Consider the following 57,671-nt stretch of genomic DNA (forward strand, 5'->3'; position numbering starts at 1 on the left):
TCGCACCGGCAGGACCTGCGTCTACCGTGTTGCCGAAACCGCCGAGCAGTACATTAAAGAAGGAACGGTTCATCGCCTTGCACATGATGTACGAGAGGATCGCGCCGCTCGAACCCACCAGCGAACCGGCGATGATCAGCATCGAGTTGTTCAGCGAGAAGCCGATACCCGCCGCCGCCCAGCCCGAGTAGCTGTTGAGCATCGACACCACGACCGGCATGTCGGCGCCGCCAATCGGGATGATGATCAGCACGCCCATCACAAACGCCAGCGCCAGCATCAGCGCGAACGCAGTGAGGTTACCGGTGAACATGAAGGTCAGGCCCAGTGCCAGCGTCGCCAGGCCCAGCACGGCGTTCAGCTTGTGCTGACCAACGAACTGTACCGGGGCGCCCTGGAACAGACGGAACTTGTATTTGCCCGACAGCTTGCCGAACGCAATCACCGAACCGGAGAAGGTGATCGCGCCGATCGCAGCGCCGAGGAACAGCTCCAGACGGTTGCCCGCCGGAATCGAGTCGCCCAGTTGCTTGACGATGCCCAGCGATTGCGGCTCCACCACAGCGGCGATGGCAATGAACACTGCCGCAAGGCCGATCATGCTGTGCATGAAGGCGACCAGTTCCGGCATCTTGGTCATTTCAACGCGCTTGGCCATGATCGAACCGGCGGTGCCGCCGACCAGCAGGCCAACGATCACGTAACCGATACCGGCCGTAGCCAGCTCAGCGCCCAACTTATAGATGAGGCCGACGGTGGTCAGGATGGCCAACGCCATGCCGAGCATGCCGAACAGGTTGCCGCGCCGCGAGGTAGTCGGGTGCGACAGGCCTTTGAGGGCCTGGATAAAGCAGATCGACGCGATCAGGTAGAGCGTCGTGACGAGATTCATGCTCATTACTTCGGCGCCTCTTCTTTTACTTTCGGGGCTTTCTTCTTGAACATCTCAAGCATGCGGCGGGTCACCAGGAAGCCACCGAACACGTTGACCGCAGCCAGCGCCACAGCAAGGGTGCCCATGGTTTTGCCCAGCGGCGTGACGGTCAGCGCAGCGGCAAGCATGGCGCCGACGATTACGATCGCCGAGATGGCGTTGGTTACCGCCATCAAAGGTGTGTGCAGCGCAGGTGTAACGTTCCAGACCACGTGGTAACCGACATAAATCGCCAGCACGAAGATGATCAGGTTGTAGATACCGGGGGAGATAAGCTCTTCCATCGTCTGAATCCCTGCTTAGGCGTTTTTGCGGATGACTTGGCCGTCGCGGCACATCAGGCACGCGGCGACGATGTCGTCTTCGAGGTTGACGTCGAACTGGCCTTCTTTGGTGAACACCAGCTTGAGGAAGTCCAGCAGGTTGCGCGCATACAGTGCCGAGGCGTCTGCAGCGACTGCACCGGCCAGATTGGTCGGGCCGCAAATGGTCACGCCATTTTCGACCACGACCTGATCGGCCACGGTCAGCGGGCAGTTGCCGCCCTGAGCAGCGGCGAGGTCGATGACCACCGAACCCGGTTTCATCTGCGCCACGGTCTCCGCGCTCAACAGCGTCGGTGCCTTTCGGCCCGGAATCAGCGCGGTGGTGATGACGATGTCAGCTTGCTTGGCGCGTTCGTGCACGGCCTGCGCCTGACGCTGCATCCAGCTTGCCGGCATTGGCCGCGCGTAACCGCCGACACCAACGGCGCATTCACGCTCTTCATCGGTCTCGTAAGGCACGTCGACGAACTTCGCGCCGAGGGATTCGATCTGCTCTTTTACCGCCGGACGCACGTCGGACGCTTCGATCACCGCACCAAGACGCTTCGCCGTGGCGATCGCCTGCAACCCGGCCACACCGGCGCCGAGAATCAGCACGCGCGCCGCTTTCACGGTGCCCGCAGCGGTCATCAGCATCGGCATGAAGCGCGGATAGTAATGAGCGGCCAGCAACACAGCCTTATAGCCGGCAATGTTCGCCTGCGACGACAACACATCGAGACTCTGCGCGCGCGAGGTGCGCGGCGCCGCTTCGAGGGCGAACGCGGTAATGCCGCACTCGGCCATCTTTGCGATGGTTTCGTTGTTGAACGGATTGAGCATGCCGACCAACACCGTACCGCGCTTGATCAGCGTCAGTTCGGCATCGCTTGGCGCGACCACTTTGAGAATCAGCTCGGCGCCAAACGCGTCATTGGCACTGCCAATGGTTGCGCCTGCCGCTTCATAGGCACTGTCGACCACACTGGCTTTAACGCCGGCGCCGGTTTGCACAGTGACCTTATGACCTTGGCTGATCAGCTTTTTAATGGTTTCCGGGGTTGCAGCAACCCGTGTTTCACCGGTCTGGGTTTCGAGAGGAACACCAATGTGCACGTCAAATCTCCTGCGTGATCTTATTGAGTAAACCCATGCACTACGGATGGTGCGACTGGGGCGGCCGATCAGCACGATCCCGCCAAATCAGGGCGGGGCGCGGCATTTTGCAGGCGAACTTTATGCCCTTCAAGGGATTATGACGGGTGACGGAAAATTAACTACAAGTCATCCCGTGACCGAATGTCGCAGATGGCCAGCCGAATCCCTTGCAGGCCGTGCCTTGTAAGGATTCTGGCCGAATATGGAAAAATTTCTCATCGGTGACGTGAATAGGCACTAATGCGTCGCTGATGAAGGCTCAAAGCCACGTCGTCAGCCGCTTGTGGGACGTCTGTACGACTTTCGGATACAGTCTGTTGAATTGCGACAAATACTTATATCTGTAGGGCTTTTGTTTTCCTGACTACGGGGTTAGATAACGTGGTAAGCCTTTACCCTTCTAGGCTGTAGCTCTGTGCCTGAGTTACCAGCCAGTCACGAAATGCCTTTAATGACGCTGATTCGACCTTTCGCTCAGGAATCATCAGGTAGTAGGCCTTGATACTGGAAAGCGCCTGCGGGTTTGCAATTACCAGGCGTTTCTCGGCCAGCTCACGCTGAATCAAGAACGGTGGAATCAGCGCGATGCCCATGTCGTGCATGGCCGCTTGGGCGAGCATGGAGAATAGCTCGTAGCGCGGGCCTGTCATGTCGCGGGGGATATTCAGCTGTTGCGAGTTGAACCACTGGCGCCAGGCGTAAGGTCGGGTGGTCTGCTGCAGCAGCGGCAGTTCGGCGATGGCTGCGGCTGTCAGAAGCGTCTTGTTGTCGAGTAGGGCGGGGCTGCACACCGGCATCGGATTCTCGCCCATCAGCCTGTGGGATTCGGTACCGGACCAATCGGCATCACCGAAGTAGATCGCCGCATCGAATTCGGTATCGGCAAACAGAAAGGGCCGGGTGCGGTTGGTCAGGTTGACCGTGACTTCCGGATGCTTGAGCTGGAAATCTTTCAGACGTGGCAGCAGCCATTGCGTGCCGAAGGTCGGCACCACCGCCAGTTCGATTACGTTGGTGCCTTGCTGGCCCATCACGGACAGCGTGTCGCGTTCGACTGCATCTAGTTGCGTCGCGACTCGGCGGCTGTAGGAAAGCCCCGCCTCGGTCAGCTTCACCCCGCGCCGCGAGCGTCGGAACAGTTCCACACTGAGGAACTCCTCAAGGCTGGCTATTTGTCGGCAAATGGCGCCTTGAGTCAGGGAAAGTTCTTCGGCAGCGCGGGTAAAGCTCTCGTGGCGCGCGGCAGCTTCGAAACTGATCAGGGCGGTGGTGCTGGGGATCTTCCTGCGCATGTACGTCAACCTCACTAATGCGCCGCATAAAAGGCATTCCGCGACGTGTCGGAGTGAGAAATTAGCACAACAGAATGCGAAATCCTCGTTTGCCGCGATGACGAACCGCGCCTAGGATCAATGCCACGTTAATTCACCGATTTGCGAGGACAGACTCATGGGCGGTAAAGCTAGCTTCAACTGGATCGATCCCCTGCTGCTGGATCAACAGCTCACCGAAGAAGAGCGCATGATCCGCGACACCGCCGAGCAGTTTGCTCAACAGAGCCTCGCGCCGCGTGTTCTTGAAGCCTTCCGTCATGAGAAAACCGACCCGGCGATCTTCCGCGAGATGGGCGAAGTCGGTCTGTTGGGCGCGACCATCCCTGAGCAGTATGGCGGCAGCGGTCTGAACTATGTCAGCTACGGTCTGATTGCCCGTGAAGTCGAGCGTGTCGACTCAGGCTACCGCTCGATGATGAGCGTACAGTCGTCGCTGGTGATGGTGCCGATCAACGAATTCGGTACTGAAGCGCAAAAGCAGAAGTACCTGCCGAAGCTGGCTTCCGGCGAATGGATCGGCTGCTTCGGTCTGACCGAACCCAACCACGGCTCCGACCCGGGCGCGATGATCACTCGTGCACGTAAGGTCGACGGCGGCTACAGCCTGACCGGCGCGAAAATGTGGATCACCAACAGCCCGATCGCCGATGTGTTCGTGGTCTGGGCCAAAGACGATGCCGGTGACATTCGTGGTTTCGTCCTGGAAAAAGGCTGGAAAGGCCTGAGCGCTCCGGCGATTCACGGCAAGGTCGGCCTGCGTGCGTCGATCACGGGTGAGATCGTTATGGATAACGTGTTTGTGCCGGAAGAGAACATCTTCCCGGATGTGCGTGGCCTGAAAGGTCCGTTCACCTGCCTCAACTCGGCGCGTTACGGCATTTCTTGGGGCGCGCTGGGCGCTGCCGAGTTCTGCTGGCACACCGCTCGTCAGTACACCCTCGATCGCCAGCAGTTTGGTCGCCCATTGGCTGCCACTCAGTTGATCCAGAAAAAACTGGCAGACATGCAGACCGAAATCACCTTGGCCCTGCAAGGCTGCCTGCGGTTGGGGCGTATGAAAGATGAAGGCACTGCTGCGGTCGAGATCACTTCGATCATGAAACGCAACTCTTGCGGCAAGTCGCTGGACATTGCCCGTATGGCGCGCGACATGTTGGGTGGTAACGGCATCTCCGACGAATTCGGCGTGGCCCGTCATCTGGTCAACCTGGAAGTGGTGAATACCTATGAAGGGACTCACGACGTTCACGCGCTGATCCTCGGGCGTGCGCAAACCGGTCTGCAGGCGTTCTATTAACAGGAGAGCGACCATGGGCGCGCTGTCGCATCTGCGGGTACTGGATTTATCGCGAGTATTGGCCGGACCGTGGGCCGGGCAGATCCTCGCCGACCTTGGCGCCGAAGTGATCAAGGTCGAGCGCCCGGGCAATGGCGATGATACGCGCGCCTGGGGGCCGCCCTTCCTTAAAGACGCTTATGGCGAGAATACGTCTGAGGCGGCTTATTACCTGTCGGCCAACCGCAACAAGCAATCGGTGACCATCGATTTCACGCGGCCCGAGGGTCAGAAGTTGGTGCGCGAGCTAGCGGCGAAGTCGGACATCCTCATTGAGAATTTCAAGGTCGGTGGTCTGGCGGCGTATGGGCTGGACTACGAATCGCTGAAAGCGATCAATCCGGACCTGATCTATTGCTCGATTACCGGATTCGGCCAGACCGGGCCGTATGCCAAGCGCGCCGGCTATGACTTCATGATTCAGGGGCTGGGTGGGCTGATGAGCCTGACCGGACGTCCTGAGGGTGATGAGGGTGCCGGTCCGGTGAAAGTTGGTGTGGCGCTGACGGATATTCTCACCGGTCTGTATTCGACGGTAGCCATTCTGGCTGCGCTGGCTCATCGCGATCACGACGGTGGTGGGCAGCACATCGACATGGCATTACTGGATGTCCAGGTGGCGTGTCTGGCTAACCAGGCGATGAACTACCTGACAACGGGCAACGCACCTAAGCGCTTGGGCAATGCGCATCCGAACATCGTGCCTTATCAGGATTTTCCTACGGCCGATGGTGATTTCATCCTCACCGTGGGTAATGACGGGCAGTTCCGCAAGTTTGCCGAAGTGGCGGGGCAGCCGCAGTGGGCGGATGATCCGCGTTTCGCGACCAATAAGTTGCGGGTGGCGAATCGCGCGGAGCTGATTCCTTTGATTCGTCAGGCAACCGTGTTCAAGACGACTGCCGAGTGGGTTGCTCAGCTGGAGCAGGCGGGCGTGCCGTGCGGGCCAATCAATGATTTGTCGCAAGTGTTTGAGGACCCTCAGGTCAAGGCGCGTGGCTTGGCGATAGAGATGCCGCATGCGTTGGCGGGTATGGTGCCTCAGGTAGCCAGCCCCATTCGTTTGTCGCAGACGCCGGTTGAGTATCGTCGGGCGCCTCCCTTGTTGGGTGAGCATACGCTGGATGTTTTGCAGCGGGTGCTTGGGATGGGGTCGGGTGCGGTGGCTGATTTGAAAGCCGCTGGAGTGCTGTAGACATTCCTTCTATATAGAAGCGCGGCGTTTGCTTCCTATATAGAGAGGCGGTTGACTGTTTTTCAACCAATCTGCAAGTGATTGAAAGAAAAGTGAAATTAACGGTTGACGGCAGATTCAGGATGTCTATAATTCGCCCCACTTCCGGCGCAGTCGAAACGGAAAACTCCTTGAGATTCAATGAGTTATGCAGGTTTCGGCGGCAGGTTGCTTCAGTTCATCGAAGCCAGAAGGAAGTTGAAAAAGAGGTGTTGACAGCAGCGTGTAACGCTGTAGAATTCGCCTCCCGCTGACGAGAGATCGGAAGCGCAAGTGGTTGAAGTTGTTGAAGAATTCTTCGAAAACTTCTGAAAATAATCACTTGACAGCAAATGAGGCTGCTGTAGAATGCGCGCCTCGGTTGAGACGAAAGATCTTAACCAACCGCTCTTTAACAACTGAATCAAGCAATTCGTGTGGGTGCTTGTGGAGTCAGACTGATAGTCAACAAGATTATCAGCATCACAAGTTACTCCGCGAGAAATCAAAGATGTAACCAACGATTGCTGAGCCAAGTTTAGGGTTTCTTAAAAACCCAAAGATGTTTGAACTGAAGAGTTTGATCATGGCTCAGATTGAACGCTGGCGGCAGGCCTAACACATGCAAGTCGAGCGGATGAGAGGAGCTTGCTCCTGGATTCAGCGGCGGACGGGTGAGTAATGCCTAGGAATCTGCCTGGTAGTGGGGGACAACGTTTCGAAAGGAACGCTAATACCGCATACGTCCTACGGGAGAAAGCAGGGGACCTTCGGGCCTTGCGCTATCAGATGAGCCTAGGTCGGATTAGCTAGTTGGTGAGGTAATGGCTCACCAAGGCGACGATCCGTAACTGGTCTGAGAGGATGATCAGTCACACTGGAACTGAGACACGGTCCAGACTCCTACGGGAGGCAGCAGTGGGGAATATTGGACAATGGGCGAAAGCCTGATCCAGCCATGCCGCGTGTGTGAAGAAGGTCTTCGGATTGTAAAGCACTTTAAGTTGGGAGGAAGGGCAGTAACTTAATACGTTGCTGTTTTGACGTTACCGACAGAATAAGCACCGGCTAACTCTGTGCCAGCAGCCGCGGTAATACAGAGGGTGCAAGCGTTAATCGGAATTACTGGGCGTAAAGCGCGCGTAGGTGGTTCGTTAAGTTGGATGTGAAATCCCCGGGCTCAACCTGGGAACTGCATTCAAAACTGTCGAGCTAGAGTATGGTAGAGGGTGGTGGAATTTCCTGTGTAGCGGTGAAATGCGTAGATATAGGAAGGAACACCAGTGGCGAAGGCGACCACCTGGACTGATACTGACACTGAGGTGCGAAAGCGTGGGGAGCAAACAGGATTAGATACCCTGGTAGTCCACGCCGTAAACGATGTCAACTAGCCGTTGGGAGCCTTGAGCTCTTAGTGGCGCAGCTAACGCATTAAGTTGACCGCCTGGGGAGTACGGCCGCAAGGTTAAAACTCAAATGAATTGACGGGGGCCCGCACAAGCGGTGGAGCATGTGGTTTAATTCGAAGCAACGCGAAGAACCTTACCAGGCCTTGACATCCAATGAACTTTCCAGAGATGGATTGGTGCCTTCGGGAACATTGAGACAGGTGCTGCATGGCTGTCGTCAGCTCGTGTCGTGAGATGTTGGGTTAAGTCCCGTAACGAGCGCAACCCTTGTCCTTAGTTACCAGCACGTAATGGTGGGCACTCTAAGGAGACTGCCGGTGACAAACCGGAGGAAGGTGGGGATGACGTCAAGTCATCATGGCCCTTACGGCCTGGGCTACACACGTGCTACAATGGTCGGTACAAAGGGTTGCCAAGCCGCGAGGTGGAGCTAATCCCATAAAACCGATCGTAGTCCGGATCGCAGTCTGCAACTCGACTGCGTGAAGTCGGAATCGCTAGTAATCGTGAATCAGAATGTCACGGTGAATACGTTCCCGGGCCTTGTACACACCGCCCGTCACACCATGGGAGTGGGTTGCACCAGAAGTAGCTAGTCTAACCTTCGGGAGGACGGTTACCACGGTGTGATTCATGACTGGGGTGAAGTCGTAACAAGGTAGCCGTAGGGGAACCTGCGGCTGGATCACCTCCTTAATCGACGACATCAGCTGCTCCATAAGTTCCCACACGAATTGCTTGATTCATTGAAGAAGACGAAAGAAGCAGCCCGAAATTGGGTCTGTAGCTCAGTTGGTTAGAGCGCACCCCTGATAAGGGTGAGGTCGGCAGTTCGAATCTGCCCAGACCCACCAATTTTGTGTGGGAAACGCCTGTAGAAATACGGGGCCATAGCTCAGCTGGGAGAGCGCCTGCCTTGCACGCAGGAGGTCAACGGTTCGATCCCGTTTGGCTCCACCACTACTGCTTCTCTTGTATAAAGCTTAGAAATGAGCATTCCATCATGATGATGGTGAATGTTGATTTCTAGTCTTTGACTAGTTCGTTCTTTAAAAATTTGGGTATGTGATAGAAAGATAGACTGAACGTTACTTTCACTGGTAACGGATCAGGCTAAGGTAAAATTTGTGAGTTCTCTTAATTGAGAAATTCGAATTTTCGGCGAATGTCGTCTTCACAGTATAACCAGATTGCTTGGGGTTATATGGTCAAGTGAAGAAGCGCATACGGTGGATGCCTTGGCAGTCAGAGGCGATGAAAGACGTGGTAGCCTGCGAAAAGCTTCGGGGAGTCGGCAAACAGACTTTGATCCGGAGATGTCTGAATGGGGGAACCCAGCCATCATAAGATGGTTATCTTGTACTGAATACATAGGTGCAAGAGGCGAACCAGGGGAACTGAAACATCTAAGTACCCTGAGGAAAAGAAATCAACCGAGATTCCCTTAGTAGTGGCGAGCGAACGGGGACTAGCCCTTAAGTGGCTTTGAGATTAGCGGAACGCTCTGGAAAGTGCGGCCATAGTGGGTGATAGCCCTGTACGCGAAAATCTCTTAGTCATGAAATCGAGTAGGACGGAGCACGAGAAACTTTGTCTGAATATGGGGGGACCATCCTCCAAGGCTAAATACTACTGACTGACCGATAGTGAACTAGTACCGTGAGGGAAAGGCGAAAAGAACCCCGGAGAGGGGAGTGAAATAGATCCTGAAACCGTATGCGTACAAGCAGTGGGAGCAGACTTTGTTCTGTGACTGCGTACCTTTTGTATAATGGGTCAGCGACTTATTTTCAGTGGCGAGCTTAACCGAATAGGGGAGGCGTAGCGAAAGCGAGTCTTAATAGGGCGTCTAGTCGCTGGGAATAGACCCGAAACCGGGCGATCTATCCATGGGCAGGTTGAAGGTTGGGTAACACTAACTGGAGGACCGAACCGACTACCGTTGAAAAGTTAGCGGATGACCTGTGGATCGGAGTGAAAGGCTAATCAAGCTCGGAGATAGCTGGTTCTCCTCGAAAGCTATTTAGGTAGCGCCTCATGTATCACTGTAGGGGGTAGAGCACTGTTTCGGCTAGGGGGTCATCCCGACTTACCAAACCGATGCAAACTCCGAATACCTACAAGTGCCGAGCATGGGAGACACACGGCGGGTGCTAACGTCCGTCGTGAAAAGGGAAACAACCCAGACCGTCAGCTAAGGTCCCAAAGTTATGGTTAAGTGGGAAACGATGTGGGAAGGCTTAGACAGCTAGGAGGTTGGCTTAGAAGCAGCCACCCTTTAAAGAAAGCGTAATAGCTCACTAGTCGAGTCGGCCTGCGCGGAAGATGTAACGGGGCTCAAACCATACACCGAAGCTACGGGTATCACCTTCGGGTGATGCGGTAGAGGAGCGTTCTGTAAGCCTGTGAAGGTGAGTTGAGAAGCTTGCTGGAGGTATCAGAAGTGCGAATGCTGACATGAGTAACGACAATGGGTGTGAAAAACACCCACGCCGAAAGACCAAGGTTTCCTGCGCAACGTTAATCGACGCAGGGTTAGTCGGTCCCTAAGGCGAGGCTGAAAAGCGTAGTCGATGGAAAACAGGTTAATATTCCTGTACTTCTGGTTATTGCGATGGAGGGACGGAGAAGGCTAGGCCAGCTTGGCGTTGGTTGTCCAAGTTTAAGGTGGTAGGCTGAGATCTTAGGTAAATCCGGGATCTTAAGGCCGAGAGCTGATGACGAGTGTTCTTTTAGAACACGAAGTGGTTGATGCCATGCTTCCAAGAAAAGCTTCTAAGCTTCAGGTAACCAGGAACCGTACCCCAAACCGACACAGGTGGTTGGGTAGAGAATACCAAGGCGCTTGAGAGAACTCGGGTGAAGGAACTAGGCAAAATGGCACCGTAACTTCGGGAGAAGGTGCGCCGGTGAGGGTGAAGGACTTGCTCCGTAAGCCCATGCCGGTCGAAGATACCAGGCCGCTGCGACTGTTTATTAAAAACACAGCACTCTGCAAACACGAAAGTGGACGTATAGGGTGTGACGCCTGCCCGGTGCCGGAAGGTTAATTGATGGGGTTAGCTAACGCGAAGCTCTTGATCGAAGCCCCGGTAAACGGCGGCCGTAACTATAACGGTCCTAAGGTAGCGAAATTCCTTGTCGGGTAAGTTCCGACCTGCACGAATGGCGTAACGATGGCGGCGCTGTCTCCACCCGAGACTCAGTGAAATTGAAATCGCTGTGAAGATGCAGTGTATCCGCGGCTAGACGGAAAGACCCCGTGAACCTTTACTATAGCTTTGCACTGGACTTTGAATTTGCTTGTGTAGGATAGGTGGGAGGCTTTGAAGCGTGGACGCCAGTTCGCGTGGAGCCATCCTTGAAATACCACCCTGGCAACTTTGAGGTTCTAACTCAGGTCCGTTATCCGGATCGAGGACAGTGTATGGTGGGTAGTTTGACTGGGGCGGTCTCCTCCTAAAGAGTAACGGAGGAGTACGAAGGTGCGCTCAGACCGGTCGGAAATCGGTCGTAGAGTATAAAGGCAAAAGCGCGCTTGACTGCGAGACAGACACGTCGAGCAGGTACGAAAGTAGGTCTTAGTGATCCGGTGGTTCTGTATGGAAGGGCCATCGCTCAACGGATAAAAGGTACTCCGGGGATAACAGGCTGATACCGCCCAAGAGTTCATATCGACGGCGGTGTTTGGCACCTCGATGTCGGCTCATCACATCCTGGGGCTGAAGCCGGTCCCAAGGGTATGGCTGTTCGCCATTTAAAGTGGTACGCGAGCTGGGTTTAGAACGTCGTGAGACAGTTCGGTCCCTATCTGCCGTGGACGTTTGAGATTTGAGAGGGGCTGCTCCTAGTACGAGAGGACCGGAGTGGACGAACCTCTGGTGTTCCGGTTGTCACGCCAGTGGCATTGCCGGGTAGCTATGTTCGGGAAAGATAACCGCTGAAAGCATCTAAGCGGGAAACTTGCCTCAAGATGAGATCTCACTGGAACCTTGAGTTCCCTGAAGGGCCGTCGAAGACTACGACGTTGATAGGTTGGGTGTGTAAGCGCTGTGAGGCGTTGAGCTAACCAATACTAATTGCCCGTGAGGCTTGACCATATAACACCCAAGCAATTTGACTACTCGAAAGAGCATCAGATTGCGGTGTGTGAAGACGAAACGAACCGAAAGTTCGATGTTCACAAACACCGAAAGCTGTCACATACCCAATTTGCTGAAGCGAGGCCATCTGGTCACGAGTCAGTACCCGAATTTCTTGACGACCATAGAGCGTTGGAACCACCTGATCCCATCCCGAACTCAGCAGTGAAACGATGCATCGCCGATGGTAGTGTGGGGTTTCCCCATGTGAGAGTAGGTCATCGTCAAGATTAAATTCCGAAACCCCAATTGCGAAAGCAGTTGGGGTTTTGTTTTAGTAGAAGTAACTGTTTTTGCTGGCTCGTTACCGTGTTGACGGGCCAGATAAAGAATTTCTTGACGACCATAGAGCGTTGGAACCACCTGATCCCATCCCGAACTCAGAAGTGAAACGATGCATCGCCGATGGTAGTGTGGGGTTTCCCCATGTGAGAGTAGGTCATCGTCAAGATTGAATTCCGAAACCCCTGTCTGCTAACGCAGACGGGGGTTTTGTCATTTCAGGATCAGATAAAGAAACGACAAAGCCAGCTCCTGAGACATCAGGGGCTGGCTTTTTTATGCACAGGAAAAAGGGTTGCAGGATTTGAAACCGCCGCCGGAACGTTGCTCCGGAAACACCGTGGCGAACGCTCTGGCACGCCGTTGGGCGGGAATCTGGCAGAAAAATCATCCATTTCCCGTATGGCCCTAAGATTTCTCCGACACGTGCCGACAGACTGGTGAGACATGCGTGCACCAAAGTAGAGCGGCTAGTAGAACGCTGCCTGCACTGTACATGGAATGTTGCATCCGGAACGCATCCCCACTTTTGGCATAAGAAGTCCCATGAAATGAATCTCAAGTTCAGCCATAAAATCCTGTTGGCCGCCTCGGGCGTCGTGGTCCTGGCGTTCGCGCTGTTCACCCTCTACAACGACTATCTGCAGCGAAACACCATTCGCCAGAACCTTCAGTCTTCTGTGCAGCAGGCCGGTGATCTGACCGCCAGCAGCGTGCAGAACTGGATGAGCGGGCGGATCCTGGTGCTGGAAAACCTCGCGCAGAACGTTGCCCATCAGGGTAAGGACGCGGACTTCCCGGGCCTGGTCGATCAACCGGCCTTCACCTCGAACTTCCAGTTCACCTACGTCGGTCAGGCCAACGGTGTGTTCACCCAGCGCCCTGACGCGAAGATGCCGGACGGCTATGACCCGCGTCAGCGCCCTTGGTACAAGCAAGCCGTGGTAGCTGACAAAACCATGCTGACGCCGCCATACATGGCTGCTGTCGGCGGGCTGGTGGTGACCATCGCCATGCCGGTGAAAAAGAACGGCGAACTGCTCGGTGTGGTCGGTGGTGACCTGAGCCTGGAAACCCTGGTGAAGATCATCAACTCGGTGGACTTCGGTGGCCTCGGCCATGCATTCCTGGTCAGCGCCGACGGTCAGGTGATCGTTAGCCCGGACAAGGATCAGGTCATGAAAAACCTGAAAGACATCTACCCGAACACCAGCGTGCGCATCGAGAAGGGCAACCAGAACGTCGTGCTTAACGGCCAGGAACGTATTCTGTCGTTCACTCCGGTCAGCGACCTGCCGAATGCGCAGTGGTACATCGGTCTGTCGATCGATCACGACAAGGCCTACGCCGCACTTAGCCAATTCCGTACTTCGGCGCTGATCGCGATGTTTGTCGCGGTGGCAGCGATTGCATTGCTGCTGAGCCTGTTGATCAATGTGTTGATGCGCCCGCTGACCACCATGGGCCGCGCGATGCAGGACATCGCTCAGGGCGAGGGCGACCTGACCCGTCGTCTGGTGGTAGAGAGCAAAGACGAGTTCGGTGAATTGGGCAGCGCGTTCAACCAGTTCGTTGAGCGGATTCACGCGTCGATTTCCGAAGTGTCTTCCGCCACCCGTCATGTGCATGACTTGTCGCAACGGGTGATGGCATCGTCCAACGCTTCGATCGTCGGCTCCGACGAGCAAAGTGCGCGCACCAACAGCGTCGCTGCGGCGATCAACGAACTGGGTGCCGCCACGCAGGAAATTGCGCGCAACGCCGCCGATGCTTCGCAGCACGCCAGCGGGGCCAGCGAGCAGGCCGATGACGGGCGTCAGGTGGTCGAGCAGACGATTCAAGCGATGACCGAACTGTCGCAGAAGATCAGCCTATCGTGCACGCAGATCGAAACCCTGAACGCCAGCACCGACAACATCGGCCACATCCTCGACGTGATCAAAGGCATTTCGCAACAGACCAACCTGTTGGCACTTAACGCCGCGATCGAAGCGGCGCGTGCCGGTGAAGCCGGACGTGGTTTTGCCGTGGTGGCGGACGAGGTGCGTAACCTTGCCCATCGCACCCAGGAGTCGGCGGAAGAGATCCACAAAATGATCACGTCGTTGCAGATCGGTTCGCGGGAAGCGGTGACCACGATGAACGCCAGTCAGGTGTCCAGCGAGCAGAGCGTGGAAGTGGCCAATCAGGCCGGTTTGCGTCTGGTCAGCGTGACTCAGCGCATAGGTGAAATCGACGGCATGAACCAATCTGTAGCCGCGGCCACTGAAGAGCAGACCGCGGTTGTGGAAACCCTCAACGTCGACGTTAACCAGATCAACCTGCTGAATCAGCAGAGCGTGGCTAACCTCAACGAGACGTTGAAGGATTGTGATGCGTTGTCGCAGCAGGCTAACCGTCTGAAGCAATTGGTCGACAGCTTCAAGATCTGATTATTCAGATTGGAGACCGCGTTATCGTTCTTCGCGAGCAGGCTCGCTCCCACATTTGGAATGCATTTCCCTGTGGGAGCGAGCCTGCTCGCGAAAGCGGTGGTGCATTCACCGCAAAGCCGAAGTCTTAAACAAACAGCTTCAGCACATTCCCCATCGCATCATCCGCAAACCCCTGCACAAAATCCTTGAACCCTGGCAGTGCCTCTTCCCCGCCCGCAGCCGGCTCGGCAATGATCGTCCACGTCGCCCGAGACTTACCCGCGCCCAGCGATTCGACATTCATCGCCGCCCACAGATTCGCCACCCCCAACGTGTTGTAAATCGTCGTCCAGGTCATGCATCGGGCCTGCTCATCGCGGGAGTTGAGTTGCTCGACCACCACGTTGCCATCCTTGAAGCATTTCTTGCGCAGCGAGGACACGCCCTCGCCGATTGTTTCGATATGCGACAGCGTCGGAATGAAGCGGTCGAAACCGCCGAATTGGCCGACCACCGCCCAGACCTGCGCCGCGTCTGCCGGCACTTCTACCGAAGACACTACGTGGCAGCCATGCGGGTTTTTGATCAGGGTATCGGGTTGCAGAGTGCTCATGGTGTTGCTCCTTTTGTTGGATCAGATGAAGTTGATTTCTTTCAGGTAATCGCAGCCACGACGCAGCAGTGCCGGGGATTTCTGCGGGTAGTGCGCGCCCATCAGCTGCACGCCGGCCTCAGCGTTGGCATGACCAATCAGGGTGATGTCGCCGATGTCTTCTTCGAAGCCGTTGAGGTAGAAACCGAGCACGCCGAACAGCGCGTTGTCGGCATCGACGCGGTTTAGTTGCTGCTGCCAGTCGGCGACGCTGACCAGCGCGAACTCGCTGCCGGTTTCGCGGAACGAAGTGACGTAGGCGTCCCAGCTCAAAGGCTCGGGGTTATGCAGGTTGAACACCGCGCGGTCGGACGAATAACGGCTGGCGTGGAAGGCGATGAAGCGGGCGAGAAAGTCCACCGGCATCAGGTCAAAATTCAGCGCGAGGGCCGGTACCTGGCCGAGCTGAATCGAGCCTTTGAGCATCAGCATCAAACGGTTTTTGTGCGGCTGACAAACGCCGCTCAAGCTGTTGAAACTGATATTGCCGGGGCGATACAGATTGACCCGGACGCCGCGCTCCCGCGCTCGTTCGAGGATGCGCTCGCCGACCCATTTCGACAGGTTGTAACCGTTGCGAATGTAGATCGGTGGTGTTGTGGCGGCGGGCAGTTCCAGCACCCGTCCAGCATTGTCCACCGTGCTGGAAGCCGACAGCGTCGAGACGAAGTTGAAAACCTTTTTGCTCTGCCCTTCGCACAAGCGCAGCAGGGCGAAAATCGGTTCGACGTTGTCCGCCGCCAGCGACTCGTAATCGAGTACGTGATTGACGTTAGCGGCGTTGTGCACCAGTGCGCCGAACTCGCGATCCAGGCGCTGATAGTCGTCCTCATTCAGGCCCAACTGCGGACGCGTAATATCTGCCGCGTAAACCCGCACGCGGCTCAGATCCAGATGCTCCAGGCGGTTTTCACGCAGTGACTCGGCAAAGCGTTGCGCCGCCGTTTTGCCGCCGCCGTCGCGCACCAGACACGCCACTTCGCTGGCACCCCAACCGAGCAGCGCCTCGACGATGTGCACGCCGACAAAACTATTGGCGCCAGTGACGATGACTTTATGCACATCGCCCATGCGGCTGATCGGCAGTGGCTCGATTTCCAGTGCACGCTCGGCGTCGGCCATGGCCTGGGCGCTGAGTACGGCGCTGTCATCGGTGCCGCGTACCAGCGTTGCCAGTTTGATGATGGTCGGCAGTTCGATGAAGCGGTTGATCGAAATGCTACGCCCGAACTCCTCACGCAAACGCAGCAACATGCGCGAGAGCAGAACCGAGTGGCCACCGAGATTGAAGAAGCTTTCGTCGGTGGAAATGTCGCTGCTCGGCAGCTCCAGCAACTCCGCCCAGATCTCCAGCAACAGCGCTTCATCGGCATTCACCGGCAGGCATTTCGGCCCGCTGTCCTGCACGCTCACTGGCAGTTCCAGCAGTGCTTTGCGATCGACTTTGCCGTTGCTGGCGAACGGCATGCTCGCCAGCTCGGTCCACGCCACCGGTTGCATGTAGTCCGGCAAAAACTGTCTGGCGTGGGCTTTCAGCGCGTCGCGTGCGGTGTCCGATTGCGCTTGTGCGAGGAACGCGAGAATGCGCCGCTGACTGTCGATCACCACCGCCATTTGCCGGTACAACTGGCTCTCGCGCAGGCAGCGCTCGATCTCTTCCGGCTCGACCCGGAAGCCACGGATTTTTACCTGATTGTCGCGCCGCCCGCACAGTTCGATACCGTGCTCGCCCCACCTGGCCATGTCGCCGCTGCGGTAGGCGCGCAGCGTTTGGCCGTCCGGTAATTGCAGGGTCAGATAACGCTCGGCGGTCTGCTGCGGATTGTTCAGATAACCGAGGCAAACACCGGGGCCGACGATGAACAATTCGCCGACGGTGTGCTCCGCCACCGGTTGCAAATCGTCATCGAGAATCAGCACTTGGCTGTTGGCGATTGGTGCCCCGAGGGTACGGTTACTGTCGCCCGGTTTGAGCTGGCGCGCGGTGATCAGTACGGTGGCTTCGGTCGGGCCGTAAAGGTTGTGCAGTGTGCCTTGGCGGGTGAGTTGCTCAATGACAAACGGCTCGCAGACATCGCCGCCGGTCATCACTTGCACGCCTTCCAGTTGCTCCAGCGGCAGGATGCTCAACAGCGCCGGTGGCAGGAATGCGTGGGTCAGGTGTCGGCGGCGGATCAACGCGACCAGTTGCAATGGATCTCGTCGTTGCGTGTCGTCCGGCACCACCAGTTCGGCACCTTCCAGCAGGGTCGGGAAGATGTCGATCAGTGATGAATCGAAGCTCAGCGACGAGAACTGCAAGACCCGACTCTCGGCCTGCAATTGCACGTAATCGGCGTACCACGCGGTAAAGTGCGCGAGGTTGGCCTGACTGAGCAACACGCCTTTCGGATGCCCGGTGGTGCCCGAGGTGTAGAGCGCCATGCACGGTGCATCAAGTTCGGGGCGGCGGCGCATCAACGGTTGGCTGAGATCTGCCTCTGAGTTGTCGATGCGGCTGACGTCCAGCCCCGCCATGGATGCGCTGAGCGGATGCTCGCCATCATGCAGCAACAGCAGCGCGCCTGCATTTTGCAGAATGTATTGCTGACGCTGTAACGGATGACTCGGTTCCAGCGGCAGATACACCGCGCCGCTGCCGAGGATCGCCAGAATCGAGGCAAACAATGCCGGGCTTTTTGGCAGGCAGATGCCGACCACCCACGGTTTTGGCTGTTGCTCGAGCAACGGCAGCAAGCGCTGTTGAATCGCACGGCTGTGAGCGTGCAGTTGGCGATAGCTGATCGACTGTTCGGCGATGTGCAGCGCCGGGCGTTCAGCGTGGTGGATCAAGCTTCGTTGCAGGCGCTCGATCACCGGGATCTGCGCCTCTTCCAGCAATGCGGGATTGGCCGTGTCGTTGCGGTGATGGACGTAAGCCAGGCTGTCGAGGAACAGCAGGTTTTCCATTCTCTCGAAATCCGGCGCAGTCACTGACGCGGCCAGCTGCAGATAGTCAGCATCACGGGAGAAGCGGCTGACCAGCAACGCCACTTCATCGACCACCTGCGTCAGCACCCGTTGCCGCAGCGCCTGCCCATTGCCGGACGGCTCATCGCCAATCGGTACGCGGCTGATCAGTGACGAGCCAAGGAAACACAGCAAATCGAGTGTCGGCAAACCGGCAGGGCTCTGCACGCCGACACCCAAACGCAGATGCAGGTGCGGGATCGAGCAGAAATCGCCGGCGCCGATAAAACCATCGTCGATGATCAGATCCACCGTCGATGCACCGGCAGCGCTGCGCTGCAAGGAGTGACCGTGTTGTTCCCGTTCCTGCGCCAGGTCGGTCATCGCCTGGCTGGTGCCAATCAGCAAAATGTCGAGACGTTTCATATCGGCCTCCTCATCAAACCAGATAGTCGCGCAGCGCGTGCTGCACGCAGGGCGCATCGAGCAGCGAGCTGTTGTGGAAGAACTTGACGATGTTGCCCACCAGCGGGTGATGGCGATTGATCGGGAATGCCAGCCCGGCCATCTCGTCCCTGAGCGAACGGCGCGTAGTCTCGCTGACCGGCAGTGCGTCGATCAGGCGCAGGTCGAAGGATTTCTGGATGTCGTTGGTCAGGTAATGGCCGATGAACACCGGCAGAATCTGCGCGATGGTTTCGCGATCCGCCGCGTTGGCGGTGTGCCAATAGATGCGCACCATCCGCGCCCAGAAACTCGAATGGCGACCTTCATCGAGCAAGTGATCGGCCATCAGGCCTTTGATCGACGGCTTGACCGTGTCGTCGCGTGCGAACGCCGCGACATCACCGGTCACGGTGTTTTCGGCGATGGCCACGCAGATCAATTCGACCGCGCTGCGCAGGTGCTCTGGAGCCAGCGCTACTGCCGCAGGAATCGCCCGGCTCAGTTCGATTTCATCGGGGAGCTGAATCGGTTCGATGCCGGTCATCGCCACGGTTTGCTGCATAAAATCCATCGCCACGAGGGCGTGGTAATCCTCGTCCACCACCACGGTCATCGCGTCGTAACGACAGGCAAACGGGAAGGCCACGGCGAAGCGATTCTTGGCGATGCTGCGCGCGGTCTTGTCGACGATCTCGGTCTCGAAAATCACCACGTCGTTGATGAATTTGTACAGCGTCTGCACCAAGGCGAAATCACGCTGTTGCGGGCACTCGCGCAGGAAGGTCTCGCTGAGCACCAGCGGCTGGCGGCTGAGCGGATAGATCAGCCGTTCATCGTCTTCGAGTACGCGTCGCGGACGGGTGCGGATGGTCGCGCGGTTCTCCCAGGCATCGGCAAAGGATTGATAGTCGGCAGCGTTCATTGGACTACCTCCGCCAATGGCTCGCGCATGCTCAGGCGCAGGCCGTCCCACAAGGCGATACGGCTTTCCACGGCGGCAATGGCGCTGGCGTAGACCTCGGCTTCACGTTGCGGGTCGCCGTTGACCAGGCGCTCGAGCAGGTGTTCGGCCGCCGGGCCGTGGTCTTCGGAGTCGACCTCGATGTGCCGTTCCAGGTAATAGCGAAAGGTCGGCGCCTGTTCGATACCGATGCCCCAGTCGTCAAGAATGCGCTGGAACATGGTCGGGATCACGCTCTCGCGACCATGCAGAAACGCCGCCGCCACGCTGTGTCCCGGTGCATGCAGGGCGGTGCGCAAGGTGTCGCGGACAAACTGCGCGGCAGCCGGATCAACCTCGACGCTTTGCAGCGCGACGTCATAGCTCACGCCTTCCTGTTGCAGGGCGACAAAGCGCTCTACGGCGGTGGTACTCGCGCCGATTTCGCGCATCGCATCCAAGTACAACTCGAAATGGCTGTAATGCCCTTCGGTCAGGCGATCATCCGATTCTTCACCGAGAACGATCTCGTTGATCAGTCGGGCGGCGAGAGGATCGCGCGGCGGCAACCACGGTAGTCGGGTGCAGGTCAGTTCCTGCTGCAGGCGTTTGGTCAGCGACATGAAGTCCCACACGGCAAATACATGGGTTTCCATGAAGCGACGCAACACCGATAACGACGTGATCTCGGCAAAGATCGGGTGAATGCTAAGTTCGGCTTTCTTCAGGGCGAGTTGGTGCTTAGTGGGCATCATGATGTCCTTTATCGTTGATATTAAATGGAACTGCTCTGCAACTGCGCAATCAATGAAACTACGACTTACTTGTTTCCTGTCGACGGACGACAGCCTTCCTTCCTGATAGGTAAGTGCGGATCGATATACCTTTGACATGGCTTCATGTCTGCCCATCAAGCGCTGCTGCTGTACCGCAGGCATTGGGCTGCTGCCGAAGTGAAGGGTGGAGTTCAAACTTGGCGAAGAAAAGCTAATACACCGACAAAGTGTTTAACAAGTATATTTTTAATTATTTTAAGTGTGCTGTTTTTTGAAGTTGAGTTGTTCCAATAAAACTTTCAGGTAAAGTTTTATTTGGGCGTAGTTGCTCCTTTCGGCGAATAACGGCCAAAATTGCTCAAGAAGAGTGAATGCCTCACTCGAAGCAACTTTCCAGTAATAAGAATTGAATGATTTAAAAGGGGCGGAAGTTGGCCGTGACCCCGCGCCATGACTTCCTTTTTCCCGTGGCAAGGCTCCTTCCGTAGGTTCCTGGTGCGGGGACTGCGCCGGCAGGGCGGCGCGTCGCCCGTTCTTTAGGGGTGGCGGCTCAAGAGTGCGGGTAAATTTGCGCCACGGCTATGACCGATTCATCAGCGGCAACGTGCAAATATCGGACTGAACGGCGCAAGGAGGTTAGAGCGGACATGTGGATCCGCCCAGCAGAGGGCTGGCGGATCGCTTGGGGATTTGTAAGCGGGTGATTCGCGGGGCAGTGCGCGCTCAGCGCGCAGCTTGGCGGTTTTGCGCGGCAGGGGTAGCGAGATAACGGGTAATCACTTCGACACCGCGATTGAGGTGCTGCTCGAGGAGTTTGATCGACAGCTCAGTGTCGCGATCCTGCACGGCTTGCAACATCGCCCGGTGATCGTCCTGGGACAATTTGCCCAGGCCCATGGCCTCAAGGTTGAAGCGCAGAAAACGCTCTTCTTCGTTGAGCCCGTCTTCAACCAGTCGCAGTAAGCGTTGGTTGGACGCCTTGCTGTACAGGGCCATGTGGAACAAACGGTTGAGCCGGCCGATTTCCGTGTAGTCGTGTTGCGCCTCGAGCTCTTCGATGTACCCGGCTGCGCGTGCGTGGTCGGCAGCGGTCAGCAGCGGAATCGATTGCCGCATGGCTTCGGATTCGAGGAGGATGCGCAGCTCGTAGGTTTCGGTAGCATCACCCTGAATCAATGGCGCAACCACTGCACCTTTATGCGTAGTAACGCTCAGCAGTTCTTGGGCTTCAAGCTGGCGCAACGCTTCGCGCACCGGCATGCGGCTGACACCGAAAAGGTCGGCCAGATCCTGCTGGCGCAGCGCCGTGCCACAGGGCAGACGACCGTCGAGGATTGCCGAGCGCAGGGTTTCTTCGATCACCGAACGGGCCAGATGAGCAGGAATCGGTCCATCGACTTTAATGCTGTGCAACGGTTTGGGCTTCTGTGTCACGACTACGCACCCTGTATGTCGGCCTGGTTTGGATCCAAATGACACTAGTGATTGCTCTACAGGTTGTCAAACCTTGTAAAACATCGCTGTGCCAACTGAAGTTTAGCGTGCCGAGTATGATCTCATGGTGCCATTGTTTTTTGTCGGGCTAAGCTTCACCATCAAACGCTTTCCTTCCTGCCCCCTGGAAACCTGCTGTGGCGGTACGTTTCGCGATCCCCCGGACTCTGCGCTGGCTAGGCTGCGCACTGCTGCTGGCCGGCGTCATGCTGGGCGGTCTGCATGCCGATTGGGATTTTTCCACGATCAGCCGCAAAGCCACGGCACTCTACGGGCCGCTGGGTGCCGGGCAGCAGCGCATTGATGCCTGGCAGAATCTGTTGGCCACGCAGAAACAAGTCAGCGAGATGGAAAAGCTCAAAGTGGTGAACCTGTTCTTCAACAAACAGGTGCGCTACGTCGAGGACATCGATCTGTGGCACGAGGTCGATTACTGGGAAACGCCGATCGAGGCGCTGTGGAAGGGCGCCGGCGACTGCGAAGACTATGCGATCGCCAAGTATTTCAGCTTGCGTCATCTTGGGGTTTCCAGTGACAAGCTGCGTATCACCTACGTCAAGGCGTTGCGTCAGAACCGCGCACACATGGTCCTGACTTACTATGCCACCCCCGATGCCATGCCGCTGGTGCTCGACAGCCTGATCGACCCGATCCAGCCGGCGTCGCAGCGAACCGATTTGCTGCCGGTCTACTCTTTTAATGCTGAAGGGTTGTACCTGCCGGGCGCCAAGGGCAACAAGAAGGTCGGTGACACCAAACGCCTGTCACGCTGGCAGGATGTGTTGAAGAAAATGCAGGCCGAAGGTTTCCCGGTCGAAACGACTAACTAGGAGCATGCGCTCAGATGTCTTTGTTCAAACAGCTGTTGATCGCTATCTGTCTGTTCCTGGTGGTCGCCTTCACCGGCAGCTTCATGGTCAGTCTGGAAAGCTCGCGCACCCAGTACGTCAACCAGTTGCGTTCCCACGCCCAGGACGCCGCGACGGCGCTGGCGTTGTCGCTGACGCCGAATATCGACGATCCGGCCATGGTCGAGTTGCTGGTCAGCTCGATTTTCGACAGCGGTTATTACGCGAGCATCCGCGTGGTCGATCTGAAGACTGACCAGACGATTGTTGAGCGCAACGGCATTCCGGCCGTCACCAATGTGCCGGACTGGTTCGTCAAGCTGATCGGCCTGGAGCCGGCCGGTGGCGACGCGCTGGTCAGCCGTGGCTGGGAGCAAGCGGCGCGAGTCGAGGTGGTCAGCCATCCGATGTTTGCTGTGGCCAAATTGTGGCAGAGCGCGTTGGGCAGCCTTGGCTGGCTGCTGATCTGCGGGGCGATCAGTGCCGTGCTCGGCGCGCTGCTGCTGCGCCGGCAGTTGAAGCCGCTGGATTACATGGTCAAGCAGTCCCACGCCATCGCCCGTCGCGAATTCCTCAGCCTGCCGGAACTGCCTCGCACACCTGAGTTGCGCCGTGTGGTGCAGGCGATGAACCAGATGGTCGAGAAGCTCAAGGCGCTGTTTCAGGAGCAGGCCGAGCGCAGTGAAAAGCTGCGCGCCGAGTCCTATCAGGACAATCTCACGGGGCTTGCCAATCGGCGCTATTTCGAAATGCAGTTGCACAACCGGGTGAGCAACCCGGAGCAGGCCAGTTCGGGTTATCTGCTGCTGTTGCGGGTCAAGGATCTGGCCGGGCTCAACCAGCGTCTCGGTGGCCAGCGCACCGATGAATTGCTTAAAGCGGTCGGCGAACAGTTGTCCCGCGAGTGTGCCAAATACCCGGAAACCCAGAACCTCGTCACCCGTATTCGTGGCGGTGAGTTTGCCGTGCTGGCGCCGGGGCTGGTTCGTGAGGAAGCGCTGCAACTGGCGCAGAACCTCGACAGCGCCTTGAGCAGTCTGCACGCCACCGGGGCGACCGACGTGGCTGCCGTGGCGTCGATCGGCCTGGCGCCGTTCACCCACGGCGATTCACCGCAACAAGTATTGACGCTTGGCGATCAGGCGCTGGCGCAAGCTGAAGGTCAGGGCGAGCAGAATTGGGCGTGCATCGATCAGAGCCTGACGGCGGATGTCGGCGACGATCACCATGCCTGGCATCGCTTGCTCGATCAGGCCTTGAGTCAGCAGCGTTTCGAGCTGTATTTCCAGCCAGTGGTCGCCGCCGCAGACACGCAGTTGGTGCTGCATTACAAAGTGCTCTCGCGCCTGCTCGATGATCAGGGCCAGACCATCCCGGCCGGGCGCTTCCTGCCTTGGCTGGAACGCTTCGGCTGGACTGCACGGCTTGACCGCCTGATGCTCGAGCGCGTGCTGGAGCAAATGAAAGAGCACGAAGATTCGCTGGCGCTGAATTTGTCCTCGGCGACTCTGGCTGACCCGCAGGCGTTGAACAAAGTCTTCGAGATTCTGCGCGCGCATTCCAACCTCGGCGAGCGCTTGACCCTGGAAATCGGCGAGGAGCAATTGCCCGAACAAGCGGTGCTGGAGCAGTTGACCCGGCGCCTGCGCGAACTCGGTTTCTCTCTGAGCCTGCAACGCTTTGGTGGTCGCTTCAGCATGATCGGCAACCTGGCGCGGCTGGGGCTGGCGTACTTGAAGATCGATGGCAGTTACATTCGTGCGATTGATCAGGAGAGTGACAAGCGTCTGTTTATCGAGGCGATCCAGCGTGCGGCGCACAGCATTGATCTGCCGCTGATTGCCGAGCGGGTCGAGACGGAAGGGGAGTTGTCGGTGATTCGCGAGATGGGCTTGTATGGGGTTCAGGGGCAGTTGTTTGGTGAGCCGAAGCCTTGGCGGTGAGTCATTGTAAAAGCCACCCTCACCCTAGCCCTCTCCCAGAGGGAGAGGGGACTGATCGTGGGATATTGATGTAATACGCCGACGTGAAAGAGCTCCGCTGAATCCATAATCGACTCGAATTCTCAGGTCGATGTATGGCGCCAGACACCTCGGTCGGCCCCTCTCCCTCACGGGGACTGATTGGGGGATATTCGGGAAGTACGCCGACGTGAAAGATGTCCGCTGAATCCATAATCGACTCGAATTCTCAGGTCGATGTATAGCGCCAGACACCTCGGTCGGCCCCTCTCCCTCACGGGTACTGATTGGGGGATATTCGGGAAGTACGCCGACGTGAAAGATGTCCGCTGAATCCATAATCGACTCGATTTCTCAGGTCGATGTATGGCGCCAGACACCTCGGTCGGCCCCTCTCCCTCACGGGGACTGATTGGGGGATATTCGGGAAGTACGCCGACGTGAAAGATGTCCGCTGAATCCATAATCGACTCGATTTCTCAGGTCGATGTATAGCGCCAGTTACCTCGGTCGGCCCCTCTCCCTCACGGGGACTGATTGGGGGATATTCGGGAAGTACGCTGACGTGAACGATTTGCGCTGAATCCATAATCGACTCGATTTCTCAGCTCGATGTATAGCGCCAGACACCTCGGTCAGCTCCCTCTCCCACCGGGAGAGGGCTGGGGTGAGGGTAAGCTTTTGATACCGGGTGGATCAGATCAACCCGCCCTCATCCTCATCGATCAACTGACTCAACCCGCCCAACGCCTCACGCGCCTGGGTTCGGTCCATCAGTTTGGCCTGGGCCGCCGGCGGCAGGTCGGTGACGCGGATTACGCCCTTCTGGGTCAGCACCTGAATCAGGTCGTCGAGTACCCGAATCATTTCGAAGTCGCTCTGCTTGAGCTGTTTCAGGCTGGTTTCCACCACTTCATTGGCGAACCAGGCCTGGATTTCATGGCTGTCGGCCGGCAGCGTTTCCGTGGCCTCGGCGTAGGCCGCGGCTTCCACGCGAATCAACAGACCTTGCGCATCGCGTTGCACGTAAAACATTGAGCATCCCTCAGAAATGAACCAGCGTCATGCTGTCAGCAGCATAGCCAACTGTGCGCGAGTATGCGGGGCGGCGACGCGATCGTCACCGGTCCGGTCAGCACAAACGTGACGGCCGCCCCATCGGGGCGGCCGTTTTGTTCACGATCAGCTGTTGTTGTGGTCGACCTTGATGGTCGGGTCGCTGCCGGCAATCAGGTTGTGAATGTTGGCGCTCGACCAGTTGTTGCCTTCCAGTTTGATCGTCACGTCCGGGGTTGCCGCCGCAGCGTCGCCGGAGTTGAACTTGCCCGCTGAGCTGACTTGCAGCGACGACGTGCCGTCGACCGTGGTGATCTTCAGGAAGTTGTCGATGGTGCTGCCGGTCTCGCCCTGCAACAGATCACGCAAGTCGATGCGGTCACCTTCGCTGGCCTTGAAGTCCTTGATCACGTCGTTGCCGGTGTCGCCCGCCTTCCAGACGAAGGTGTCGGCACCCGAACCACCGATAAGGATGTCATTACCCTGACCGCCGATCAGCGTGTCGTTGCCGGTGCCGCCGAGCAGGATGTCATTGCCTTTGCCGCCATCGAGCAGGTCGTTGCCGCCCGAGCCGAACAGGATGTCATTGCCTGCGCCGCCCAGCAGTGTGTCGTTGCCGTCATGCGCACCGGAGACATCGAACGCCTGATAGTGCTCGGTGATGTACTGGTGCACGTTGCTTGTGGTGACTTTGCTGACGTCGACGCCGGTTTCCTTGGCAACGAACGCCTGCATCGCTTGATAACCCTCGCCGGCAATGCCGTTGAAGCTCACCAGATCGCCGAACAGGATGTCGTTGCCGTCGCCACCGCTGACGGTGTCGTTGCCCGGCAGCGTCGCTTCGGTGTGGCCGATGATGGAGTTGGCCAGATCCTTCGGATCGATGTTGGTCTGCGGTGTTTTATCCGAATCGTACGGCTTCAGATCGTTGAGGCTGACGCCGCTGTTGAGGCCGATGGCTTCGACGTTCGACAGGCCGCTGAGCAAGGTGAAGCTGCTGTTGGAGTTGGTAGTGGTGTAGTAATCGGTGCTGCTACCGCTGCCCGCCAGGCCGGAGAACTCATAGGTGCCGTCGCCCTGGGCGTGCAGCGTGCCGAAGTTCTGATACGACCAATTGCCGCCCGATTTGGTCCAGACCGTCACCGAGCCGTTCGCGCTGATATCAATCTGGTGCGAGCTGTCCGGGTACAGGCTGACCGCTGTCCCCAACTTATAGTTGGTGGTGGTGATCAGGCTATCGAGGGTTTTGTTGCCGTACAGGTACGGGTTGGTCGACTCGCCGGTCTGGTAGTAGGTCGGCTGGCCGTCGGTGATGAAGTACGTGAGGTTTTTCGCCCCGGTGTTGGCCACGGCTTCCGCGCTCTGGAAGAAGTTGGCCGTGGTCTTGAACACGTCTTCATAGTTGGTGCCGCCGCCGGACGCCATCGAGTCCAGTACCGCTTTGAGCTTGGTCAGCGCGTTCGGGTCATTGAGGTTCACCGACACCGACTTGTTGACCTGGGTATCGAAGTCCACCAGGAAGATGTTCACCGTACCTGAGTTGCTGCCGCCCAGGCTCTGCTTGAGGGTGTTGAACACCGATGTCAGCGAGTCTTTGGCCGCGTTGAGCGACGACGCGGTCATGCTGCCAGAGCTGTCGACCATGAACGCGATGTTGTAGTTGGTGCCCGGCACCACGGTCAGACCACCGATGTCGGCGACCATGATGTCGTTGCCATCGGTGCCGCTGAAGGTGTCGTCACCCGAAGTCGCGACAATGGCGTTGTAGACCGCCGGCACCACGGTGACCGGAATGGTCGCGGTGCTGCTGGCCGAGCCGCCGACCATCTCGGTGGAGGTCGAGGTCACGGTCAGGTTGAACTGGCCGTTGTAGTACGGCGGCGGGGTCACGGTCAGGCTGCCGAGGTTCCAGCCGGTGACGTTGGCGTCGCCGCTGCTGGCGGTGACGGTGAAGGTATGGCCCGCGCCATCGCTGAGCACCGAGCCGACTGGCGCGCCGCTGATCTTCACGCTCAGGGTTTCCGAGCCGTCGGTATCAGTCAGTGCGGTGGTGATTGCCGACAGTTTCACCGTGGTGCCTTCGGCGCCGGTGTTGAGTTTATAGCCGTCGTAATAGCCTTCGCCGTTGCTGCCGTGCAGATCGGAGACGGTCACGCCCGAATTCACCAGATCCTGCACGCCGGTGTAGATCGGTACGCCAGCGCTGCTCAGGTCGATCGGCGTGCTGCCGTTGACCGACAGGTTGACGTCGTAGCTGCCCGGGCCGCTCTGATTGTGGTGGTAGATATCCAGTGTGTAGTAGCCGCTGGTGGTCGGGGTGAACGAACCGCTGATCGCACCGCCCGCGCCCCAGGTACCTGAAGCCACGCTCTTGCCGCCAATGGTGATCAGCAGGCTGTCGTCGGCCACACCACTGAAGGAATAGGTTTTGCCGGCTTCCAGGTAGATCAGGCCCGAAGTTTTCGAGGCGGTGCCGGCGGCCACGCTGCCGTCCGACTGCACGTTAGTCACGTTGCCGCTGCTGTTCGGGGTGCCGGCGCCGTCGATCACGTTTTTCAGGGTGGTCGAGTTCGCACCGCTACCGTCGGTACCCAGACCTGACAGACCGGTCCAGACTTCTTTGATCAAACCGGTCGACTTCACGCTGTTGTCGGCCACGCTCACGGTCGGCGCATCCGCTACCGGGGTGATGTCGATCTTCACGGTGCCGGTGTTGCCCAGCAGTTGACCGTCGGTTGGCTGGAACTTGATCTGCGCGTAGTCCGCCTGATTGTTGCCCAGGCCGGTGCCGCCGTAACCGTTGACGCCCGACTCGTTGGCATCCGGCAGGAAGCGCAGCTTGCCCGCGTCGATGTCAGCCTTGCTGAAGGTCTGGTTGTTGGCGACGTCCTTCCAGGTCGAGCCGTCCAGGTACTGCAGTTTGCCTTCGCCCGGCAGCTGGGTAATTTTGATGCCGAGGCTGCTGGCCGGGCTGTCGACGTCAGTTACGCCGAAAGTCGACCAGCCGAGTACCAGCGGCGTGTCTTCGGTGCCGGTGACATTGCTCGGTGCAGCAACCGGAGCGTCGTTGACCGCCACCACGTTGACCGTGGTGGTCGCGGTGTTGGAGTAATTGCCGCCATCGGTCACGGTCACCGTGATGATGCGCGGCACGGTGCTCGGGTTTTCACTGCTATTGGTGAAGCTGATGTTCTTGATGGCCTGCATGTAATCAGCCAGCGTCGCGTTGCCCGACAGTGTCAGGGTCACGGTGCCGTTGGTGCTGTTGGCATTGATGGTGATGCCGTTGACGCTGTTGCCCAGGTTCAGCGCATCGCCGTCCTGACGGTTGGTCAGGACTACAGTGGCGCCGGTGAGCATGGTGCTGTCCGGGTCGGTGATGCTGATATCGGTGTCGGCAATCGACACACCAGCGCCCGGGGTGTTCTCGGTGAAGGTCACCTTGTAGTCGGCACCGGTGGCGCCGCTGGAGTTGTTGGCATCCAGGTCGAGCACGGGCGGCGCATCGTTGTCGATGATCGACGTGCTGACGCTGCCATTGGTGCTGCTGACCGCGAGGTTCTCGAAGTTGCCGCCAGTGGCCGAATCGATCTTGACCACGAAGTTCTCGGTGCCTTCGGTGATCTTGTCATCGATGGTCGCGACGTTGAACTGCGCGCTGCTCGCACCGGCCGGGATCTTCACGGTGTACACGCCGGTGAAGTCCGAACCGTCGGCGGCGGTGCCGCTGTAGACGATTTTCAGGGTCACTTCGGTTTGCGCCGGGTGGTTCAGGCTGACCGTGTAGTTGGCGGTCTGGCCTTCGGTCACCGAACTGCTGCCAGTGATGCTGACGGTGGTGGTGTCGACCGTGTCGGTGACGTTGGTCACGGCTGGCGTGTTGCTGGTCACCAGATTTTCGAAGCTGCCGCCGCTGGTGCCGGTGATGGTCGCCTGCACGGTGCCGGCGTCTTTGTAGACGTCATCGGCCGGAGCCGGAACGGTCACGGTGCCAGTGGTTTTGCCAGCGTCGATGGTGATCACCGAACCGTTGCTGAGGGTCACGGTGACTGGCGAGCCAGCGGCGTTGGTCAGGGTCGCGGTGTAGGTGATCTGGCCACCTTCGGCCACGGTGCCGGTCGCGGACAGCGTCAGGTTGGTGGTGTCGACGGTGTCGGTGACGGTAGTGCTGACCGGGGTTTTGTCGGCGACCAGATTTTCGTAGTTGCCGCCCGTGGCGTTGGTGATCGAATTGGTCAGCGGGGCGTGGCCGGTCAGCGCATCGTTCGGTGCGGTGGTGGTCACGGTGCCGGTGGTTTTGCCGATGTCGATGGTGATGGTCTGACCGTTGGCCAGGGTCACCACGACCGGCGAACCGGTCACGGCTGCACCGACAGTGGCGGTGTAGACGACGTTGCCGCCTTCCGCCGCTGTGCCGGTAGCTGTCAGTTTCACAGTGGTGGTGTCGATGGTGTCGGTGACGCTGGTCACGGCCGGAGCCGTGCTGGTGACGAGGTTTTCGAAGCTGCCACCGGTGGCGGTTTTGATCGTGGCCTGGACGTTGCCGGCGTCTTTGTAGACGTCATCGGCTGGCGCTGGAACGGTCACGGTGCCAGTGGTTTTGCCGGCGTCGATGGTGATTACCGAACCGTTGCTCAGGGTCACGGTGACCGGCGAACCAGCGGCGTTGGTCAGGGTCGCGGTGTAAGTGATCTGGCCACCTTCGGCCACTGTGCCGGTCGCGGACAGCGACAGGTTGGTGGTGTCGACGGTGTCAGTGACGGTAGTCGAAACCGGAGTCTTGTCGGCGACGAGGTTCTCGTAGTTGCCGCCCGTGACGTTGGTGATCGAGTTGGTCAGCGGTGCGTGACCAGTCAGTGCGTCGTTTGGCGCGGTAGTGGTCGCGGTGCCAGTGGTCTGGCCGACGCCGATGGTAATGGTCTGACCGTTGGCCAGCGTTACAACCACAGGCGAACCGGTCACCGGAGCACCGACGGTCGCGGTGTAGACGACGTTGCCGCCCTCTGCCGCTGTGCTGGTAGCTGTCAGTTTCACAGTGGTGGTGTCGATGGTGTCGGTGACGCTGGTGATTGCCGGCGTGGTACTTGGCACGAGGTTTTCGAAGTTGCCACCGGTGGCGGTGCTGATGGTCGCCTGCACGGTGCCGGCATCTTTGTAGACGTCGTCAGCCGGGGCTGGAACGGTCACGGTGCCGGTGGTTTTACCGGCGTCGATGGTGATCACGGCGCCGTTGCTCAGCGTCACGGTCACTGGCGAGCCAGCGGCGTTGGTCAGGGTCGCGGTGTAAACAATCGAACCGCCTTCAGCGACCGAATTGGTCGCGCTGAGCGACAGATTGGTGGTGTCGACGGTGTCGGTCACGTTGGTGCTGACGGGCGTCTTGTCGGCCACGAGATTTTCGTAGTTTCCGCCGGTCACGTTGGTGATCGAGTTGGTCAGCGGCGCATGACCGGTCAATGCATCGTTTGGCGCTGCGGTGGTCGCGGTGCCGGTGGTCTGTCCCACGCCGATGGTAATGGTCTGACCGTTGGCCAGGGTCACCACAACTGGCGAACCAGTGACCGGAGCACCAACAGTGGCGGTGTACGTGACGTTGCCCCCCTCAGATGTCGAGTCTGTTGCTGTCAGTTTGACAGTGGTGGTGTCGATCGTGTCGGTAACGCTGGTCACGGCCGGCGTGGTGCTCGGCACCAGGTTTTCGAAGTTGCCACCGGTGGCGGTGCTGATGGTTGCTTGTACGGTGCCGGCATCTTTGTAGACGTCGTCAGCCGGGGCTGGAACAGTCACGGTGCCAGTGGTTTTGCCAGCGTCGATGGTGATCACGGCGCCGTTCGACAGCGTCACGGTCACTGGCGAGCCAGCGGCGTTGGTCAGGGTCGCGGTGTAGACGATCGAACCGCCTTCAGCGACCGAATTGGTAGCGCTGAGCGACAGATTGGTCGTGTCGACAGTGTCGGTCACCGTAGTGCTGACCGGCGTCTTATCCGCCACGAGGTTTTCGTAGTTACCGCCGCTGACGTCGGTGATCGCGTTGGTTAGCGGTGCGTGACCGGTCAATACGTCGTTTGGTGCGGTAGTGGTTGCTGTGCCAGTGGTCTGGCCGACGCCGATGGTGATCGTCTGACCGTTGGCCAGGGTAACGACAACTGGCGAGCCGGTAACTGGCGCGCCGACAGTGGCGGTGTAGGTGACGTTGCCGCCCTCTGCCGCTGTGCCGGTAGCTGTCAGTTTCACAGTGGTGGTGTCGATGGTATCCGTGACGCTGGTCACGGCCGGCGTGGTGCTCGGCACGAGGTTTTCGAAGTTGCCACCGGTGGCGTTGCTGATCGTCGCCTGCACGGTGCCGGCGTCCTTGTAGACGTCATCGGCTGGCGCTGGAACGGTCACGGTGCCAGTGGTTTTACCGGCGTCGATGGTGATCACGGCGCCGTTGCTCAGCGTCACGGTCACTGGCGAACCAGCCGCATTGGTCAAGGTCGCGGTGTAGACGATCGAGCCGCCTTCAGCGACCGAATTGGTCGCGCTGAGCGACAGATTGGTGGTGTCGACAGTGTCGGTCACCGTAGTGCTGACCGGAGTTTTGTCGGCCACGAGGTTTTCGTAGTTACCACCGGTCACGTTGGTGATCGAGTTGGTCAGTGGCGCATGACCGGTCAATGCATCGTTTGGCGCTGCGGTGGTTGCGGTGCCCGTAGTCTGGCCAACACCGATGGTGATGGTTTGACCATTGGCCAAAGTCACGACAACTGGCGAGCCGGTAACCGGTGCGCCGACAGTCGCGGTGTAGACAACATTGCCGCCTTCAGCCGCCGACTCGGTGGCCGTCAGTTTGACGGTGGTGGTGTCGATGGTGTCGGTGACGCTGGTCACAGCTGGCGTCGTGCTCGGCACCAGATTTTCGAAGTTGCCACCGGTGGCGTTGCTGATCGTCGCCTGCACGGTGCCGGCATCTTTGTAGACGTCGTCAGCCGGGGCTGGAACGGTCACGGTGCCGGTGGTTTTACCGGCGTCGATGGTGATCACGGCGCCGTTGCTCAGCGTCACGGTGACTGGCGAGCCAGCGGCGTTGGTCAGGGTTGCGGTGTAAACAATCGAGCCACCCTCGGCCACGGTACCGGTCGCGCTCAGCGACAGATTGGTGGTGTCGACAGTGTCGGTGACATTGGTCGAAACCGGGGTCTTGTCGGCCACCAGGTTCTCGAAGTTGCCACCTGTTACTTCAGTGATCGAGTTGGTCAGCGGTGCGTGGCCAGTCAATGCGTCGTTTGGCGCCGTGGTGGTCGCGGTACCGGTGGTCTGGCCGACGCCGATGGTGATGTTCTGACCGTTGGCCAGGGTCACCACAACCGGAGAGCCTGTCACTGGCGCGCCGACAGTGGCGGTGTAAGTGACGGTGCCGCCTTCAGCTACCGACGTATCAGCCGTGAGTTTGACGGTTGAGGTGTCGATGGTATCGGTGACTTCGGTCACGGCCGGCGTCGTGCTCGGCACCAGGTTTTCGAAGTTGCCACCGGTAGCGGTGGAGATCGTCGCTTCAACCTTGCCGGCGTCTTTGTAGACGTCGTCGGCCGGGGCTGGAACGGTCACGGTGCCAGTGGTTTTGCCGGCGTCGATGGTGATCACGGCGCCGTTGGACAGGGTCACGGTCACTGGCGAGCCAGCCGCGTTGGTCAGCGTTGCGGTGTAAACAATCGAACCACCCTCGGCCACTGTACCTGTGGCGCTGAGCGACAGGTTAGTGGTGTCGACGGTGTCGGTCACGGTGGTGCTGACTGGCGTTTTGTCGGCAACAAGGTTTTCGTAGTTGCCGCCGGCCACGTTGGTGATCGAGTTGGTCAGTGGCGCATGACCGGTCAACGCATCATTTGGTGCGGTGAAGGTCACGGTGCCGGTGGTTTTGCCAACTTCGATGGTGATGTTCTGGCCGTTGGCCAGGGTCACGGTGACCGGCGAACCGGTTACTGGAGCGCCAACAGTGGCGGTGTAAGTGACGGTGCCGCCTTCAGCCACGGACGTATCGGCGGTCAGTTTGACGGTTGAGGTGTCGATGGTGTCGGTGACTTCGGTCACGGCCGGAACAGTGCTCGGCACCAGGTTTTCGAAGTTGCCGCCCGTCGCCGTCGAGATTGTCGCTTCAACTTTGCCTGCGTCTTTGTAGACGTCGTCGGCTGGCGCTGGAACGGACACGGTGCCAGTGGTTTTGCCGGCTTCGATGGTGATCACGGCGCCGTTGGACAGGGTCACGGTGACTGGCGTGCCGGCCGGATTGGTCAGTGTTGCGGTGTAAACGATCGAACCGCCTTCAGCCACGGTGTCGGTCGCAGTCAGCGACAGGTTGGTGGTGTCGACGGTGTCAGTGACCGTGGTCGAAACCGGGGTCTTGTCGGCCACCAGATTCTCGTAATTGCCACCGCTGACCTCAGTGATCGCATTGGTGATCGGCGCGTGGCCGGTCAGGGCATCGTTCGGTGCGGTGAAGGTTACGGTGCCGGTGGTTTTGCCGACTTCGATAGTGATGTTCTGACCGTTGGCCAGGGTCACCACAACCGGCGAACCGGTCACCGGCGCGCCGACAGTGGCGGTGTAAGTGACGGTGCCGCCTTCTGCGGCCGACGTATCAGCCGTCAGTTTGACGGTCGAGGTGTCGATGGTATCGGTGACTTCGGTGACGGCTGGAACAGTGCTCGGCACCAGGTTTTCGAAGTTGCCACCGGTAACGGTCGAAATCGTCGCTTCGACTTTTCCGGCGTCTTTGTAGACGTCGTCAGCCGGAGCTGGAACTGTCACGGTGCCGCTGGTTTTGCCGGCTTCGATGGTGATTACCGCGCCGTTCGACAGGGTCACCGTGACTGGCGAGCCTGCAGCGTTGGTCAGGGTTGCGGTGTAAACAATCGAACCACCCTCGGCCACAGAACCCGTGGCGCTGAGCGACAGGTTAGTGGTGTCGACAGTGTCGGTGACATTGGTCGAAACCGGTGTCTTGTCGGCAACCAGATTTTCGAAGTTACCACCGCTCACCTCAGTGATCGCATTGGTCAGCGGCGTGTGGCCGGTCAATGCATCGTTCGGTGCGGTGGTGGTCGCGGTGCCGGTGGTCTGGCCAACACCAATGGTGATGGTCTGACCGTTGGCCAGGGTCACAACCACAGGCGAACCGGTGACTGGCGCGCCGACGGTAGCAGTGTAGGTAACGGTACCGCCCTCAGCCGCCGATTCGGTCGCGGTGAGCTTGACGGTGGTGGTGTCGATGGTATCGGTGACGTTGGTCACGGCCGGCACAGTGCTTGGCACCAGATTTTCGAAGTTACCGCCCGTTGCATCCTTGATCGTCACTTCGACCTTGCCGGCGTCTTTGTAGACGTCATCGGCAGGCGCTGGAACGGTTACGGTGCCGGTGGTTTTGCCGGCTTCGATAGTGATCACCGAACCGTTCGACAGGGTCACGGTCACCGGGGTGCCGGCCGGGTTGGTCAGCGTCGCGGTGTAAACGATCGAACCGCCTTCAGCCACCGAATCGGTCGCGGTCAGGTTCAGGTTGGTGGTGTCGGTGGTGTCCGAAACCGCGGTGTCGGCGGACTTGCCGTCGACCGCGAGTTTTTCGTAGTTGCCACCGGTAGCGCCGTCGATGGTCACGCTCAGCGAGCTGCCACCGGCCAGAGGGCTGTTCGGTGCAACGAAGTTCACCGAACCGGTGGTTTCACCGACAGCGATGGTAATGGTCTGGCCGTTGGACAGGGTCACGACAACCGGCGAGCCAGTGACTGGCGCGGTCACGGTCGCGGTGTAGACCACGGTTTCGCCTTCAGCGACGTTCGCCGTGGCGGTCAGCGACACGGTGGAGGTGTCGATGGTGTCGTTGACGGTGGTGATCGCCGGGGCGGTGCTGGTGACCAGGTTTTCGAAGTCGCCACCAGTCGCGCCTTTGATGGTCGCTTCAACGGTGCCGGCATCTTTGTAGACGTCATCTTTCGGCGCGTCGACGGTGACGGTACCGGTGGTTTTGCCGGCGTCGATGGTGATCACAGCACCGTTCGACAGAGTCACGGTGACCGGCGAACCAGCGGCGTTGGTCAGGGTCGCGGTGTAGGTGATCTGGCCGCCTTCGTTCACCGAACCGGTCGCGGTCAGCGATAGGTTGGTGGTGTCGACGGTGTCGGTGACGGTGGTGCTGACCGGGGTTTTGTCAGCCACGAGGTTTTCGTAATTGCCGCCGGAAACGTCGGTGATCGCGTTGGTCAGTGGAGCGTGGCCAGTCAACGCATCGTTTGGCGCGGTGGTGGTCACGGTGCCGCTGGTTTTACCCACTTCGATGGTGATGTTCTGGCCGTTGGCCAGGGTCACCACAACTGGCGAGCCAGTGACTGGCGCACCGACCGTGGCGGTGTAGGTGACAGTGCCACCTTCAGCCGCGGACTCGGTAGCGGTCAGTTTGACCGTCGAAGTGTCGATGGTGTCAGAGACGTCGGTAACGGCTGGGTTGGTGCTCGGAACGAGGTTCTCGAAGTTGCCGCCAGTGGCGTCCTTGATCGTGACTTCAACTTTGCCGGCGTCTTTATAGACGTCATCGGCGGGCGCAGCGACGGTGACGGTGCCAGTGGTTTTACCCGCCTCAATGGTGATCACGGCGCCGTTGGACAGGGTAACGGTGACTGGCGTGCCGGCCGGATTGGTCAGTGTTGCGGTGTAAACGATCGAACCGCCTTCAGCCACGGTGTCGGTCGCAGTCAGCGACAGGTTGGTGGTGTCGACAGTGTCAGTAACAGTGGTCGAAACCGGAGTCTTGTCGGCAACCAGATTCTCGTAGTTACCGCCGCTTACGTCAGTGATCGCATTGGTCAGCGGGGTGTGGCCGTTCAACGCATCGTTCGGCGCAGTGGTGGTCACGGTGCCGGTGGTTTTGCCGATTTCGATGGTGATGTTCTGGCCGTTGGCCAAGGTCACGACGACCGGCGAACCGGTGACTGGAGCGCCTACGGTGGCGGTGTAAGTAACGGTGCCACCTTCAGCCGCTGACTCGGTGGCGGTCAGTTTGACGGTGGTAGTGTCGACGGTATCAGTGACTTCGGTCACGGCCGGGACAGTGCTTGGTACCAGATTCTCGAAGTCGCCGCCGGTGGCGTCCTTGATGGTAACTTCGACTTTGCCGGCGTCTTTGTAGACGTCATCGGCTGGCGCAGCGACAGTCACGGTGCCGGTGGTTTTACCGGCCTCGATGGTAATGACCGAGCCGTTCGACAGGTTCACAGTCACCGGCGAGCCAGCCGGGTTGGTCAGCGTCGCGGTGTAGATGATCGAACCGCCCTCGGCGACCGAGTTGGTGGCGCTGAGCGAGAGGTCAGTGGTGTCGACGGTGTCAGTGACCGTGGTCGAAACCGGGGTCTTGTCGGCCACCAGGTTTTCGTAGTTACCGCCGCTTACACCCGTGATCGAATTACCCAGCGACGCCTGACCGGTCAGTGCATCGTTCGGCGCGGTGAAGGTCACGGTGCCGGTGGTCTTGCCGACTTCGATGGTGATGTTCTGGCCGTTGGCCAGGGTCACCACGACCGGCGAACCGGTGACCGGCGCGCCAACAGTGGCGGTGTAGGTGACGGTGCCACCTTCGGCCGTCGACTCGGTAGCGGTCAGTTTGACCGTCGAGGTGTCGATAGTGTCTGTGACGTCGGTCACGGCTGGTGTGGTGCTTGGCACCAGGTTCTCGAAGTTGCCGCCAGTCGCGTCTTTGATGGTCACTTCGACCTTGCCGGCGTCTTTGTAGACGTCATCGGCAGGCGCAGGAACAGTCACGGTGCCGGTGGTTTTGCCCGCTTCGATGGTGATCACCGAGCCGTTGCTCAGGGTCACAGTGACTGGCGTGCCAGCCGGGTTGGTCAGCGTTGCGGTGTAAACAATCGAACCACCTTCAGCCACAGTGCCGGTAGCGCTCAGCGTCAGGTCGGTGGTGTCAGTGGTGTCGGTGACGGTGGTGCTGACCGGGGTTTTGTCAGCCACGAGGTTTTCGTAATTGCCGCCGGAAACGTCGGTGATCGCATTGGTCAACGGTGCATGGCCAGTCAGCGCATCGTTCGGCGCGGTGAAGGTCACGGTGCCAGTGGTCTTGCCGACTTCGATGGTGATGTTCTGGCCGTTGGCCAAGGTGACTACAACCGGAGAACCCGTCACTGGAGCACCGACAGTGGCGGTGTAGGTGACGGTGCCACCTTCAGCGGCAGTCTCGGTGGCGGTCAGTTTGACCGTCGAGGTGTCGATGGTATCGGTTACGTCAGTGACAGCCGGAACGGTGCTTGGCACCAGGTTCTCGAAGTTGCCGCCAGTCGCGTCCTTGATGGTGACTTCGACTTTGCCGGCGTCTTTGTAGACGTCATCGACGGGCGCCGGAACGGTCACGGTGCCAGTGGTTTTGCCAGTCTCGATGGTGATCACCGAGCCGTTCGACAGGGTCACGGTAACAGGCGAACCTGCGGCATTGGTCAGGGTCGCGGTGTAAGTGATCTGGCCGCCTTCAGTCACGGTGCCCGTCGCGCTCAGGGTCAGGTCGGTGGTGTCAGTGGTGTCGGTGACCGTGGTGCTGACCGGCGTTTTGTCGGCAACGAGGTCTTCGTAATTGCCGCCGCTCACGCCCGTGATCGCATTGGTAATCGGCGCGTGGCCGGTCAACGCATCGTTCGGTGCAATGGTCGTCACGGTGCCGGTTGTTTTGCCGACTTCAATGGTGATGTTCTGACCATTCGCCAGAGTCACGACCACAGGCGAACCGGTCACTGGAGCACCGACAGTGGCGGTATAGGTGACGGTGCCACCTTCAGCGGCCGTCTCGGTGGCGGTCAGTTTCACCGTCGAGGTATCAACGGTATCGGTCACGTCGGTGACGGCAGGAACGGTGCTCGGCACCAGGTTTTCGAAGTTGCCGCCAGTGGCGTCCTTGATGGTGACTTCGACTTTGCCAGCGTCTTTATAGACATCATCGGCTGGCGCAGGAACGGTCACGGTGCCGGTGGTTTTCCCCACTTCGATGGTGATCACCGAGCCGTTCGACAGGGTCACGGTAACAGGCGAACCTGCGGCATTGGTCAGGGTCGCGGTGTAAGTGATCTGGCCGCCTTCAGCCACGGTGCCCGTCGCGCTCAGCGTCAGGTCGGTGGTGTCAGTGGTGTCGGTGATGGTGGTGCTGACGGGGGTTTTGTCGGCCACGAGGTTTTCGTAATTGCCGCCGGAAACGTCGGTGATCGCGTTGGTCAGCGGAGCCTGGCCAGTCAGTGCATCGTTTGGCGCGGTGGTGGTCACGGTGCCGCTGGTTTTGCCGACTTCAATGGTGATGTTCTGGCCGTTGGCCAGGGTCACGACCACGGGCGAGCCGGTCACCGGCGCGCCGACAGTGGCGGTATAAGTGACGGTGCCGCCTTCAGCGACCGAGGTGTCAGCCGTCAGCTTTACGGTCGACGTGTCGATGGTATCAGTCACTTCGGTAACGGCTGGCGTGGTGCTCGGGACCAGGTTCTCGAAATTACCGCCAGACACATCCTTGATGGTGACTTCGACTTTGCCGGCGTCTTTGTAAACGTCATCAGCTGGCGCCGGAACAGTCACGGTGCCAGTGGTTTTACCCGCGTCGATGGTGATCACCGAACCGTTCGACAGGGTCACGGTAACTGGCGTACCGGCCGGATTGGTCAGCGTCGCGGTGTAAACGATCGAACCACCCTCGGCCACGGAACCGGTGGCGCTCAGCGACAGGTCGGTGGTGTCGGCGACATCGGTAACAGTGGTCGATACCGGGGTCTTGTCGGCAACCAGATCTTCGTAATTACCACCGGAAACACCGGTGATCGAGTTGGTCAGCGGCGCATTGCCGGTCAACGCATCGTTAGGGGCAGTGGTGGTCACGGTGCCGCTGGTTTTGCCGACTTCGATGGTGATGTTCTGACCGTTGGCCAGGGTCACGACCACGGGCGCGCCGGTAACCGGCGCGCCGACAGTGGCGGTATAAGTGACGGTGCCGCCTTCAGCGACCGAGGTGTCAGCCGTCAGTTTCACGGTCGACGTGTCGATGGTGTCGGTCACTTCAGTCACGGCTGGAACGGTGCTTGGCACCAGGTTCTCGAAGTTGCCGCCGGAAGCGTCCTTGATGGTCACTTCAACTTTGCCGGCGTCTTTATAGACGTCATCGGCTGGCGCCGGAACGGTTACGGTGCCAGTGGTTTTGCCTGCCTCGATGGTGATCACCGAGCCATTGCTCAGGGTCACGGTTACCGGTGTGCCGGCAGGATTGGTCAGGGTCGCGGTGTAAACAATCGAACCACCTTCGGCCACGGTCCCGGTTGCTGTCAGCGACAGGTTGGTGTCGTCGATCGAGTCGGTAATGGTGGTGGTCGCTGGCGTCGTGTTCGGCACCAGGTTTTCGAAGTTGCCGCCGGTAGTACCAGTGATGGTGGTGCTGACGGTGCTGCCATTGTTGTAAACGTCGTTGGCCGCAGTTGGCACGTTGACGGTGCCGGTGGTCTGGCCGGCGTCAATGGTGATGGTCGAGCCGTTCGACAGGGTGATCGTCACCGGAGTCTGCGCAGCATTGGTCAGCGTCGCGGTGTAAGTGATCTGGCCGCCTTCGACGACCGTACCGGTGGCGGTAAGGCTCACGCTGGTGGTGTCGATCGAATCGGTAACGGTTGTGGTCGCAGGCGTAGTGTTCGGCACCAGGCTTTCAAAATTGCCGCCAGTAGTGCCGGTAATGGTGGTGCTGACGGTGCCACCATTGTTGTAGACGTCATTGGCCGCCGTCGGCACGTTGACGGTGCCGGTGGTCTGCCCAGCCTCAATGGTGATGGTCGAACCGTTCGACAGGGTGACCGTCACCGGGGTTTGCGCCGGGTTGGTCAGAGTCGCGGTGTAGGTGATCTGGCCGCCTTCGACCACTGTGCCGGTGGCGGTCAGGGTCAGATTAGTGGTGTCGATCGAATCGGTGATGGTGGTCACCGCTGGCGTCGGGTTCGGCACCAGGTTTTCGAAGTTGCCGCCAGTGGCACCGGTAATCGTCGTGGTGACAGTGCTGCCGTTGTTATAGACGTCGTTGGCCGGGGTCGGCACGTTGACGGTGCCGCTGGTCTGGCCGGCGCCGATGGTGATGGTCGAGCCGTTCGACAGGGTGACGGTCACCGGGGTTTGCGCCGGGTTGGTCAGGGTCGCGGTGTAAGTGATCTGCCCGCCTTCGGTGACACTCGGCCCAGCCGTCAGGGTGACGGTGGTGGTGTCGATGGTGTCAGTGACCTGGGTTGTGGCCGGAGTGGTCGGCGGGGTCACGGTGATGCCATTGCCGCCGGTGGTGCCGGTGACGGTCACGTCGATCTGGGTCGGGTCGTTGTAAACGGTGTCGTTCGGCGCCAGCGGCACATTGACGGTGCCAGTGGTTGCGCCTGCCGGAATCACAATCACCGCGCCGTTGGACAGGGTGATGGTCAGGTCGGTCAGCGGCGCCTGGGTCAGGGTCGCGGTGTACACCAGCACGCCGCCGGCTTCGGTGATGGATGGCGTGGCGCTGAGGCTCAGGGTCGAATCACGCAAGGCGTTGGTGGTGGTGTCGGTGGTCTGGCCGCCGGTGATGTTTTGCGCGGCTTGTCCGCCAGCGTTGATGCCTGCAGTCGGGAAACCAATGGTCGGGTCAACGCGGCCAGCGGTGGCGTCGAGCATGACGAAGCTGTGACCACCACCGGCGGCACCGCCCGTGCCTGCGGCACTCGGGCCGGCAGCAGTGGCGTCCAGCGCGGTGGTCGGGTCGACACCGGCGGCGATGGCTTGCTGCAGTTCGGCTACCGACGGCGCTGCCTGCGCAGTGGCCTCGGCCAGGTCAGTGCTGGAGTCGGGCGCGTTGGCGCTCCACTGGGTTTCACGGCCCAGATCGAGGGTGCGGCCATCAGCCAACTCAAGCGACACGGCGCCGGAGAGGCCGGTGTCGATCTGGTCACCCACGAACAGGCGATCGCCTTCAACGAGTACGCGACGTACACCCTCAGGGGAGACTACAAATACCTGACCGACAATGCTTTTGACGATGGCAACAACACTGCTCATTGAAGACTCTCCGGGGTGTCACGTTCAGTTGACTTCCATAAACCTGATGGCTTTTGGCGCCGACTCAGTCTGGACGTACTTTTAAATTTTGCGAATCAAGTTTGACGCATCTAATCGTCAATAATTTGGCTATATTCTTTCGCTATTAACTTTATGCCAAACTATTGACCTTCTGGGTGCCATCCTAAACAATCGCCCCACTAATGTCACATTGATATTTCCGCGGCGACCTGTCCTTCAGCGTGTGATCCAGTTCCTGTTTTGAACTTTCCGACATACGGTCAATCTGGTTGCCATCATCCGACGCAGCGCCACGTTTTGCTGTGATTCAAGACAAGAAGTCCTGGGAAATTCCTATCATGCGTTCGCCCCTGCTTTTCGCCGTACCCTTCGCCCTCGCCGCCTCTTTTGTACAAGCACAATCCTTACCAGAAGCCATGCAGCAGGCACTGGATGTCCATCCGGAAATCCAGGCAGGGGTCAACAGTCGTTTGGCTGCGGATTATCAATTAAGAGCGGCGAAAGGGGGATACCTGCCGAAGGTCGATCTGCTCGGCGGTTATGGCCGTGAAGGTACCGACAGCGTCACCACCCGCGCCAATGGCGGCGGCAACCACTGGGAAACCCTGAACCGCAGCGAGTCAAGTTTACGTCTCTCGCAAATGGTCTTCGACGGTTTTGCGACGTCCAGCGAAGTCGGGCGTCAACAAGCCACCGTTAACTCCCGTGCTTACTCGCTGCTCGGCACTTCCGAGCGCACCGCGCTGACTGTCGCCCAGGTCTACCTGGATGTGCTGACCCGCCGCGAATTCGTGCGCTTGGCCGAGGACAACCTCAAGAGCCACCAGCGCATCTACGATCAGATTCAGTTGCGCACCCAGCGCGGCGTCGGCAGCGGTGCCGACCTTGATCAGGCCGAAGCGCGGATGGCCCAGGCCCGCAACAACCTGATCACCGAGCAAACCAATCTGGCCGACTCGGAAACCAACTTCCTCAGCGCCGTCGGCCAGATGCCCGATCAACTCGAGCGGCCGGCGCCGTTCATGGCAATGATGCCGGCCAACCTCAATGAAGCGCGCCAGCAGATGCTGGAAAATAGCCCGATCCTGCGTTCGGCCGAGTCCGATATCGCCGCTGCCGAGAAACAGTACGAAACCGCCAAGTCGACCTTCTACCCGCGTTTCGACGCCGAACTGGGCCGTACCGCCGACAACGATCTCGATGGTCAGAACGGTCACAACAACGAATGGCAAGCGATGCTGCGCATGCGCTTCAACCTGTATTCCGGTGGCAGCAACAAGGCTGATCTGGAATCCAAGTCGTACCTGTCGAACCAAGCGCTGGACATCCGCAACAACGCCCTGCGCCAGTTGAACGAAGAACTCGGTCTGGCCTGGAACGCCTTGAACAACGCCAACGCGCAGGTGCCGATCGCGCAGCAATATGTCGACCACAGCACCTCGGTGCGCACCGCCTACCAGCGTCAGTTCAGCCTCGGCGAACGCACCCTGCTCGATTTGCTCGACAGCGAAAACGAGTTGTTCACCGCTTCGCGGCGTCTGGCGGAAATCAAAAACATTCAGTTATTTACTCAGTACCGAATCAAGGCGACCATGGGCGAGTTGCTCAGAAGCCAGGGAGTGGTCGCACCGTTGGCATCCGTTGTGCAGAACGACGTGAAGCCCAAGGTCCAGCTGCCTGGGATGAATTGAGTTATCCCTTTTCAACTGTCAAAGAGTGTCGAGCGTGGAATCAGAAGTCAGTCGAGTTCAACTCAGTCATGATCCACGCGCGTTGCACGACGATCCTTTACTGGACGGTCTGCTCGCCCTTTGCATGCTGCACCAGAAGCCCGCCAGCGCAGCGATGCTGACCACCGGCCTGCCGCTGCCCAAACAACGCCTGAGTGTCGAGTTGCTGCCCCGCGCGGCGGCTCGCGCCGGCCTGCAAGGGCGGGTGTTGCAGCGCAAACTGGAAGAAATTCCGGCGATCGCCATGCCGGCCTTGCTGCTGCTCAAGGATGGCCGCAGCGCCGTCCTGCTCGGTTGGCAGGGTGACCACGAAGCGCGGGTGTTGCTCAGCGAAACCGACGGCGGCGAGTCCATCGTCAGCCGCGAACTGCTCTCTGACGACTACACCGGCAAAGTCTTCTTCGCCCAGCCGCAACACAAATTCGACGTCAACCACGGCACGCTGATTCCACGTGCCCGCTCGTGGTTCCGCGACACCCTCAAGCGCTCGCGCTGGCTGTACGCCGATGCCATCGCCGCGAGCTTCCTGATCAACATCATCGCCATGGCCGCGCCGCTGTTCGTGATGAATGTCTACGACCGCGTGGTGCCGAACCAGGCCGAAGCGACCCTGTGGGTGCTGGCGCTGGGTATCACCGGCGCCTATATCTTCGACCTGGTCCTCAAAAGCCTGCGCAGCCTGTGCCTGGACCTGGCCGGGAAGAAAACCGACCTGATCATCTCCGCGACGCTGTTCGAGCGCATTGTTGGCATGGCGATGAAATACCGTCCGGCGCGGGTCGGCAGTTTTGCGCAGAACATCCATGAGTTTCAGAGCCTGCGCGACTTCCTCGCCTCGCTGACCCTGACCAGCCTGATCGACCTGCCGTTCACCATCCTCATCTTTATTGTCATCGCCATTCTCGGCGGGCACCTGGTGTGGATTCCGGTGCTGGCGTTCCCGATTGCCCTGCTGATCGGCTACGCGTTGCAGAAACCGCTGGTGGCGACCATGGAGCGCACCATGGCCCTCGGTGCCGAGCGCCAGTCGAGCCTGATCGAAACCCTCGCCGGCCTCGACGCGGTCAAGGTCAACAACGCCGAGAGTGAACGCCAATACCAGTGGGAACAGACCATCGGCACCCTCAGCCGCCTCGAGCTGCGAGTGAAAATGCTCTCCGGTCTGGCGATGAACATCACCCTGCTGATCCAGCAACTGGCCGGGGTGATCATGATCGTCTTCGGCGTCTACCAGATCATCGCCGGCAACCTGAGCATGGGCGGTCTGATTGCCTGCTACATGCTTAGCGGTCGCGCCCTCAGCCCGTTGGCCTCGCTGTCCGGTCTGTTGACGCGTTACCAGCAGGCGCGAGTGACCATGACCTCGGTCGATCAGATGATGGAGCTGCCGCAAGAGCGCAATTTCGAAGAGCGCCCGCTGAGCCGCAAGGTGCTGCAAGGCGCGATCGAGTGCCGCCAGCTCAGCTTCACCTACCCGGAACAACAGAACCCGGCGCTGAAAAACATCAACCTGGTAATTCGCCCCGGCGAGAAAATTGGCATCATCGGCCGCAGCGGCTCGGGCAAAAGCTCCTTGGCGAAACTGCTGGTCGGCCTCTATCAACCGGATGACGGCGCCTTGTTGGTCGACGGTGTGGATATCCGCCAGATCGATGTTAGCGAACTGCGCTACAACATCGGTTACGTGCCGCAAGACATCCAACTGCTGGCCGGCACCCTGCGTGACAACCTCGTCTCCGGCGCGCGTTATGTCGAAGATGAGCTTGTCCTGCAGGCGGCCGAACTGGCCGGCGTCCACGAATTCGCGCGTTTGCATCCACAAGGTTACGAGCTGCAAGTCGGCGAGCGCGGGCAGAACCTCTCCGGCGGTCAACGGCAGAACGTTGCACTGGCCCGGGCGCTGTTGCTCAATCCACCGATCCTGTTAATGGACGAGCCGACCAGCGCCATGGACAACACCGGTGAAGAACGACTCAAGCAACGCCTCGCGGCAGTGATAGAAAACAAGACCGTGGTGCTGGTGACGCACCGGGCGTCGCTGCTGTCGCTGGTCGATCGCCTGCTGGTGGTTGACCGTGGACAGATTCTCGCCGATGGCCCGAAAGCCGCCGTGATGGAAGCGTTGAAGAAGGGGCAGATCAGTGTTGCTTAAGTCGGGTTTCAAGGATTCGATCCGTCGCTACTTCAAAGGCTCGGCATCGCTGCAGGGCCAGCCGCTGCCGGAGGTCAACAAAGCGCTGATCGAAGATGCCCCGCGCGTCGTGCGCCTGACCATCTGGGCGATCATCGGCTTCTTTATCTTCCTGCTGCTGTGGGCCAACTTCGCCGTGATCGACGAAGTGACCAAGGGCGACGGCAAGGCGATTCCATCGTCGAAGATCCAGAAAATCCAGAACCTTGAGGGCGGGATCATCTCCGAACTGTTCGTCAAGGAAGGCCAGATCGTCGAGGCGGGTGCGCCGCTGATTCGTCTCGATGACACGCGATTTGCCTCCAACGTCGGCGAAACCGAAGCCGATCGTCTGTCGATGTTGCTGCGTGTCGAGCGCCTGAGCGCCGAAGTGGATGACCGTCCGCTGAATTTCCCCGAGGACGTGCTCAAGGCCGTGCCGGGTCAGGCGAAAAGTGAGGAATCGCTGTACATCAGCCGCCGTCAGCAATTGCATGACGAAATTGGTGGTTTGCAGGAGCAGTTGATTCAGCGTCAGCAAGAGCTGCGCGAATTCGCCTCCAAGCAAGCGCAGTATCGTCAGCAACTCGGCTTGCAGCGTCAGGAAATCAACATGTCCGAGCCGCTGGTGGCGCAGGGCGCGGTGTCCCCGGTGGAAGTGCTACGTCTGAAGCGTGCCGAGGTGGAAACCCGTGGTCAGCTGGATGCAACGACGCTGGCCATCCCGCGTGCCGAATCGGCGATCAAGGAAGTGCAGCGCAAGATCGACGAGACGCGCGGCAAATTCCGCAGCGAAGCGCTGACCCAACTCAATGAGGCGCGCACCGACCTGAACAAGGCCAGCGCGACCGGCAAGGCCCTGGAAGACCGCGTCAGCCGTACGCTGGTGACATCGCCAGTGCGCGGCATCGTCAACAAGTTGCTGGTCAACACCATCGGCGGGGTGATCCAACCGGGCAGCGACATGGTCGAAATCGTCCCGCTGGACGATACCTTGCTGGTCGAAGCCAAGATTCGTCCGCAAGACATCGCGTTCCTGCACCCGGGGCAGGAAGCGATCGTGAAATTCACCGCGTACGACTACACCATTTACGGCGGGCTGAAAGCCAAGCTTGAGCAGATCGGCGCTGACACCATCACCGACGAAGACAAGAAAACCACCTACTACATCATCAAGGTGCGCACTGAGCGCAGCCACTTGGGCACGGACGAGAAGCCGTTGCTGATCATCCCGGGGATGGTGGCGTCGGTGGACATCATTACCGGCAAGAAGTCGGTGTTGAGTTATCTGCTCAAGCCGATCATCCGCGCGCGGGCTGAGGCGTTGCACGAGCGCTGATTCTCGAGTGGCCTTGCCGGCCTCATCGCGAGCAGGCTCACTCCTACAGTGATCGCATTCCAACTGGAGAAATGCGGTTACTGTAGGAGTGAGCCTGCTCGCGATGGCGGTAGCCCAAACACCACATCTCTGTCAATAAGTGACAAAAACCGTCACTCACCATCCAGTCCATTCCGCCATATCGTTATTCATTAACGGTATTTAATTTCCAATTCTTATAGCTATAAAGTCATCCCCCTGCGTACCTGCCGACCAATCGGCGCGCCGCACGACCTGAACCAACACGCAATCCAGCGTGAGTGTCTGATCGACGAGCGCGCCCGTGAGCGTGCCGTGCGTGGGAGATGGAAAGATGTCCGCAGCTACTGCTTCCCCAAGCGCCGCGACCGCCGCGCCGCAAGCCTTCGAAATCCGCCCTTTCAGCGGTGCCGTCGGCGCAGAGATCATTGGCCTCGACCTCACCCGGCCGATCAATGATCAGGACTTTGCGCGCATTCATCGCGCGCACCTGGATCACCACGTCGTGGTATTTCGCGACCAGCAAATCACCCCACAGCAACAGATCGACTTCAGCCGCCGCTTCGGCGTGTTGCAGATCCACGTGCTCAAGCAGTTCCTGCTGGCCAACCACCCGGAAATCCTCATCGTTTCCAACATCATCGAAAACGGCCAGAACATCGGCCTCGGTGATGCTGGCAAGTTCTGGCACTCCGACCTTTCCTATAAAGAGCTGCCAAGTCTCGGCTCGATGCTGCATGCGCAAGAGCTGCCTTCCGAGGGCGGCGATACGTTGTTCGCCGACATGCACAAAGCCTGGGACAGCTTGCCCGAGGCCTTGCGCAAAGCTGTTGAAGGTCGTTCGGCCGCGCATTCCTACACCGCCCGCTATAGCGAAACCAAATTCGAAGGCAACTGGCGCCCGACCCTGACCCCGGAGCAACTGGCTCAGGTCGCGGAAGTGGTGCACCCGGTGGTGCGCACGCATCCGGAGAACGGTCGCAAGGCGCTGTTCGTCAGCGAAGGGTTCACCACGCGCATCGTCGGCCTGCCCGAAGACGAGAGCCAGCAGCTGCTGACCGAGCTCTACGCCCACAGCGTGCTGCCGCAAAACATCTACCGCCATCAGTGGCAGCCCCACGATCTGGTGTTCTGGGACAACCGTTCGCTGATCCATCTCGCCGCCGGCTGCCCCGCGCACCTGCGCCGCAAGCTGTATCGCACGACCATTCAGGGCGACGCGCCTTTCTGATTCGCCGGAGATTGATCAAACCATGAACGCTCCCTTGCCAGGCCACGCGGCCAGCAACCTGATCGCCCGCAGCGACGCGTTGCTGGCGGTCGATCACGTCAGTCTCGAATACCGCACGCCGCAACGCGTAGTGCGCGCCACCCATCAGGTCAGTTTTGAAATCGACCCCGCCGATCGTTACGTGCTGCTCGGTCCGTCCGGTTGCGGCAAATCGACGTTGCTCAAAGCGGTCGCCGGGTTTATTCAACCGTGCGAAGGCGAGATCCGTCTGCAAGGCCAGCGCATCGACGCGCCGGGGCCGGACCGGATCGTGGTGTTTCAGGAGTTCGACCAACTGCCACCGTGGAAAACTGTCAAACAGAACGTGATGTTTCCGCTGCTCGCATCGCGCACGCTGAAGAAAAAAGAAGCCGAAGAACGTGCGCTGCACTATCTGGAAAAGGTCGGTCTGGCGGCGTTTGCCGATGCTTATCCACACACCTTGTCCGGCGGCATGAAAGCACGGGTGGCAATTGCCCGGGCGTTGGCGATGCAGCCGAAGATCCTCTTGATGGACGAACCGTTTGCCGCGCTCGATGCACTAACCCGCCGCAAGATGCAGGAAGAATTGCTGCTGCTCTGGGAAGAGGTGCGTTTCACCCTGTTGTTCGTCACCCATTCGATTGAAGAGGCGTTGGTGGTGGGCAATCGCATTCTGTTGCTGTCACCGCATCCTGGGCGAGTGCGCGCCGAAGTGCACAGCCATCAATATGACTTGCACAGCTCGGGTGGCGTGGCGTTTCAGGAGTCGGCGCGGCGCATTCATCGGCTGCTGTTCGACGAAGGTCAGCCGCCGGAAACCGAGCGTGACCACGACTTCAACGACATTCGCATCGCTTATTGAGCGGCCAGGAGGACTACCCGATGAGCCATTCATCATCTGTGCGTGAAGAGTTCGAAATTGTGCTGGAACCGTTGACGCAGGTGCCGGTTGAGCGAGAGCTGTCGCTCGGCACGCGACTGTGGCAACAGGGCTGGCTGCGTAAAAGCCTGATCCTGATTGTGCTGGCGGTGCTGTGGGAAGTGGTCGCGCGGATTCAGAACAACGACCTGATGCTGCCGAGTTTCCTGCAGACCAGCCATGCGCTATTCGATGGGCTGCTCAGCGGTGAGTTGCTGGCCAAGGTATGGATATCGTTGGTGGTTCTGATCAAGGGCTATCTGATCGGTATCGTCCTCGCTTTTGCCCTGACCACCCTTGCGGTGTCGACGCAATTGGGACGTGATCTGCTGAGCACGATGACCTCGATGTTCAATCCGCTGCCGGCGATTGCCCTGTTGCCATTGGCGCTGCTGTGGTTTGGCCTGGGGCAGAACAGCCTGATTTTCGTCCTGGTGCATTCGGTGTTGTGGGCGCTGGCGCTGAACACCTATGCCGGGTTTCTCGGCGTTTCGGAAACCCTGCGCATGGCCGGGCGTAATTACGGTCTGAAGGGTTTGCGACTGGTGCTGTTCGTCCTGATCCCGGCGGCGCTGCCGTCGATTCTGGCCGGGTTGAAGATTGGCTGGGCGTTTGCCTGGCGCACGTTGATCGCGGCGGAACTGGTGTTTGGCGCGACCAGTGGCAAGGGCGGTCTGGGCTGGTACATCTTCCAGAACCGTAATGAGCTGTACACCGACAAGGTGTTTGCCGGGTTGGCGGTGGTGATTCTGATCGGCTTGCTGGTGGAGAATCTGGTGTTCGATACGCTGGAGCGGGTGACCGTTAAGCGGTGGGGGATGCAGCGGTAATTTTTGGTGTGGCGGCAGGTCCCATCGCGAGCAGGCTCGCTCCCACATTTGATCTCCTGTGGGCACAGGTTTTATGAACGACAGAAGTCCAGTGTGGGAGCGAGCCTGCTCGCGAAGGCGTCTTTGAAGGCGCCGCCAAAGCTGAAGGATGTTTGCTAGCATTGCGCCCAGATCAATCCTGATCAGCCATGAGTGCTCAGCATGCAACTCCCGGACATGAACCTTCTGGTCGCCCTCGACGCCTTGCTCGACGAGGGCAGTGTGGTCGGCGCGGCGCGGCGGATGAATCTCAGCCCGGCCGCCATGAGCCGTACCCTGACGCGGATCCGCGAAGCCATCGGTGACCCGATCCTTGTGCGCGCCGGTCGTGGCCTAGTGCCAACCCCCAAGGCGCTGGAGTTGCGCGAACAGGTGCGCGATGTGGTCGAGCAGGCCGCGCTGTTGTTCCGTTCCGCCGACACCGTGGAACTGGGCACGTTACGCCGTCGTTTCAACATCCGCGCCAATGACTTTTTCATCGGTGTTTACGGCGGCAAGCTGTTCGACACCCTCGATCAATTGGCGCCGCACTGCGAATTGCGTTTCGTCCCGGAAGGCGATGGCGACGATGAGGCACTGCGCGAGGGCCGCATCGATCTGAGCGTCAGCAACACCCGACCCGTCACCCCGGAAGTCAAAGTGCAGAACCTGTTCTCGACGCATTTTGTCGGCTTGGTGCGAGAAGACCATCCACTGCTCGACGGTGAAATCACCGCCGAGCGCTACGCCGGGTTTTCCCATATCAGCATGTCGCGCCGTGGCATCGCGCGCGGCCCGATCGATACGGCGCTGAATGCGCTAGGCCTGGAGCGGCGCGTGGCGGTGATCGCGCCGAGTTTCCATGCGGCGATGTTTGCCTTGCCGGATTCCGATCTGATCTTGCCGGTGCCCAAAGAAGCGCTGCTCAGCGTACGCCGGCTGGGTTTGAAACTGCGCTCATTCGACCTGCCAATCCCGTTGCCGACGCTGATGCTGACCCAGGCCTGGCACCCGCGTTTCGACAAGGATCCGGCGCATCGCTGGCTGCGGGAAACGCTCAAGGCTTGCTGCGACGAAACGTGGCTGGCTGCCCAGCCTTAACCTGCGAACCCACACAAAACCCTTGTAGGAGTGAGCCTGCTCGCGATAGCGGTGTGTCAGTCAACACATACATTGGCTGACCCAACGCTATCGCGAGCAGGCTCACTCCTACAGAGGTTAATTGTTGCGTCTGGCGCACTTATAACCTGCCAATAAGTCAATTTTCGTCATTGCCAAGCCCGACTAAGATGCTCCGGTATTTTTCCCTCCGGAGTGTGTACTCATGACATCCCTGACGGCCGCGATGCCCATCGCTGCGGCCAGCCCGGCGAAGGCGGCGACGCCACCGGTGTTCGGGGCGCGGATCATCATTGGCCTGGTCGGCGTGCTGCTGGCGGTGCTGGTGTCAGGCCTCAACGAGATGGTCACCAAGGTAGCCCTGGCCGACATCCGTGGCGGGTTGCACATCGGTTACGACGAAGGCACCTGGCTGGTCGCCAGCTACACCGCCACCTCGGTCGCGGCCATGGCCTTCGCGCCGTGGTGTTCGGTGACCTTCTCGCTGCGCCGCTTCACCCTCTGCGCGATCGGTCTGTTCACGTTACTCGGCGTGCTGTGCCCGTTCGCGCCGAATTACGAAAGTCTGCTGCTGATGCGCATCCTGCAAGGTCTGGCCGGCGGTGCGTTACCGCCGATGTTGATGACCGTCGCCCTGCGCTTTTTGCCGGCGAACATCAAGCTTTACGGTCTGGCCGGCTACGCACTGACGGCGACATTCGGCCCCGGCCTCGGCACGCCGCTGGCCGGTTTGTGGACGGAATACGTCGGCTGGCAGTGGACGTTCTGGCAAATCATCGTGCCTTGTCTGATCGCCATGGCGATGGTCGCGTGGGGTATTCCGCAGGACCCGCTACGCCTGGAGCGCCTCAAATCGTTCAACTGGAAAGGCCTGCTGCTGGGCTTTCCGGCGATCTGCATGTTGGTGATCGGTTTGCTGCAGGGCAATCGGCTGGACTGGTTCGAGTCGAGCCTGATCTGTGGATTGCTCGGCGCCGGTTCGCTGCTGCTGGTGGCGTTCCTGATCAACGAGTGGTCGCAGCCGATCCCGTTTTTCAAATTGCAGATGCTCGGTATTCGCAACCTGTCGTTCGCCTTGATGACCTTGGCCGGTGTGCTGATAGTTCTGCAGGCGGTGGTGTTGATTCCGTCGAGTTATCTGGCGCAGGTGCAGGGTTATCGCCCGGCGCAGACCGCACCGATCATGCTGATCGCCGCATTGCCGCAACTGATTGCGCTGCCGTTGGTGGCAGCGTTGTGCAACCTGCGCTGGGTCGATTGCCGCTGGGTGCTTGGCATGGGTTTGAGCATGTTGACGCTGTCCTGCCTGGGCGGATCGCTGCTGACTTCAGAATGGATTCGCGACAACTTCTACGTTCTGCAATGGCTGCAGATCTTCGGCCAGCCGATGTCGGTGCTGCCGCTGTTGATGCTCTCGACCGGCAGCATCCAGCCAACGGACGGTCCGTTTGCCTCGGCGTGGTTCAACACCGTGAAAGGTCTGGCGGCGGTGGTCGCCACCGGGGTGCTTGAGGCGCTGACTACGGCGCGTCTGCATTTCCACTCGACCATGTTGGTCGACAGCCTCGGCAATTCGCCGCTGGCCGATCGCAGCGATCCAGGCCTTGCCCATCGCCTGCACGAACAAGCCGTGGTGCTGACTTCTTCCGATCTCTATGTGTGCATGGCCGGCGTCGCGGTGGCGTTGATCCTGCTGATTTTCTGGCTGCCGACGCGGATCTTTCCGCCCCGCGCGTCGACCTGATTGCTGCACTGAACAATGAAGGTTTTTATGACGACTCAAGCAAAGCAAAAACTCGCGGTGGCCATCGCGGCCGCGCTGGCCTTCGGCGTGCTGGTGTATCTGGCGCTGCCCGGCGTGTTTGGCAAACGCACCCAGCAAAACACCAACGACGCCTTTGTCTCTGCCGACTACACCTTGGTGGTGCCGCGCGTGGCCGGCTTCATCAAAGAAGTGCTGGTGGAAGACAACCAGCAAGTGAAGGCCGGGCAATTGCTGGCGCTGATCGATGATCGCGATTTGCGCGCGTCAGCCGAAGCGGCGGACGCGCAGACCCTGGTCGCGCGGGCGCAATTGCAGAACGCCAAAGCGACGCTGGAACGCCAGACTTCGGTGATCGCCCAAGCGCAGGCCTCGGTGGTGTCGGCCAAAGCTGAAATGGCTTTCGCCCAGCAGGAGTTGAATCGCTACAACCATTTGGCCGGCGTTGGTGCCGGTACGGTGCAGAACGCGCAACAGGCGCGTACTCGCATCGATCAAGCCACGGCGCATCTCGACACCGCCACGGCGAAACTGGCGGCAGAGCGCAAGCAGGTCGACATTCTCACGGCTCAGCGGGATGCCGCCGAAGGCAGTTTGAAGCACGCACAAGCGGCGCTGGAAATCGCCAGTTTTGAACTCTCTTACACGCGTATCACTGCACCGCAGGACGGCATGATCGGCGAGCGTGCGGTGCGTGTTGGTGCCTATGTGACGCCGGGCAGCAAGCTGCTGGCGGTGGTTCCTTTGAAGCAGGCATATGTCGTGGCGAACTTTCAGGAGACGCAACTGACTGACGTGCAGCCAGGGCAAGAGGTGCAAGTACGCGTCGACAGCCTGGGTGGTGAAGCGCTGACCGGTCGTGTCGAGAGTATCGCCCCGGCGACTGGCGTGACCTTCGCAGCGGTGAAACCGGACAACGCCACCGGTAACTTCACCAAGGTGGTGCAGCGGATTCCGGTGAAGATCATGCTGGAACCGGGGCAGCCGTTGGCCGAACGGTTGCGGGTGGGCATGTCGGTGGAGGCGAGTATTGATACCGCCAGCTCGGCGACGTTGGTGCGTGAGGTGACTCAGCGATGAGCCGTGTCGATCGAACCGACGCCTTCGCGAGCAGGCTCGCTCCCACAGGGAGAACGCATTCCAGAATGTGGGAGCGAGCCTGCTCGCGAAGAGGCCAGTGGCAGCAAATCACTCTGAGTGCCTTGCTCACAATGAGTCTCGCCGCCTGCACCGTAGGCCCAGACTTCCAGAAGCCCGAAGCCACACAAATCGCCGACTGGGCCAAACCTGCCACATCCGCCCCCAGCCAAGCCATCAGCGAACCCCTGAACGAACGCTGGTGGGAAGTCTTCCACGACCCGCAACTCTCCGCGCTCACTCAACGTGCGGTGCAGAGCAACCTCGACCTGCAACTGGCCAGCAGCCGTCTGCAACAAAGCCGCGCCGCTCGCCAGGTGATCACCGCTGATCGTTATCCGAACACCGCCGCCACGGGCAGTTATGCGCGCAAACGCAACAGCGGCGAAGGCCTGAACGACCCGTCCGGGCATAACGGTGATTCCGCCTTCAACCTGTGGGACGCCGGTTTTTCCGCCTCGTGGGAACTGGATTTCTGGGGTCGCGTGCGCCGCGAAACCGAAGCCGCCGACGCCAACCTCGAAGTCGCCGAAAACGACCGTCGTGGGGTGTTGCTGGCGGTGCTTGCCGACACCGCACAAAACTACATTCAACTGCGCGGCGTGCAAAACACCCGCGCCGTCACCGAGCGGAACCTCGACGTCGCCCGGCACAGCCTGAAACTCTCGCAACTGCGCCTGGCCGACGGCGTGGCGACTGACCTCGACGTTGCCGAAGCCGCCGCGCAAGTCGCCGCGATCGAGTCGCGCCTGCCCGCGCTGGAACAGCGCCAATCGCAACTGATCAATGCGATCAGCCTGTTGATGGGCGAACCGCCACAGGCATTGGCCAAGGAGTTATCTACAGACGCAGCCGTGCCGCAGTCGCCGCTGCAAGTCGCCATCGGCCTGCCGTCACAACTGGCCGAACGCCGCCCGGACATCCGCCAGGCCGAAGCGCGTCTGCATGCGGCCACCGCCAATATCGGCGTGGCCAAGGGTGATTTCTATCCACGTATCACCTTGTCCGGCAACTTCGGCTCGCAAGCCATGCAACTCAGCGACTTTGGCTCGTGGGGCTCACGCGCGTTCGGCATCGGCCCGCAATTCAGCCTGCCGCTGTTCGACGGCGGACGCCTGCGCGGCATGCTGCAACTGCGCGAAGCCCAGCAGCAGGAAGCGGCCGTCGCCTACCAGCAAACCGTACTGCGCGCATGGCACGAAATCGATGATCAACTGACCGCCTACAACGCCAGCCAGCGCCGCCGCGACAGCCTCGCCGAAGCCGTCCGTCAGAACCAGATCGCCCTGCGCACCGCGCAACAGCAATACGTCGAAGGCGTGGTCGATTTCGTCAACGTCCTCACCGTGCAAAGCGCGCTGCTGGCGACGCAGGAGCAGTGGGTTGAGAGTTCGACCGGTGTTTCGTTGGCGATGGTGGGTTTGTACAAGGCGTTGGGTGGGGGGTGGGAGTCGGTGTATCCGGCAGAAGTACCTACCAATAATCCGGTTTGAACGCTGGTTTTTTGTGCGTGGCTACTCGGCCTGGAAACTGATTAATGAGCAATTCTTCCTCTGTGATCACGCGGCGCAGCCAGTGAGAGTGATCTTTCAGAGAACCCGGGGTGGGCCGATTCAAACCTGCCCTGTGAGGAAGAATGACGCCGATGGTTAGGTGAGGAAAGTCCGCACGTATTGCTCTCAATGCGGGGGTGATATCAGTGTCACTCGAAACCAGTACGAGTTGTTCGACGCGATCTTGCGTTGCGAACATTGCCTGCTGGCAGGCAGTGCGATACATGCTGATCGCGATATGAACGTCGGTTTCCTTTTCTTCAAGCTTCCAGATGTCGACCTTGTCCTGACGTGAGGCCTTGGTGTTTTTGTCGATGAATCGAGGCGCTTTAGCCTGCTCAAGATGATGCCGACCAAAATGCACTCTGACATTGGTCGTGCGCAGTGCCCTTATGTAAGTGTCTTGGGCCTCTTTTGAAATTCGGCCCAGCGTCGCGAGTTCTGGTTTTATTGATGAGGTGAAATAGTCAATCGAGACAACGGCGTTCTGCGGGTTTTCGATGTGTGCGACATGAATCAGCAAACCTTCGAGATTGAGCCATTTATAGGGGGTGCCCGCGAGCAGCCCATAGAACAAGTTGTAGCCATCAACAAAGAAAGCAGTACGCACAAATTATTCCTCAGAAACGAAAAAACCGGCCTAGGCCGGTTTCTTCACCCCAACTGCCAGCGAACTGAATCGCTACGTACGGGGTTGAGTAAGGCAATCCTAGATTGAGCGCGTCATGCAGGTCAACCACCAAATAATTGCACGCTCACTCCGCTGGTTTAGCTCCAGCACCGGCTTGTCAGTTTTGGTTGCTGGTATCCGCCATGGTCAAGCCATTTAAGGGCTTGTGTATTAGAGGTTGTTGCAGAGAGAGGTAAATTCGCTCCGCGCCTATTTGCATAGGTAGCCTGTCTATCGCCGTTTTCGCAGTGAGCAATCAGCAGTATCCCCAACTCGTGTAGGACGCCGGAATTTGCCTACATCTTTTAAACGGTCATAGAGCGGCTTTCTCTTTTGAAACATTACATTTCCGAAGAGTGATGGCCTTTCGCTTGACGCTAACCCCCGCTGTCGTAGACTCCGCACATCCGTCAGGGAGTAGCGGTTATGCAGCGTTTTCGCGGTTGGGTTATCGGATTGACCTTAATAACGTGTGCAGTTCAGGCGCAAACGCCCGGGCCAGACGATCCGCTGCTGGATAATCCGGCGACGGGGTCGGCCACCGCGAGCAGTGAGGCGCGGGGGGTGTTGCGGGCGCGCGATCAGGCGACGCTGGCCAGTGAGCTTTCCGGGCGGATTGTCGAGTTGCCGTTCAGCGAGGGCGAGTCGTTCAAGAAGGGCGATACGCTGGCGAAGTTCGATTGCTCTGCTTATCAAGCACAGCTCAATGCCGCACAAGCGGCCAGCCGGGGTGCCGGTGAAGAGCTGGCGCACAACAAACAGTTGGCTGCACTCAACTCTGTCGGGCGTTTCGAAGTGGCGCGGGCCGAGGCCAAGGTCAGCGAAACCCAGGCGCAATCCCAGGTGTATCAAGTGCAGGTCAAGCGCTGCAGCGTCGTCGCGCCGTTCGACGGGCAAGTGGTTGAGCGCAAGGTGCAGCGCTATGAAAGCGTGCCGGCCGGTGCACCGCTGCTCGATGTCGTCGATAACCGTACCCTCGAGATTCATTTGCTGGTGCCGTCGCGCTGGATGGCCAGACTCAAGCCCGGCCAGACCTTCAGCTTCGTTCCCGATGAAACCGGCCAGGCCATCGACGCCACGGTCAAACGCCTCGGCGCGCGAATCGATGAGGGCAGTCAGACCCTGTTGCTGGTCGCAACACTTCCCGAAGCCAAAGGTTTGCTCGCCGGCATGAGCGGCACCGCGCGTTTCCCGGAGCTTAAGTGAACGCCCCGGTGAGCGGCGGCGCTGAACAGGTGTTCGCGCGGTTTCTCGACCTTGAACGGCAGACTCGCGCTGCCCGCGATGCCGCGCAACTGGCCTACAGCCTGGTCAATGACGGCCAGTCGTTGTTTGGCTTTCGTCATGCCGCGTTATTGATCGCCGGCAAGGTGCAAGCCGTGACCGGCGTCAGTGCGGTCGAACCGAATGCGCCGTTCGTG

30 protein-coding genes, 2 tRNA genes and 4 rRNA genes (2 of these 36 only partly in view) are annotated in these 57,671 nt (G+C 59.4%); 24 read left to right on the top strand and 12 right to left on the bottom strand.

Features of this window, described 5'->3' with window-relative positions; all coding sequences use genetic code 11:
- From HU754_RS01600 to HU754_RS01615, 4 genes are all read right to left on the bottom strand, one after another.
- Window positions 1–898, bottom strand: partial view of an NAD(P)(+) transhydrogenase (Re/Si-specific) subunit beta gene (locus tag HU754_RS01600; RefSeq protein ID WP_186620405.1) — the 5' portion only. It extends 536 nt beyond the left edge of the window; the window shows 898 of its 1,434 coding nt (coding positions 1–898); the start codon lies at window positions 896–898; its stop codon lies off the left edge, out of view.
- Window positions 898–1,218: an NAD(P) transhydrogenase subunit alpha part 2 gene (locus HU754_RS01605; RefSeq protein ID WP_003187417.1), complete on the bottom strand. Its 321-nt coding sequence runs from the start codon at window positions 1,216–1,218 to the stop codon at window positions 898–900. The genes HU754_RS01600 and HU754_RS01605 overlap by 1 nt, the downstream gene beginning before the upstream one ends.
- Window positions 1,219–1,233: 15 nt before the next feature.
- A complete protein-coding gene (locus tag HU754_RS01610) occupies window positions 1,234–2,355 on the bottom strand; it encodes a Re/Si-specific NAD(P)(+) transhydrogenase subunit alpha (protein ID WP_186620407.1) in 1,122 nt (373 codons plus the stop codon).
- A gap of 434 nt (window positions 2,356–2,789) precedes the next feature.
- Window positions 2,790–3,689, bottom strand: a complete 900-nt coding sequence (locus HU754_RS01615; protein WP_186620409.1) for a LysR family transcriptional regulator — start codon at window positions 3,687–3,689, stop codon at window positions 2,790–2,792.
- A gap of 157 nt (window positions 3,690–3,846) precedes the next feature.
- Here HU754_RS01615 and HU754_RS01620 point away from each other — a divergent pair, with 157 nt between their 5' ends.
- The 9 genes from HU754_RS01620 to HU754_RS01660 all read left to right on the top strand — a co-directional run bounded on the left by HU754_RS01620 (window position 3,847) and on the right by HU754_RS01660 (window position 14,545).
- Complete coding sequence (locus tag HU754_RS01620) at window positions 3,847–5,028, top strand: acyl-CoA dehydrogenase (RefSeq protein ID WP_007953903.1); 1,182 nt, start codon at window positions 3,847–3,849, stop codon at window positions 5,026–5,028.
- A gap of 13 nt (window positions 5,029–5,041) precedes the next feature.
- Window positions 5,042–6,262 carry a CaiB/BaiF CoA transferase family protein gene (locus HU754_RS01625; RefSeq protein WP_186620411.1) on the top strand — a complete coding sequence of 407 codons (1,221 nt, stop codon included), beginning with the start codon at window positions 5,042–5,044 and terminating at the stop codon, window positions 6,260–6,262.
- A 586-nt stretch (window positions 6,263–6,848) separates the two neighbouring features.
- Window positions 6,849–8,385: ribosomal RNA gene (locus HU754_RS01630) — 16S ribosomal RNA — on the top strand.
- Between the two features lie 81 nt (window positions 8,386–8,466).
- A tRNA-Ile gene (locus HU754_RS01635) sits at window positions 8,467–8,543 on the top strand.
- Between the two features lie 30 nt (window positions 8,544–8,573).
- Window positions 8,574–8,649: transfer RNA gene (locus HU754_RS01640), tRNA-Ala, on the top strand.
- 246 nt (window positions 8,650–8,895) lie between these two features.
- A 23S ribosomal RNA gene (locus HU754_RS01645) occupies window positions 8,896–11,789 on the top strand.
- Window positions 11,790–11,945: 156 nt separating this feature from the next.
- Window positions 11,946–12,061: ribosomal RNA gene (rrf, locus tag HU754_RS01650) — 5S ribosomal RNA — on the top strand.
- 105 nt (window positions 12,062–12,166) lie between these two features.
- Window positions 12,167–12,282 (top strand): 5S ribosomal RNA (gene rrf / locus HU754_RS01655).
- The 16S, 23S and 5S rRNA genes sit together here with 2 tRNA genes alongside, the layout of an rRNA operon.
- A gap of 382 nt (window positions 12,283–12,664) precedes the next feature.
- The gene (locus HU754_RS01660) at window positions 12,665–14,545 is read left to right on the top strand and encodes a methyl-accepting chemotaxis protein (protein ID WP_186625626.1); all 1,881 of its coding nucleotides are present in this window, start codon (window positions 12,665–12,667) and stop codon (window positions 14,543–14,545) included.
- A 127-nt stretch (window positions 14,546–14,672) separates the two neighbouring features.
- Here HU754_RS01660 and HU754_RS01665 read toward each other — a convergent pair whose 3' ends face one another.
- The 4 genes from HU754_RS01665 to HU754_RS01680 are packed head-to-tail and all read right to left on the bottom strand — an operon-like array spanning window position 14,673 to window position 20,270.
- Window positions 14,673–15,140 carry an SRPBCC family protein gene (locus HU754_RS01665; RefSeq protein WP_186625624.1) on the bottom strand — a complete coding sequence of 156 codons (468 nt, stop codon included), beginning with the start codon at window positions 15,138–15,140 and terminating at the stop codon, window positions 14,673–14,675.
- 21 nt (window positions 15,141–15,161) lie between these two features.
- On the bottom strand, window positions 15,162–18,554 hold the full coding sequence (locus tag HU754_RS01670) for an amino acid adenylation domain-containing protein (RefSeq protein WP_186625622.1): 3,393 nt from the start codon (window positions 18,552–18,554) through the stop codon (window positions 15,162–15,164).
- 13 nt (window positions 18,555–18,567) lie between these two features.
- Window positions 18,568–19,497 carry a diiron oxygenase gene (locus tag HU754_RS01675; protein WP_099757654.1) on the bottom strand — a complete coding sequence of 310 codons (930 nt, stop codon included), beginning with the start codon at window positions 19,495–19,497 and terminating at the stop codon, window positions 18,568–18,570.
- Window positions 19,494–20,270: a DUF3050 domain-containing protein gene (locus HU754_RS01680; RefSeq protein ID WP_186625620.1), complete on the bottom strand. Its 777-nt coding sequence runs from the start codon at window positions 20,268–20,270 to the stop codon at window positions 19,494–19,496. The genes HU754_RS01675 and HU754_RS01680 overlap by 4 nt, the downstream gene beginning before the upstream one ends.
- Window positions 20,271–20,414: 144 nt before the next feature.
- Between HU754_RS01680 and HU754_RS01685 the strand changes: the two genes are divergently transcribed.
- Window positions 20,415–20,585 (top strand): hypothetical protein, encoded by a 171-nt coding sequence (locus HU754_RS01685; RefSeq protein WP_186625618.1) that lies wholly within the window; start codon window positions 20,415–20,417, stop codon window positions 20,583–20,585.
- Between the two features lie 429 nt (window positions 20,586–21,014).
- Here the strand turns inward: HU754_RS01685 and HU754_RS01690 are convergent, their stop codons facing one another.
- Entirely contained in the window at window positions 21,015–21,725 is a 711-nt protein-coding gene (locus tag HU754_RS01690; protein WP_186625616.1) for a GntR family transcriptional regulator, read from the bottom strand.
- Between the two features lie 197 nt (window positions 21,726–21,922).
- Here HU754_RS01690 and lapG point away from each other — a divergent pair, with 197 nt between their 5' ends.
- A complete protein-coding gene (lapG, locus tag HU754_RS01695) occupies window positions 21,923–22,615 on the top strand; it encodes a cysteine protease LapG (RefSeq protein WP_095113878.1) in 693 nt (230 codons plus the stop codon).
- Window positions 22,616–22,629: 14 nt separating this feature from the next.
- The gene (gene lapD, locus HU754_RS01700) at window positions 22,630–24,576 is read left to right on the top strand and encodes a cyclic di-GMP receptor LapD (RefSeq protein WP_186625614.1); all 1,947 of its coding nucleotides are present in this window, start codon (window positions 22,630–22,632) and stop codon (window positions 24,574–24,576) included.
- Window positions 24,577–25,290: 714 nt separating this feature from the next.
- Here lapD and HU754_RS01705 read toward each other — a convergent pair.
- Entirely contained in the window at window positions 25,291–25,629 is a 339-nt protein-coding gene (locus HU754_RS01705; RefSeq protein WP_007918987.1) for a hypothetical protein, read from the bottom strand.
- Between the two features lie 147 nt (window positions 25,630–25,776).
- Complete coding sequence (locus HU754_RS01710; RefSeq protein WP_186620863.1) at window positions 25,777–41,712, bottom strand: LapA family giant adhesin; 15,936 nt, start codon at window positions 41,710–41,712, stop codon at window positions 25,777–25,779.
- Between the two features lie 359 nt (window positions 41,713–42,071).
- Here HU754_RS01710 and HU754_RS01715 point away from each other — a divergent pair, with 359 nt between their 5' ends.
- From HU754_RS01715 to HU754_RS01760, 10 genes are all read left to right on the top strand, one after another.
- Window positions 42,072–43,424, top strand: coding sequence for a TolC family outer membrane protein (locus tag HU754_RS01715; RefSeq protein ID WP_093440182.1), 1,353 nt, complete (start codon window positions 42,072–42,074; stop codon window positions 43,422–43,424).
- A gap of 34 nt (window positions 43,425–43,458) precedes the next feature.
- Window positions 43,459–45,615 (top strand): type I secretion system permease/ATPase, encoded by a 2,157-nt coding sequence (locus HU754_RS01720; protein WP_186620861.1) that lies wholly within the window; start codon window positions 43,459–43,461, stop codon window positions 45,613–45,615.
- Complete coding sequence (locus tag HU754_RS01725; protein WP_007918311.1) at window positions 45,605–46,972, top strand: HlyD family type I secretion periplasmic adaptor subunit; 1,368 nt, start codon at window positions 45,605–45,607, stop codon at window positions 46,970–46,972. The genes HU754_RS01720 and HU754_RS01725 overlap by 11 nt, the downstream gene beginning before the upstream one ends.
- A gap of 352 nt (window positions 46,973–47,324) precedes the next feature.
- Window positions 47,325–48,221 (top strand): TauD/TfdA dioxygenase family protein, encoded by an 897-nt coding sequence (locus HU754_RS01730; protein WP_099757657.1) that lies wholly within the window; start codon window positions 47,325–47,327, stop codon window positions 48,219–48,221.
- A 22-nt stretch (window positions 48,222–48,243) separates the two neighbouring features.
- The gene (locus tag HU754_RS01735) at window positions 48,244–49,104 is read left to right on the top strand and encodes an ABC transporter ATP-binding protein (protein WP_099757658.1); all 861 of its coding nucleotides are present in this window, start codon (window positions 48,244–48,246) and stop codon (window positions 49,102–49,104) included.
- A 20-nt stretch (window positions 49,105–49,124) separates the two neighbouring features.
- Window positions 49,125–49,991, top strand: a complete 867-nt coding sequence (locus tag HU754_RS01740) for an ABC transporter permease (protein WP_186620859.1) — start codon at window positions 49,125–49,127, stop codon at window positions 49,989–49,991.
- A 201-nt stretch (window positions 49,992–50,192) separates the two neighbouring features.
- Window positions 50,193–51,110, top strand: coding sequence for a LysR family transcriptional regulator (locus HU754_RS01745; RefSeq protein ID WP_099757660.1), 918 nt, complete (start codon window positions 50,193–50,195; stop codon window positions 51,108–51,110).
- Window positions 51,111–51,333: 223 nt separating this feature from the next.
- Window positions 51,334–52,872 (top strand): MFS transporter, encoded by a 1,539-nt coding sequence (locus HU754_RS01750; RefSeq protein ID WP_093440212.1) that lies wholly within the window; start codon window positions 51,334–51,336, stop codon window positions 52,870–52,872.
- 27 nt (window positions 52,873–52,899) lie between these two features.
- The gene (locus HU754_RS01755) at window positions 52,900–53,970 is read left to right on the top strand and encodes an HlyD family secretion protein (protein WP_186620857.1); all 1,071 of its coding nucleotides are present in this window, start codon (window positions 52,900–52,902) and stop codon (window positions 53,968–53,970) included.
- Window positions 53,967–55,520, top strand: coding sequence for an efflux transporter outer membrane subunit (locus HU754_RS01760; protein WP_186620855.1), 1,554 nt, complete (start codon window positions 53,967–53,969; stop codon window positions 55,518–55,520). The genes HU754_RS01755 and HU754_RS01760 overlap by 4 nt, the downstream gene beginning before the upstream one ends.
- Here HU754_RS01760 and HU754_RS01765 read toward each other — a convergent pair.
- Window positions 55,501–56,190: an NYN domain-containing protein gene (locus HU754_RS01765; RefSeq protein WP_016985563.1), complete on the bottom strand. Its 690-nt coding sequence runs from the start codon at window positions 56,188–56,190 to the stop codon at window positions 55,501–55,503. The two genes, HU754_RS01760 and HU754_RS01765, sit on opposite strands and share 20 nt — an antisense overlap.
- Window positions 56,191–56,676: 486 nt before the next feature.
- Between HU754_RS01765 and HU754_RS01770 the strand changes: the two genes are divergently transcribed.
- Window positions 56,677–57,456: an efflux RND transporter periplasmic adaptor subunit gene (locus tag HU754_RS01770; RefSeq protein WP_186620853.1), complete on the top strand. Its 780-nt coding sequence runs from the start codon at window positions 56,677–56,679 to the stop codon at window positions 57,454–57,456.
- Window positions 57,453–57,671: the 5' end (the start) of an efflux RND transporter periplasmic adaptor subunit gene (locus HU754_RS01775; protein WP_186620852.1), read on the top strand. 1,101 nt of this gene lie beyond the right edge of the window; 219 of the gene's 1,320 nt are visible here — the first part of the coding sequence; its start codon is at window positions 57,453–57,455; its stop codon lies off the right edge, out of view. The genes HU754_RS01770 and HU754_RS01775 overlap by 4 nt, the downstream gene beginning before the upstream one ends.

The organism is Pseudomonas zeae (assembly GCF_014268485.2).
Taxonomy (GTDB): Bacteria; Pseudomonadota; Gammaproteobacteria; order Pseudomonadales; family Pseudomonadaceae; genus Aquipseudomonas; species Aquipseudomonas neuropathica.

Excerpts from the sequence above, each read along its gene's own strand:
- HU754_RS01605 (WP_003187417.1), bottom strand. The coding sequence starts at position 1,218 with ATGGAAGAGCTTATCTCCCCCGGTATCTACAACCTGATCATCTTCGTG.
- HU754_RS01615 (WP_186620409.1), bottom strand. The coding sequence starts at position 3,689 with ATGCGCAGGAAGATCCCCAGCACCACCGCCCTGATCAGTTTCGAAGCT.
- HU754_RS01620 (WP_007953903.1), top strand. The coding sequence starts at position 3,847 with ATGGGCGGTAAAGCTAGCTTCAACTGGATCGATCCCCTGCTGCTGGAT.
- HU754_RS01625 (WP_186620411.1), top strand. The coding sequence starts at position 5,042 with ATGGGCGCGCTGTCGCATCTGCGGGTACTGGATTTATCGCGAGTATTG.
- HU754_RS01660 (WP_186625626.1), top strand. The coding sequence starts at position 12,665 with ATGAATCTCAAGTTCAGCCATAAAATCCTGTTGGCCGCCTCGGGCGTC.
- HU754_RS01665 (WP_186625624.1), bottom strand. The coding sequence starts at position 15,140 with ATGAGCACTCTGCAACCCGATACCCTGATCAAAAACCCGCATGGCTGC.
- HU754_RS01670 (WP_186625622.1), bottom strand. The coding sequence starts at position 18,554 with ATGAAACGTCTCGACATTTTGCTGATTGGCACCAGCCAGGCGATGACC.
- HU754_RS01675 (WP_099757654.1), bottom strand. The coding sequence starts at position 19,497 with ATGAACGCTGCCGACTATCAATCCTTTGCCGATGCCTGGGAGAACCGC.
- HU754_RS01680 (WP_186625620.1), bottom strand. The coding sequence starts at position 20,270 with ATGATGCCCACTAAGCACCAACTCGCCCTGAAGAAAGCCGAACTTAGC.
- HU754_RS01685 (WP_186625618.1), top strand. The coding sequence starts at position 20,415 with ATGTCTGCCCATCAAGCGCTGCTGCTGTACCGCAGGCATTGGGCTGCT.
- lapD (WP_186625614.1), top strand. The coding sequence starts at position 22,630 with ATGTCTTTGTTCAAACAGCTGTTGATCGCTATCTGTCTGTTCCTGGTG.
- HU754_RS01705 (WP_007918987.1), bottom strand. The coding sequence starts at position 25,629 with ATGTTTTACGTGCAACGCGATGCGCAAGGTCTGTTGATTCGCGTGGAA.
- HU754_RS01710 (WP_186620863.1), bottom strand. The coding sequence starts at position 41,712 with ATGAGCAGTGTTGTTGCCATCGTCAAAAGCATTGTCGGTCAGGTATTT.
- HU754_RS01715 (WP_093440182.1), top strand. The coding sequence starts at position 42,072 with ATGCGTTCGCCCCTGCTTTTCGCCGTACCCTTCGCCCTCGCCGCCTCT.
- HU754_RS01730 (WP_099757657.1), top strand. The coding sequence starts at position 47,325 with ATGTCCGCAGCTACTGCTTCCCCAAGCGCCGCGACCGCCGCGCCGCAA.
- HU754_RS01735 (WP_099757658.1), top strand. The coding sequence starts at position 48,244 with ATGAACGCTCCCTTGCCAGGCCACGCGGCCAGCAACCTGATCGCCCGC.
- HU754_RS01740 (WP_186620859.1), top strand. The coding sequence starts at position 49,125 with ATGAGCCATTCATCATCTGTGCGTGAAGAGTTCGAAATTGTGCTGGAA.
- HU754_RS01745 (WP_099757660.1), top strand. The coding sequence starts at position 50,193 with ATGCAACTCCCGGACATGAACCTTCTGGTCGCCCTCGACGCCTTGCTC.
- HU754_RS01750 (WP_093440212.1), top strand. The coding sequence starts at position 51,334 with ATGACATCCCTGACGGCCGCGATGCCCATCGCTGCGGCCAGCCCGGCG.
- HU754_RS01755 (WP_186620857.1), top strand. The coding sequence starts at position 52,900 with ATGACGACTCAAGCAAAGCAAAAACTCGCGGTGGCCATCGCGGCCGCG.
- HU754_RS01760 (WP_186620855.1), top strand. The coding sequence starts at position 53,967 with ATGAGCCGTGTCGATCGAACCGACGCCTTCGCGAGCAGGCTCGCTCCC.
- HU754_RS01770 (WP_186620853.1), top strand. The coding sequence starts at position 56,677 with ATGCAGCGTTTTCGCGGTTGGGTTATCGGATTGACCTTAATAACGTGT.